The following is a 56418-nucleotide window of genomic DNA, read 5'->3' on the forward strand; positions in this document are numbered from 1 at the left end:
CCGCGGTGCCTTCCTCTTGCGCTGAGCTGATGCGTCGTAACAGGCCGAACTGGTGACCCTCTGCCGGCGCTGCGGCGAGGTCGTCGCAGCGTCAACTCTCCGGTGTTGAACCGTGGGTTCAACGTAGGCGGCGGCGGTGGCTATTTCTGCACGCTTCAACCATCAGACGATGGGGCGTTGCAGACAAGGTGCCGACCAGGCAATGAAACAGAACCTCGCACGAGCTAGCGCCAAATCGCCCTGTCAGCTGAAACTGCGGGGTTTCGCGCCAGAACCTTGAGCCCTTGCCGCGTGGCGTAGAACACGATGGCACAAGTATTGCGTGCGTCATGTCATACTGATCCTGCCTGCACCAAACCTGTTTTCAGGGTATGGTCTGGGCGCTGACGCAGTGGTCTTCTGGTTTTCTACACTTTATTATTGCGCCGCGTCGCGCGGCGCTCTTCAGGGAAAATCCATGACGTGGTCTATCGTCGCACGAGATCCTTCCGGTGCCTTCGGCGTCGCTATCGCGAGCAAGTTCTTCGCTGTCGGAGCGCTGTGCCCGCACGCGCACAGCGGTGTTGGTGCGCTCGCCACACAGGCGTTGGTCAATCCGCTCTTGGCCGCACCGGCCTTGCAAGGCATGGCGCAGCAACGGGATCCGGTAGCGCTGCTTCATGCGCTTTTGGCGACCGACCCCGGCAGCGCTCAGCGGCAATTTCACATGATCGATAGCAAGGGCCGGGGCGCAGCGCATACCGGGGCCGAGTGCATCGACTGGTGTGGTCACACCTTGCAAGAGGGCTTCTCAGTAGCTGGCAACATGCTGGCCGGACCGCAAGTCATTCAGGCCACCGCCCAAAGCTATGCTGCGCATGCCGCGCTGCCTTTTGCCGAAAGACTGATCAAGGCCCTTGCGGCAGGCGAGCTGGCCGGCGGCGACAAGCGCGGCAAGCAAGCAGCGGCGTTGCTTATCTATAACGGACAAGACTATCCAGCGCTCGATTTGCGGGTCGACGATCACGCCGAACCGATCACCGAACTGGGCCGTCTGTACGAGGTCAGTCTGGAACGCTTTCAGCCTTTCGTGACCTGCCTGCCCAGTCGCGAGGAACCGGCTGGCATCCTCGATCGCAGTGAGATCGAGGCGAGGATCGCGCGATTTCAGGCCACCCGCTTGCAGGCGAGCGAGACACCGGCATGAGCGCCTTGCTCGAGGTCCGGGATTTGACGACCTGTTTCAAGGTCGAGGGTGGCGAATTCACGGCGGTTGACGGCATCAGTTTTTCGGTCGAGTCGGGCCGAACACTGGGCATCGTTGGCGAGTCGGGCTGCGGCAAGAGCGTCACATCGCTGTCGATCATGGGCTTGCTACCCAAGGGACAGGGAAGAGTTGCGGGCGGCTCGATCACTTTCGACGGCGTCGATCTTGTGCCTTTGTCAGGTGCCGATCTACGCGCATTGCGCGGCAACCGCATTGCGATGATTTTTCAGGAACCAATGACGTCGTTGAACCCGGCCTTTACCATTGGCAACCAACTGATCGAAGCGATTCGCTGTCATCGAGATCTGGGTCGCGAAGCCGCTCGCGCCCACGCCATCGAGATGCTGCGCAAGGTGCGGATTTCTTCGCCGGAGCAGCGGATCGATGACTATCCGCACAAGCTTTCAGGCGGCATGCGCCAGCGGGTAATGATTGCGATGGCGCTTGCCTGCGAACCGAAACTGCTGATCGCCGATGAACCAACCACCGCGCTAGACGTCACCATTCAAGCGCAGGTGCTGGATTTGATGCGCAGCTTGCGTGTTGATACGGGGGCGGCCATCATGCTCATCACCCACGATTTGGGTGTCATTGCGGAGTTGGCCGACGAAGTTGCGGTCATGTATGCTGGCCGCGTGGTCGAGCGCGCCACTGTCGAACGCCTCTTCGCCGAGCCCCAGCATCCCTATACGATCGGCTTGCTCGGCTCCATCCCGAAACTGCATCTCAAGCAATCCCGCCTGGCCGCCATCGAGGGGCAGGTGCCAGCACCCATGACCGTCATGGCAGGGTGCCGTTTTGCGCCGCGTTGCCCGTTTGCAGATGCCCATTGTGAAGCGGCGGTACCCCCTTTGACCGAGCCGACAGCGGGACATTTTGCCGCGTGTTGGAAAGCGCCCTTGCCCTGGAGGCAAGCGGCATGACGACTCGCACAGATCAAACTTTCGACCTGCAGGGATCTCCCGTCGTGCCGCTGCTGAGGGCTGACAAGCTGATAAAGCACTTCCCGGTGCGACGTGGTCTGTTCGGGCGTGGCAATGCAGTGGTCCACGCCGTCGACGGGGTGAGCTTTTCGCTCCGCGCAGGCGAAACGATGGCCTTGGTGGGTGAATCAGGTTGCGGTAAGTCGACGGTCGGCCGCCTGTTGCTGCGCCTTCTTGACGCGACCGCTGGCCACGTCTGGCTTGATGGGGAAGATCTGATGAGCTTGCCGTCCGCAGTGATGCGAGCGCGCAGGCGTGATCTTCAGATGATTTTTCAGGATCCGTATTCCTCCCTCAACCCGCGCATGACGGTGGAGCAAACGTTGACGGAACCCCTGATCTTGCATGGTCTGGCGCTTGGAAGACGACACGAGCGTGCAGCCGAGTTGCTTGACCTGGTGGGTCTGGCGCCGCAATACCTGCAGCGTTTCCCGCATGAATTTTCGGGGGGGCAGCGCCAGCGCATCGGCATTGCGCGGGCACTGGCGGTCGAGCCCCGCCTGATTGTTTGCGATGAACCGGTGTCTGCGCTGGACGTCTCAATTCAGGCGCAGGTGGTCAATTTGTTGCAGGACATTCAACGCAGGCTGGGTCTGTCTTACGTGTTCATTGCGCATGATCTGGCCGTGGTCAAACACATCGCGTCGCACGTGGCCGTGATGTACCTGGGTCAGATCGTCGAATACGCCGACAAGGACAGTCTGTTTTTGCGGCCTCGCCATCCTTACACGCATGCCCTGCTGTCGGCGATTCCGTTGCCGGAACCCGGGCGCGAACGCAACCGCATACTGTTGCAGGGTGATGTGCCCAATCCGATTTCACCGCCTTCAGGCTGTCGCTTTCGTACCCGTTGTGTGCATGCACAACAGCGTTGCGCCGATGAGGTTCCGCTGTTGAGCGGGGAAGCCGGACACACTGTTGCCTGTCACTTCTGGCGCGATATTGCGCTACCGGCGGCGCTGCAGCCAGCTGTCGGTACGCGGCTACCAAACCGCAGGCTTGAACAATTGCAAGCTGCATTTTTGCCGAAGGATGCGGCACATGCTTGAAGCCGCATTCAACTTTCATAAGGCGCGCCATCGCCTATTCATTACCAACCAGGAGTGCTAATTCCATGCTCACGTTTTTACCGACTGGCCGAGTTCTTCAACCTCTCTTGCACGCACTGGTCCTTACCGCCGCTCTAGGCGCTGCCAACGCAAGTGCGCAAACGCTACGCATTGGTCTGGCCGAAGATCCGGACGTGCTCGACCCCACGTTGAGTCGCACCTTTGTCGGCCGCGTGGTGTTCGCCTCGCTGTGCGACAAGCTTTTCGATGTGGATGAGAAACTTGCGATCGTGCCGCAACTGGCAACGTCCTACCAATGGTCGCCTGATAACAAGGTACTGACGCTAAAACTTCGCCCAGGCGTGACGTTTCACGATGGCCAGAAGTTCGATGCGGCCGCTGTCAAATTCAATATAGAACGGCATAAAAATCTGGCGGGGTCCAATCGCCGTGGCGAATTGCTGCCGGTGACCAGCGTCGAGGTGGTCGATGACCTGACCGTAAAGCTCACGCTTACCGCTCCGTTCGCGCCGCTCCTGACCGTGCTGGCCGACCGCGCCGGCATGATGGTTTCGCCCAAAGCAGCACAGGAAAATCCGACGGCTTTCGGCGTCAGGCCAGTGTGTTCAGGACCCTTCAAATTTACGGAGCGGGTGGCGCAAGACCGCATTGTGCTGGAGCGCTTTGCGAATTACTGGGACAAGAGTTCGATTCATTTCGACAAAGTCATTTATCAGCCGATCGTCGACTCCACCGTAAGGCTGGCGAACTTGCGTTCGGGCCAGCTGGATTTCATTGAGCGGGTCGCCTCTTCCGATATTGCCGCGCTGAAGTCTGAAAACAAGTTCAATGTGGCGCGCATCACTGAACTAGGCTACCAGGGCATCACCATCAACACCGGGAAGAGCGAAATGGCGCAAAAAAATCCATTGGGACGCGACCCCCGAGTGCGGGAAGCGCTAGAGCTTTCGATCGACCGGAGTGCAATTGTTCAGGTCGCCGTTGATGGCGAAGGCGAGGCCGGCAATCAGTGGGTGTCACCCTCCAACACGTTCTACGCCAAAAACCACCCGATTCCCAAGCGCAACCTCCAGCGCGCCAAAGCGCTATTGAAGGAAGCGGGAGTGCCCAATCCGAGTTTTACCCTCATGACGCCGACCACATCAGACGGCCAGAAAGTAGCCCAGGTCATCCAGGCGATGGCTAAAGAGGCCGGTTTCGACATCAAAATTCAGGCGACCGAGTTTGCGACCTCGCTCAACCTCGCCGACAAGGGGCAGTTTGAGGCTTACCTGCTGAATTGGAGCGGCCGCGCTGACCCGGACGGCAATCTGTTCAGCTTCTATGGCTGCAAGCAGCCTTTGAATTATTCAGGTTACTGCAGACCGGAAGTGGATGAGCTGCTGACCAAATCGCGCAGCACGCTTGATCCTGCGTTGCGTAGCGGGCTGTTCGAGAAAATTGCCGCAGAAACCCTTAAAGACCGACCCATCATTTACCTGTACCACCGCAAGTGGTTGTGGGCCTATAACAAGAAGCTCACAGGCGTGCGTACGATTCCTGATGGACTGATGCGGGTGCAAGGCCTGAAGATGTGAGGAGGGGCGGGGCGGTGACCCCGCCCTGTATCAACGCAAGATTTGCTCCGACTGCTTTCTGAAAACCGTCCATGCTTAACTATTTTTTCAAACGCCTGGCTTCTGTGATCCCGACGATTTTTCTGGTCACGATCATCATCTTTGGTTTGCAGCAATTGTTGCCGGGCGATCCGGCGGTGATTTTGGCGGGCGAAGATCAGGACCCGAATGTGGTGGCGTACCTGCATAAAAAAATGCACCTCGACGAACCCCTGCCGGTACGGTACGGCTATTGGATTGCAGGCGTGATGCACGGTGATCTGGGCGAATCCCTGCGTATTCAGCAGCCCGTCGTACAACTGATCAAGGAAAAATTGCCGGTCACCCTCGAATTGGCGGCTTTGGCAATGACGATTGCATTGATCATAGGCATCCCCGCCGGCATCATATCGGCCGTCGCCAAAGATTCGGTCTGGGATTACGCGGCCAATGTGGTGGCGTTATGGGGCTTGTCCACGCCAAACTTTTGGCTCGGTATTTTGATGATCCTGTTGTTTTCGGTGTCGCTCGGCTGGTTACCCGCGTCAGGGTATGTCAGTCCGTTCGAAGACTTGAAAGCGAATCTGGCGGCAATGATCATGCCTGCCTTCGTCCTCGGTAATGCCATCGCTGCTGTGCTCATGCGCCACACGCGCAGTGCGATGCTGCAAGTTCTGAATGCCGATTACATCCGCACTGCCCGCGCGAAAGGGCTGAATGAGCGCACGGTGGTGTTGAAACACGCGCTGCGCAATGCAATGACGCCGATCATCACGCTGGGTGCGCTGGAATTCGGCACCTTGTTGTCGGGTGCGGTGCTCACAGAGCAGGTGTTTTCGATTCCCGGCTTTGGCAAACTCATCGTGGATGCCGTCTTCAACCGCGATTATGCGGTGGTGCAAGGCGTCGTACTATTCACTTCGACCGTCTATATCGTCTTGAATCTGCTGGCGGATCTGGCCTACTTTTTCGTCAATCCACGGCTGCGGGGCTGAATCATGAGCGATGACCATCAAGGCGTCAATTTTGCCTCGAACCCCACCGTCAAGCTCGCGCCACCGCCGCGCGACGCGTCACCTGCCCGGCGCGCTTGGAGGCGCCTGCTACGCCGGCGCGGAGCCATGCTGGGCTTGCTGATCGTGTTGCTTTTCATCTTCACGGCCTTGTGTGCGTCGTGGATTGCACCGTACGATCCCATCGCCACGAGCTGGAGTACCGTGCGAAAAGCGCCCTCGTCGGCTTACCTCTTCGGCACCGATGAGCTTGGGCGCGATGTGCTTTCGCGCGTGATATGGGGTGCGCGTGCGTCGCTCATGGCGGGGTTGGTGTCGGTCAGCATTTCGATGCTGCTGGGGGTTCCGATCGGGTTGCTCGCCGGCTATGTCGGCGGTTGGACCGATGGCGTGATTTCCCGACTGACCGACGCCATGCTGGCGGTGCCATTCCTGATTTTGGCGATCGCCCTGGCTGCGTTTCTCGGCCCCAGCTTGACCAACGCCATGGTGGCGATCGGGGTCTCTGCCACCCCGGTATTCATTCGCCTGACCCGCGCACAGGTCCTGGCTGTCAAGGTCGAGGATTATGTCGAAGCAGCGCGCGCGGTCGGTAATCCACACTGGCGCATTGCGTTGCGGCATGTGTTGCCCAACGTATTGCCACCGTTGATTGTGCAATCCACGCTGGCGATTGCAGCGGCAATCATTGCCGAGGCGAGCCTGTCATTTCTCGGTCTCGGCCAGCAACCGCCCGCACCGAGCTGGGGCAGCATGCTCAACACCGCAAAAAATTACGTCGACAATTCGTCCTGGATGGCAATCTGGCCGGGCGTGTCAATTTTCCTTCTCGTTTTGTCATTCAACCTGCTCGGCGATGGCTTGCGCGATGCACTCGATCCCCGTCACAAATAAACCCCAGGCGATCAACCGAGTCAGACCGGCCGTCGGGTCAAGCTCTTGCGTTGAATGCCCTCATTTTTCCTTGGAAGGTGCCAACCATGCTGTCATTTGATGCCCAAAACTATCCGTATCCATCACGTCGAAATGTTGTCTACGCGCGCCAGGGAATGGTCGCGACGTCGCAGCCACTGGCCGCCCAGGCTGGCTTGCAGATATTGCAAGCCGGCGGTAATGCCATCGATGCAGCCGTTGCCGCCGCAGCGGCCCTGACCGTATTGGAGCCGACTGCCAACGGTATCGGGGGTGATGCCTTCGCACTGGTGTGGCATGGCGGAAAATTACATGGCCTCAACGCAAGCGGCTCGGCGGCGGCGGCAAGTACGCAAGAAAGTATGCGCCAACTCGGTTACACGACGATGCCGAAATATGGCCCCTTACCCGTGACGGTACCTGGCACGCCCGCAGCGTGGGCCGCCCTGTCACAACGCTTCGGCCGCTTGCCCCTGACCACCTCAATGGCTTCCGCCATCGGCTACGCCCGCGACGGGTTTCCAGTGTCACCTTCAGTGGCGTACGCCTGGCAACAGGCAACAAAGCTGTTCAGGGCCAAATTGACGGCAGCGCATTTCCAGTCGTGGTTTGACACCTTTGCGCCGGAACGCGCTCCCAATGCCGGTGAAGTCTGGCGCTCGGTGGGTCACGCCGCCACTTTGCAGTCGATTGCAGAAGACGGCGCTAACGGCTTTTATCGGGGAAGGCTGGCCGAACGTATTGCAAGCTTTGTGCAAGGGGCCGGCGGGCACCTCGGCACCGCTGATCTGGCCGCTTACCAGGTTGATTGGGTTGAACCTATTAGCGTTAATTACCGCGGCTTCGATGTATGGGAAATTCCACCGAACGGTCACGGTCTGGTTGCGCTGATTGCTTTAAATTTGTTAAAGGGATTTGATTTTTCAGAGCGCGACACGGTGCTGACTTATCACCTGCAGATCGAAGCGATCAAGCTGGCCTTTGCCGATGGCTTGGCGCACATCGCGGACCCGCGCCATATGCGGGTGTCGGTCGCCGACCTGCTTTCAGAGGGGTATGCCGACGAGAGGCGCAAGTTGATCGGCGCGTTGGCGAGTCACCCGCTGCCGGGCAATCCCCCGCGTGGCGGCACGGTTTATTTGAGCACCGCCGATGCCGAGGGCAACATGGTTTCCCTGATTCAAAGCAACTACATGAATTTTGGCAGTGGCATGGTGGTGCCGGGTACCGGCATCGCGCTGCATAACCGCGGCAACAATTTTTCACTCGATCCCACGCATCCCAATTGCATCGCGCCCGGCAAACGTCCGTACCACACCATCATCCCCGGCTTTTTAACGCAAGCGGGCCTACCGATTGGACCGTTTGGCGTGATGGGGGGTTTTATGCAGCCACAGGGCCATGTTCAGATGGTGATGAACACCGTCGATTTTCATTTGAATCCACAAGCGGCGCTGGACGCGCCGCGCTGGGAGTGGGAAAGCGGCCAGTTGGTGAATATTGAGCAGAGCACCGGCGAGCATCTATTTCGGGGTCTGGCCGCACGTGGGCACGACGTTAACTGGCAGAACAACCGACTCGCTTTTGGTCGCGGCCAGATCATCTGGCGCGACAAAGCCGGTATATTCTGCGGTGGCACCGAGCCGCGGACGGACGGAGCGGTTGTCGGCTGGTGAGGCACGTCAGCAGACTTCGTAGAAGCGTCGGACTTCCGGCGGAAACGCTGCCTGTTGAGTAGGGCGAAAAATCGCACTTACTTCAACTCCTGCAAGGCCTGGTGCAGGAGTGCTACTTTTGGAGCCGGAAGCACAACGACGTCGCTGCGCACCTGGATCAGCTGACAACGAACCATCAGCGAAATCGGATGACTGCGTCGGTGTCGGCAGGCAAGCACAACTACACGCCTCGCACTAACAAGACGCTGAACCACTTCACTTAATATCTTTGTATCTGAAGATCGGGAGGTTTTAGCGAGATTGGCGATCTGGTTCTCAAGAGGGGCTCGGAGCCATAAATCGTCTGTCGGTTGGTAAATCCGAGCGGGTTCTGAAGCTCAAATTTCCCGACCAATGTAAATTCGCAAAGTCGGTTGATCTTTTTAACGGCATGCCTCGTCACTGTCGGTCGACAGGGTACGCAACATACCTTTCCTTTCGATGAATGCAACCACCTCGTCCAGGCCCGCTTTGGTTTTTAGATTTGTCATGACAAAGGGTTTCAGGCCCTTCGGCGTGGTCCGCATGCGTACCGTGTCGGCGTGCATCACGCCGAGGTCGGCGCCTACATAAGGTGCCAAATCGGTTTTGTTGATGATGAACAGATCGCTTTTGGTGATGCCTGGGCCCCCTTTTCGCGGAATCTTTTCTCCGGCCGCCACGTCAATCACATAGATGGTGAGGTCGCTCAGCTCGGGGCTGAAGGTGGCTGCGAGGTTGTCACCGCCTGACTCGATGAATACCACATCAGCATCTGGAAAATCCACCAGCATGCGATCGATGGCTTCCAGATTGATAGAGGCGTCTTCGCGGATTGCAGTGTGCGGACAGCCCCCCGTTTCCACGCCCATGATTCGTTCGGCAGCCAAAGCCCCGCTGACCGTGAGCAGGCGCTGATCTTCCTTGGTGTAGATGTCGTTGGTAATGGCCACCAGGTCGTAGGTTTCCTTCATTGCCTTACAAAGCATTTCGAGCAGTGTGGTTTTGCCCGAGCCAACAGGCCCGCCAATGCCTACGCGAAGCGGCGGCAGCTCTTTGGTGCGATTGGCGATGTGATGCAAGCTCATCTGATTCCTTGTAATGCGGAGTAGTGGCGGTATTTCGTTAGGAGCGAAAAAGCCGTGTGTATTGGGTTTCATGTTGTGAGGAAAGAATAGCCAGCATGGGCGCAAACGCTTGACGCTCGCTGTCCAACAGCCGCATAGCCGCTTCAACCGCTGTCGGAATCTCCCGGCTCAACGCGGCCAAGATTCGCTGGCCTGAGCTTTGCCCGAGGGGCACGGACTTCAGTGCGGCCTGCATCATGTTCTCGGCCCAACCAAACGCATAAGCCAGCAAGCAGTCGCGCACATCGGCAACGGTCTGTGATACCGCCAGTGCAAACGCGACCGGATAAGTCGGTTGCATTTGGGCATAAGCGTTGATGTGATCGGTGTTGGCGCCATCGTGATTGCGAAGCCAGTCAAGAAGCGATCGTCCCATCTGCTCCGCTTGCAGCCGCAGTTCGCTGGTTTCTCGGGTGTGGAGCACCCAGTCGTTGAGCTGCCTGATACGAACAAGGTCGCATCTTCGGAAGGCGGGAATAGCTTGAGCGATGACTGCCAGATCGCCTCGCGCGAGCGTCAGGTTGAGCTGGTCCGTAAGCCAGTTATTTGCTGCATCTTCTGTGACTACGCCCGCCCGGTCTACGGCGACCTCAAGCCCTTCGGAGTAGGAGAATCCGCCCACCGGAAGGGCTGGCGACGCAAGCCAGATGAGTTGGATGAGACTCGACGCCGACAGAGGTTCGGCTCGCTGAATAGGCATTGGCATCCGTTTATCAATAACCGAAGGATCAATTTAAATAGTGGCAGGGTTTCCGGCATCAGATTGCGCGCCGTCGGGAGCGTGATTGCAACGAGGCCCATGAACATGCGGTGCAGGCGCAGCCGTAGGGGCATGAATGTGGTCGTCAGCGTGGACAGGGCCGTGTCCATGGGCTCCCGCACTGTACGCACCTCCCTCCGGCTCGAACGCTTCCTCAACTTCATTGACGATCAGGTGCATGGCGCGCAGCATGTCCGCCAGCACATGGTCGGGCTCAATCTTTAGGTGGTCGGGTTTGAGTTCGATCGGCACATGGCGGTTGCCTAAATGGTAGGCGGCGCGGGTTAGGTCGAACGGCGTTCCGTGAGCTTGGCAGTACGTAATACGCAGCACCGCTTGCGGCGCAGCCAGTACCCGGACCATGGAGCCGTCTTCGACAACCAGAACATCCCCGCCGCGCACCAGCGTGCCACGCGGCAAAAATACGCCGAGTTGGCGAGCCAGTGAGTCGGTTGCCTCAAACCGACTTTTTTGGCGCACGTCCCAGTCAAGCTCGACCGTAGAGGCGCGTTGGACCAGCACAGGGGCTAGGCCGGCGCCTTGCGAAATGATTTTGGAAACTTGAAGCATGGCCCAATTAAAACAAAAAGTAGCGTTGCGTCATCGGCAAGCTACTGGCGGGCTCGCACGTCAGTAGCTGGCCGTCAGCGCGAACCAGATAGGTCTGGGGATCAATTTCCATCTTGGGCAGGTAATTGTTATGAATCATGTGCTGCTTGCGCACGCCGCGTATGTTTTTGACAGCGCTAAGCGTTTTGGTGAGGCCAAAGCGTTCCTTGATGCCCGCTGCCAGTCCGGCTTGGGATACAAAAGTCAGCGAACCCTTGGCAATTGCACCGCCGAAGGCTCCAAACATGGGCCGGTAGTGAACGGGCTGCGGCGTAGGAATCGAGGCATTCGGATCGCCCATGGCGGCCATCGCGATAAATCCGCCCTTGAGGATGATGGACGGTTTGATACCAAAGAAAGCCGGTCTCCACACCACCAGATCCGCCCATTTACCTTGTTCCACTGAGCCGACCTCGTGCGAAATCCCATGCGCAATGGCGGGGTTGATGGTGTATTTGCTGATGTAACGCTTGGCGCGAAAATTGTCGTTTCGCGCTGAGTCGCCGGTAAGCTTACCGCGTTGCTGCTTCATTTTGTGGGCGGTCTGCCAGCAGCGAATAACAACCTCGCCGACCCGACCCATGGCTTGGCTGTCCGAGCTGAACATGCTGATTGCGCCGAGGTCGTGCAGGATGTCTTCGGCCGCAATCGTTTCTTTGCGGATGCGGCTTTCGGCAAACGCCAGGTCTTCTGCAATGCCCGCATCCAGATGGTGGCAGACCATCAACATGTCCACGTGCTCATCGAGCGTGTTGACGGTGTAGGGCATGGTCGGGTTAGTCGATGAGGGCAAAAAATTCTGCTCGCCCACGACTCGCAAAATATCAGGTGCATGGCCGCCGCCCGCGCCTTCTGTGTGAAAAGCGCAGAGTGAGCGTCCCTTCGTCGCGGCAATCGTGTTCTCGACGAAACCCGACTCATTGAGTGTGTCGCTGTGAATCGCCACCTGTACATCGGTTTCTTCCGCTACGTCCAGGCAGTTGCTAATGGCCGCTGGCGTGGTGCCCCAGTCTTCGTGCAGCTTCAAGCCGATGACACCCGCGTTGATCTGCTCATGCAGTGCGGCGGGCAGGCTGGCGTTGCCTTTTCCCAGAAACCCGAGATTCATGGGGAAGGCTTCGGCCGCCTGGAGCATGCGCTCGATGTTCCAGGGTCCCGGGGTGCAGGTGGTCGCAAACGTACCCGTTGCCGGACCAGTGCCGCCGCCTAGCATGGTGGTCACGCCTGAAGTCAGCGCTTCTTCAATCTGTTGCGGGCAAATGAAATGGATATGCGAGTCGATGCCGCCCGCAGTGACGATCATGCCTTCGCAGCTGATGATCTCCGTGCCAGGCCCGATGATGATGTCCACGCCTGGCTGAGTGTCGGGGTTGCCGGCTTTGCCGATAGCGGCAATGCGCCCGCCTTTAAGGCCAATGTCAGCTTTGACGATGCCCCAGTGGTCCATGATGAGCGCGTTGGTCATCACCGTGTCCATGGCGCCTTCGGCGCGAGTTTTTTGCGACTGCGCCATGCCGTCGCGAATGGTTTTTCCGCCACCAAACTTGACTTCTTCGCCGTAGCTGCCCGCGCGCAGGGTGTAATCGGCTTCGACCTCTATGAGCAAGTCCGTGTCGGCCAGTCGAAGCCGGTCGCCTACTGTGGGACCAAACATTTCTGCATAGGCACGGCGTCCTATGGTGGCCATCAAGGGGCTCCCTTGACACTTGCGTCAACGGGCCCATTCACCAAGCCGCGAAAGCCGTAGATTTCGCGGCTCCCCGCGAAATCTACCAGCTCGACTGTGCGTTGCTGACCGGGCTCAAATCGAACAGCGGTGCCGGACGCAATATTCAGGCGCATACCGAGAACGCCTTCCCGGGCAAAGCTCAATGCTGCATTGGCTTCTGCAAAGTGGTAGTGAGAACCCACCTGAATAGGCCGGTCAGCCGTATTTTTAACTACCAAAGTCAGGGTGTGCCGACCTTCGTTGATCGGGTGGTCAGGGCCATCGGTGAGCAATTCTCCTGGAATCATGGTGGTGCCTTTTTCGAGCGGGAGTTTTTATCTACAAGAACTCAGACGATCGGCTGATGCACTGTGACTAGCTTGGTACCGTCTGGAAACGTGGCTTCGACCTGGATATCGGGGATCATCTCGGCTATGCCGTCCATGACATCGGCCCGACTAAGAATGGTGCGGCCCTCGCTCATTAACTGAGCAACGGTTTTCCCATCGCGCGCGCCTTCCATCACGGCCGCGCTGATCAGGGCCACCGCTTCCGGGTAGTTGAGCTTGAGTCCGCGAGCGCGCCGTCGTTCTGCCAGCAGCGAGGCCGTGAATATAAGCAGTTTGTCTTTTTCTCTGGGGGTTAATTCCATGGAACTCTTTCGGGGCAGGCTGCCTGCGTTCAGAAGGTGCTGTGCGCAAGAATGGTGCCACAAGAATCGATCCCCCGGGCGAACGTGGCACAGAACCTGCGTCGTAGGTCCCTCAGTGCGTTGCTCTCCTAACTAATCGCCTACCAATTTTTCATGGACGTCACGGCCAAGCCTTCGTCGATACAACCCCGATCTGACGCAAGCCCCGTCCCGTCGGCAGACAGCTCGCGTCCACGCCCCGACTTAGCCGTGCAGCGCATTATCAAGGTGCGGCGCGATTACAACAGCTGGGTTGCGCGCGAAACCATGGAGGACTATGCGCTTCGCTTTACGCCGCAGCGCTTTCGAAAGTGGTCCGAATGGCGGGTTGCCAACACCGCGTTTGGTGCCGCCTCATTCCTGATTCTCGAGGCTGTGGGCGCCACCTTGTTGGTCAAATATGGTTTCACCAACGCCTTCTGGGCGATTGTGGCCACCGGCCTGATCATTTTCCTGGCGGGGCTGCCCATCAGCATTTATGCCGCACGCTACGGCGTCGACATGGATTTGCTGACGCGTGGCGCTGGCTTTGGGTATATCGGCTCTACGCTGACCTCACTGATCTATGCCTCATTCACTTTCATTTTCTTTGCGCTTGAAGCGGCTGTCATGGCCTATGCGCTCGACCTCGCATTAGGTATTCCTCCTTCTTGGGGCTACCTCATCTGTGCGCTGGTGGTGATTCCTTTGGTCACCCATGGGGTATCCGCCATTAGTCGCTTGCAAGTCTGGACACAACCGCTTTGGCTGGTGATGTTGGTGGTACCTTTCATTTATGTCTGGATGCAGGATCCTGGTGCGTTCTCAGGGGTGACGCACTATGGCGGTGAGAAGGCAGGGGGTGGCGGATTTGATCTGCACTTGTTTGGTGCCGGCCTAACGGTGGGTATTGCGTTGATTACTCAAATGGGTGAGCAGGCTGACTATTTGCGCTTCATGCCGGTGCAGACTCCCGCCAATCGCTGGCGTTGGTGGGGCGGTGTGCTGGCGGGCGGTCCGGGCTGGGTTCTTCTGGGCGTACTCAAAATGCTGGGGGGGGCACTGCTAGCTTATGTGGCCATCTCCAATATGGTCCCGCTGGACCGGGCCGTAGATCCCAGCCAAATGTATTTAGCCGCCTACGAGTATGTGTTTCCGAATTACCGTTGGGCGGTGGCGGCCACTGCGCTGTTCGTCGTGGTGTCGCAACTCAAGATAAATGTGACCAATGCCTATGCCGGTTCGCTCGCGTGGTCTAACTTTTTTTCCCGTCTGACGCACAGCCATCCTGGACGAGTAGTGTGGGTAGTTTTCAATACGCTGATTGCGTTCATGCTGATGGAGATGAATGTATTTCAGGCGCTGGGTGATGTGCTGGGGTTGTATTCCAACATTGCCATCGCGTGGGTAATGGCAGTCGTGGCCGATTTGGTCATTAATAAGCCGTTGGGTTTGTCACCACCAGGCATCGAGTTCAAACGTGCTTATCTTTACGATATCAATCCGGTGGGGGTGGGTGCCATGGCGCTGGCTTCACTGCTGTCTGTGACTGCTCATCTTGGGCTCTATGGCGAGATGGCGCAGGCGTTTTCAGCGGTGATCGCTATGGGCACAGCGTTCGTAACGGCGCCCTTGATTGCATGGGCGACGAAAGGTCGTTATTACATCGCGCGCAGTCCAGAACCGGCAAGTCCCAATGGCCCGCACAGAAGCTCTGAAACGCAGCAATGCGTGATTTGCGAGCGTGCCTACGAAGGTCCCGACATGGCACGTTGTCCCGCCTACCAGGGTCCTATCTGCTCACTTTGTTGCACGCTGGACGCGCGCTGTGGTGATCTATGCAAGCCCCACGCCAGTCTCTCGGTGCAGTGGTCGGCCGCCTTACGTTGGTTACTTCCGCGTCGATCCTGGCCCTATCTTGATACCGGTCTTGGTAACTTCCTCCTTCTGATGCTAATAGTCGTGCCGCTGCTGGCCAGTCTGTTTGGGGTGCTCTACCACCAGGAGATTGGTGCGTTGGTTGACCATGCCCCTTCTGAGTCCGCGTTGCGTTCTGGCTTTTTAAAGGCCTACATGGCGCTTCTGGTCATCGCCGGCCTGGTGGCCTGGTGGCTGGTGCTGGCGCATAAGAGCCGGCAGGTGGCGCAGGAAGAGTCGAATCGCCAAACCAACCTGTTGATGCGCGAAATTGATTCGCACCGGCAAACCGACGAAGCACTACAGCAGGCAAAACGCGTCGCAGACCAGGCCAACCAAGCCAAGAGCCGATACATCAGTGCGCTAAGCCATGAGCTGCGCACGCCGCTCAACAGCATTTTGGGCTATGCACAGCTGATGGGCCAGGACCGATCCATACCGGCGCACCGCAAGCAGGCGGTCAATGTCATCAAGCGTGGCGGCGAGCACCTTCTGTCCTTGATTGAAGGGACGCTCGATATCGCCCGCATTGAGGCAGGCAAGCTGACGCTCACTACGAAACCCATGCAGTTCGCCGACTGCGTGCACGAGATGGCGGCCATGTTTGAGTTGCAGGCCAGTGGCAAGGGCCTGGATTTCCGGTTCGACGCTGGCAACGTGCCCGAGCTGGTTCGCGCTGATGAAAAGCGAGTTCGTCAAATCCTCTTTAATTTGCTGGGCAACGCCATCAAGTTCACACCGGAAGGGCAAGTCACTTTCAAGGTGCGCTACTCACGTGAAATGGCCTATATCGACATTGAAGACACTGGACCGGGCATGAGCGCAGCGGAGTTGGTACAGATCTTTGAGCCTTTTGCACGAGGCAGCAAGGCTGATCAAAGTTCAAAAGGCACACCCGGCTCCGGTCTGGGTCTGACGATTGCAAAAATGCTGACCGACCTGATGGGCGGCGAGATGACGGTGGCCAGTACGGTAGGCGAAGGTTCTGCGTTTCGCGTCCGACTGTTTCTGCCGGAATTGAATCCGGCCGCAACTGGAGCCCGTGGCTTACAAACGAAATCCGCAAGGCGCCAGCCGCTCGGCTACGACGGGCCGCGTCGCAAGCTGCTGGTGTTCGACAACGAGGAGCCTGATCGCGAATTGCTGGTGCAGTTACTCCAACCCATGGGTTTTGAATTGCGCACCGCAGGCAGCGGTCACGACTGCCTGGATTTGTTGGCGACCGGCTACCGGCCTGACGTCATATTTATGGACTTGGCCATGCCTGGCATCGACGGGTGGGAGACGCTGCGTCGGGTTCGGAATGCCGGGTATGCGGATACTCACCTGGCCATCGTCTCAGCCAATGCATTTGACAAAGGGATGGACAACGGCGTTGGCATATTCCCTGAAGACTTCATTCCCAAGCCTGTGCGTCACACTGAGCTGATCGATTGGCTCGAGCGGCGTTTGGCGCTGCACTGGCGCTATGACTCGCTCGCTGAAACCGGCCCCTTACCGCTGGTGGAGCATGTCATCGTGCCACAGCCGCGTGTTCTGCCGGACGCCCCTCAGCTTGCAGCCCTTCTGGAACTCATTAACCTCGGTTTTTATCGGGGAATCATGAATAAACTCGCCGAGATCGAGACCCAGCAGCCCGCCACCGCGGCTTTTGTTGAGGACATGAGGTCGCTTGCGCGGCAATTCCAGTTCGAGATCATGGGGCGACAACTCACTACCCAGGGGGCCGACTATGAGCGGAATGCCTGACGCCATTCAACCATTGAACCGCAACTGGGACCGCACTCTGGACCGCGCCAACAGCGATGTGGTTCTGATTGTCGATGACGTGCCGGACAACCTGTCAGTGCTGCACGACGCGCTGGATGAATCCGGCTATACGGTGTTGGTGGCGACTAGCGGAGAAGCCGCCCTTCAGCGTGCGCTTCAGGCCGTGCCAGACATCGTCTTGTTAGATGCCATGATGCCCGGCATGGACGGCTTTGAAGTGGCCAAGCGACTGAAGGCCATGCCGGAAACCGCACACATTCCCATCATCTTCATGACTGGCCTGACAGAAACCGAGCACCTGGTTGCTGCCCTGGAGGCCGGTGGCGTGGACTATGTCACCAAGCCCATCAAGCCCAAGGAAGTGATGGCGCGAATGGGGGTACACCTTCAGAGCGCACGCCGTGCCCGACAAGACGCTCGGCAGGCGGGCCAGGCGCGCAATGCACTGGATGCGTTTGGCTATGCCAGCATCACGGTGCATGTGGGCGGTGTAGGCGATGGCAAGTTGATTTGGCAAACGCCTCTGGCGCGTGACCTGCTTTTACGTTATTACGGCACGTCGGCACCACAAACTCCCGGACCTGTATTGAATTGGCTGCGGCGTCATTTGGCCGACGCCGAACGTCAGATTGAGCCGCCGCGCCTGACCGCGGAACTCGGGCCGCGTCGTCTTACATTCCGGCTCCACCAGCAAACCGGAGACGGTGATGGCGGAGGCGATTGGCTCATCGTCATGCGCGAAATCTCTGAAGATGCCGTGGTCGAGGCCATGAGCTTGTGCTTCAAGCTTACCGCTCGCGAAGCGGAGGTGTTGTATTGGGTGGTCAAGGGGAAGATCAACCGTGACATCGGTGACATTTTGGGCGCCAGCCCTGCCACGGTAAAAAAGCATCTAGAGCGCGTCTATGCAAAGCTGGGCGTAGAAACTCGCACCGCGGCTGCTGGCATGGCCATGAACCGCATTAAACAACTTCATCCTCAGTTTGAGGGATAGCTTGGCGCGCTGGAACTCTCCAATTCTTGCTGGCGCTGTGTACAGGTTTTCTCGGTGAAACAACCACTGCATACGCCACCCGGCGTATTTCCCAATTCATTCGCGACCTCCAGAATAAGTCCATCACTGATTGCAAGCCCAATCTGGGGCTTGTGAGCAGCGAGATCACCACTACCACCTTATCGGAGAAACTCCTATGAAACGCCTTAATTCACGTCGTTTTACCCTCAAGGCACTGACTGCCGCGGTCGCAATAGCGAGCCTTGGTGCTGTTCCTGCTTTTGCTGAAGACACCATCAAGGTGGGTGTCCTGCACAGCTTGTCGGGCACCATGGCGATCTCTGAAACAGTCTTGAAAGACACGGTGCTGATGGCGATTGACGAGATCAATGCCAAAGGCGGCGTACTCGGAAAAAAACTGGAGCCTGTGGTGGTCGACCCGGCTTCCAACTGGCCGCTGTTTGCTGAAAAAACCAAACAATTGCTCGGCCAGGATAAAGTGGCGGTGATCTTCGGTTGCTGGACATCGGTGTCCCGCAAGTCGGTGCTGCCTGTGGTTGAAGAAATGAACGGCCTGCTGTTCTATCCCGTTCAATACGAAGGTGAAGAACTCAGTAAGAATGTGTTTTACACCGGTGCTGCGCCTAACCAGCAGGCCATTCCGGCGGTGGATTATCTAATGAGCAAAGCTGGCGGGGGCGCCAAGCGCTGGGTTCTTCTGGGTACTGACTATGTATACCCGCGCACCACCAATAAAATTCTGCGCGCTTACCTCAAGACCAAAGGCGTAGCCGACAAAGACATCGACGAGAAATACACCCCGTTTGGGCACTCTGACTATCAAACCATTGTGGCGGATGTGAAGAAGTTTGCGCAAGGCGATAAAACGGCAGTGGTCTCCACCATCAACGGCGACTCCAACGTGCCGTTCTACAAAGAGCTGGGCAATGCCGGACTGAAAGCCAAGGACGTGCCGGTCGTGGCGTTTTCGGTAGGGGAAGAAGAGTTGCGCGGCGTCGATACCAAGCCATTGGTGGGTCACCTGGCTGCCTGGAACTATTTCATGTCAATCAAAAGCCCGGCTAATACCGAGTTCATCAGAAAGTGGTCCGCTTATGCGAAAGCCAAGAAGCTTCCCGGTGCGGAAAAACCTCTGACTAATGACCCGATGGAAGCCACCTACATTGGCATCAATATGTGGAAGCAGGCCGTTGAAAAAGCCAAGTCAACTGATACCGACAAGGTCATCGCCGCGATGGCAGGACAGACTTTCAATGCACCTTCGGGCATTGTGTCAATGATGGACGAGAAGAACCATCACCTGCACAAGTCGGTGTTCATTGGCGAGATCAAGGCCGACGGGCAATTCAATGTGGTGTGGAAAACGCCTGGCCCGGTGAAGGCTAAGCCATGGAGCCCCTACATCGAAGGCAATGCGTCCAAGCCGGACGAACCCGTGAAGAAGTAAGAGACTACGGCGCGAGCCGATCTGGGTCGTGGCGCGCAGCTGACGGTACGGGAACCGAGGATACCGTCAGCTCCACCCCCCGACAAGATCACTCGCAGCGCTTCTCTCTGATCTAAATCTCTTTGTTAGTCTAGCCTGCGTTCATTTGTCAGGCAGAAATATCCAAGGACGTTGCAGTCTGGGCAAGGTTAGCCCCGCCCAACCTACAGGTTCTTCAAATGCCTCTCCGATTTTTACTGCTGCTTCTAAAGTTACTGGCTACGTTTTTCATAGCCAGTCAGGTCCATGCTTTGACCACTCAAGAGGTGAAAAGCTTAGTCTTTGGCGACACAGACGCGCGAGTAGAGGCGCTGAACAAGTCCTCAGCTCACGCTGATGAAAAAACGGCGGCCTTTATTCAGGCGCTGTCTGACGACGCGGTCAAAACTCGCGCTGAAAAGGTGTTCGTTCTCAAGGTCGGCATTGCCGACAAGGCCTTTGACCCCGTCACCGGCGCAGAGTTGCTATTGCCCGCCGACGCTGAAGATGTCATTAACTCCAACCTGATGCGCAGCGAACTCGATAATGCGCTGGCCGGCTTAAAGCTCTTTTCTAAAGACGAGCATGTACGTGGTGACGCCATCGGGACGCTCGCTGGCGAGAACGACGAGGCACGCCTGCCGCTGATTGAAAAAGCCTACGCGGCCGAGACTTCGCCGCACCTCAAAAGTCAGCTTGAGCTGGTGCGTGCTGCCATTTTGCTGGGCAGCAGCGACAAGGGTACACGCCTGAAGGCGGCATCGGCGCTCTCAGTCAGTAAGAACCCAAATACCAAAACCGTACTGTTGGGGCACTTGGTCACTGAGGCGGATACCGATGTAAAAGTTGCATTGAAAGCTGCATTAGCAAAGGTCGAAAGATCGCTAGCGTGGGGTGACAAGTTGGGCGCGATTTTTAGCGGTATCAGCTTGGGAAGCATTTTGCTGTTGGTCGCATTGGGCTTGGCCATCACTTACGGTCTTATGGGCGTCATCAATATGGCCCACGGTGAGTTGATGATGATTGGCGCCTACGCCACCTACGTGGTGCAAGGATTGTTTCAAAAATATCTGCCTAATGCTTTCGATTGGTATTTGCTGGCCGCAGTGCCGGTGGCGTTCATTGCCTCGGCGCTGATGGGTGCTGCGCTTGAGCGGACCGTGATTCGGTTCCTGTATGGCCGCCCGTTAGAAACACTGCTTGCCACCTGGGGCATCAGCCTGATGCTGCAGCAATTGGTGCGTTCGGTTTTTGGCGCGCAAAACGTCGGCGTTGAAAATCCGGTCTGGATGAGCGGCGGGGTGCAGGTGCTGGGCAATCTGTCACTGCCCTACAACCGGCTCGTGATCATTGTTTTTGCCGCGGCGGTATTACTGGGAACGGCCTGGCTAATTAGCAAAACACGGCTCGGCCTCTTTGTACGCGGCGTCACCCAAAACCGCCCGATTGCGTCCTGCATGGGTGTCAACACCGCCCGTATTGACACCTATGCGTTTGCGCTGGGATCGGGGATCGCCGGGCTGGCAGGCTGCGCCTTAAGCCAGGTTGGCAACGTAGGGCCGGACTTGGGGCAGGGCTACATTGTCGATGCATTTATGGTGGTGGTACTTGGCGGTGTGGGGCAGCTAGCCGGTACGGTGTATGCGAGTCTGGGGCTCGGCATTCTGAATAAATTTCTTGAAGGTTGGACTGGCGCCGTACTGGCCAAGATTGCTGTATTGGTGCTCATCATCATCTTCATCCAGAAGCGGCCGCAGGGCATCTTTGCGATGAAGGGTCGCTCCGCAGAGGCCTGACATGAACCCACAAATCACGCCACTGACGCCAGTCGTACTGCCCTCTAAAGGCCCCTTGCTCACCCGCACTGGATGGAGCGCCTTCGTCATCGCGCTGATCGTAGTGTGCGCGGTGGCGCCCGTTATGAATCTATGGGTGCCTGAGGGCTCCGCGTTTCACATGAGTACTTATGTTGTAGCGCTGCTGGGCAAGATGATGTGCTACGGCATTCTTGCGTTGGCCATGGATTTAATCTGGGGCTATACCGGAATATTGTCGCTGGGTCACGGCGTATTTTTTGCGCTGGGCGGATACGTCATGGGCATGTACCTCATGCGCCAGATTGGCCGCGACGGCAACTACAAAACCGATCTGCCGGATTTCATGGTGTTTTTGGACTGGAAAACACTGCCTTGGCAATGGACGTTCAGCGATAGCTTTCCTGCCACGCTGCTTTTGATAGTGGCGGTGCCAGGGCTTGCCGCCTTTATATTTGGTTACTTTGCCTTTCGCTCGCGCATCAAGGGGGTTTACTTCTCGATCATCACCCAGGCGATGACGTTTGCTGCCATGCTGCTATTTTTTCGCAATGAAACTGGCTTTGGCGGGAACAACGGCTTCACGGATTTCAAACGAATTTTTAATATTCCCATTGCCACGCCTTCCATGCGCATGATGCTGTTTGTTTTGACGGGCCTCACGTTGCTGGGCTTCTTTCTCTTTGCCAAATGGCTCGTGGGAAGCAAGTTTGGCCGTGTCCTTCAAGCCATACGTGATGCAGAAACGCGGGTGATGTTTTCGGGCTACAACCCGATCGGCTACAAGCTCACGATTTGGGTCATTTCGGCCATCATGTGCGGCGTAGCAGGTGCGCTGTATGTGCCGCAGGTCGGCATCATCAACCCCGGCGAAATGAGCCCCGCCAACTCAATCGAGATCGCTATCTGGGCTGCGGTGGGTGGCCGGGCAAGCCTGATCGGGCCTATCGTTGGCGCGTTTATCGTCAACGGGGCGAAGAGCTGGCTCACGGTGGCTTACCCTGAGTTCTGGCTCTATTTTCTGGGTGCCTTATTCATCGCCGTGACACTCTTTTTACCCAACGGAGTCGTCGGACTGGTGAATAAATATCGCAAGCAGGGCGAAACATGACCCCCGATCTTTTAGAGCAAGGTGCTCGACGCGCTGAAGAGCACAGGGTGTTACAGGCGACCGGAAAAAACAACACTGAATCCGGTGGGCGTCATGCCGGGACCGGCCGCATTACGACGCCTGGTGAGGTGGATATTGCCCACGGTCGCATCCTCTATCTGGAGGATGTCAGCGTCAGCTTTGATGGCTTTAAGGCGATCAACAAGCTGTCGCTCGACATCGCGCCGGGTGAGCTGCGTTGCATCATTGGACCCAATGGCGCGGGCAAGACAACCCTGATGGATATCATCAGCGGCAAGACGCGGCCCGATGAAGGAACCGTGTTCTTCGGCAGTACGATTGACCTGCTACGGTACAAGGAAGCCGAAATCGCCCAGCTAGGAATTGGCCGCAAGTTTCAGAAACCTACGGTATTTGAGCAATTGACGGTGTTTGAAAACCTGGAGCTGGCGCTGAACACCGACAAGCGGGTGAAGGCTTCTCTGCTCTTTCGGCTGGATTCCGCGCAGAGTGACCGGCTTGCAGAAATTTTGGTGACCATTCATCTTGCCAACAGTATGAATCGCAAGGCTGGGAATTTGAGTCATGGTCAAAAACAGTGGCTGGAAATAGGCATGCTGCTGATGCAGGATCCTAAGCTGCTATTGCTTGACGAGCCCGTAGCGGGCATGACGGATGAAGAAACAGCGCGAACCGCTGAACTCTTCCTCACGCTCAAGGGTAAGCATTCGCTGATGGTGGTGGAGCACGATATGAGCTTCATTAAAAGCATTTCTGAAATTGTGACGGTATTGTGCGACGGCTCTGTTCTGGCTCAGGGAACGCTGGATCAAGTGCAGGCCAATGAGCGTGTCATTGAGGTATATCTTGGACGTTAGTACAAAGCCCCGCAGCAAGGCAATCCCCATGCTGACAGTCACAAACATCAACCAATATTACGGCGGCTCCCACATCCTGCGTGGTGTCAGCCTGCGATCGCACTTGGGTAAAGTGACCGTTTTATTAGGACGTAACGGCGTTGGAAAAACCACCTTGCTTAAGTCGCTGATGGGGTTGGTGCCCATCAAGACCGGCACGATTGAATTCGATGGCAAGGCTATTCACGGGGCTACGCCGTACGAGCGAGCGCGGGCCGGCATCGGTTTCGTGCCGCAAGGCAGAGAAATATTTGCGCGGCTTACCGTGGAAGAGAACCTGCGCATGGGGCTTGCTTACAAAAGCGCCGCTACGCCAATACCGGCTGAGCTTTATGAGTTGTTCCCTGTACTCAAGCAGATGCTGAATCGACGAGGAGGGGACCTGTCAGGAGGGCAACAGCAGCAATTGGCGATTGCCCGTGCACTGGCAGCCAAACCAAAGCTTTTAATTTTGGATGAGCCTACGGAAGGCATACAGCCCAGCATCATCAAGGACATTGCTCGCGTGATTCGCATGCTGGCCGACCGAGGTGACATGGCCATCCTTCTGGTGGAACAGTACTACGACTTTGCGCAGGAACTTGCAGACGACTATTTGGTCATGGAGCGCGGTGAATTTATTGCGCGGGGTCTGGGAAAGGACATGGAAACCTTTGGGGTACGTCAATTGGTCGCAATTTGAACATTGCTCCAGTCCCTACATTGACCAGATGCGCGGAGCAGGGGCCGGCAGCTGCCAGAAATGACCGCGCCAACCCTGCCAAATTTGTTTAAGCAGTGCGAGGGCTGGCTCAACCCGTTCGGCCATCACCCTGACCACCACGATCTGCTCGTTGGGGCTTGTGGCGCCTGCCGTGGCGCATAGCGGGTTCGCTTCAATGATCCCACGCGCACAGTCGAGTGCTTCTTGTCTGCGTTTGCGATCAAGCTTGCTGCCGGCTACGAGAAACAAAGAGCCCATGCAACGCTTACCGGCCATGCCCAGAGGGCTGTCTAACAGCAGGGCGTCGTTGGCGGCAATACGCGCGTATTCTAGCCATACGCCGGGTACCTCAATGTGTTGACAAAAGCTGCCTAGGTGAAAGGGCTGGTTAGCCTCCGGCAGGCCGAGTGCGGTGACATCCCAGCCGATCAACTCTGAACCGGGTGCCGTGATCATGGTTAGACGATTTTCAGCGCGGCAACCGCTGTAGCAAATGGACTCTAGAGGCAGCCACTCTAAGCGTGCGCCAGGTTCAAGCTGGAGTTGAGTCCGCTGCAATGCGGGTTCACCGGTAGATCGATAAAAGCGCGTAGCGCCCGGTGTAGTGACGAGGCCATGGGACCCTGCGCCCACGGTAAATCTCAGATCCAAGGTGTCGCCGCCTACTAATCCGCCGGGCGGGTGCACGATGACGTTGTGGCAGATCGCCTCGCCTTCTGGATAAAGGCTTCGCAAAATCCGGAGTGGTCCGTTGTGACGAAAGTGAGCCACAGTTTTTTCGTCTCGCAGGGTGTAGTCAAGTTCTAGCGTAGCGTTCCAAGTCATCGGTCAAGTTTATCTTGACGATTTAGGCAATACGTACAAGGGCATCAAATAGTGACGAGGGCGATGCTTTGTCCGCCTCAGCACTCTGCAAGTCAACCATTTTTTTAGTCGCCTACGCCTGGGTCGACGCTCCCTCTCTCTCCACTGCGGTCGTTGTATGCCCGCGAACTGAACTCAAAACTTTATGGGTAGAGTTGAGCCATAGGTTCATAAACGGATTGCGTATTTCGTCTTGCAATCGATCCATATAACCGGTTTTTATAGCGTGACGGCTTGCTCAACAGCGGTCACTTCCTGGCGTGCGCCTTTGTGTTCGTCCGTGTCCCACAGATTGAAACCTCGCGGTCTCTTAGGGTTCTGGCTTGAAATATCAAGAGAAAAGAGAATCTTTGCGTTGACCGGTCGTTCGTGGTCCCGCGCTCACGCGTTAGGTTTTTCTTTGGACTGGTCAGCGGGGCGGCAGGCGGACCACTCCGACTCTCAGCGAGATGAATGAATTCACATATCGGACGCCCGCTGTCGCTGTCGCACATCTGGAGACCAGGCACGCAAAGGCGATCAAGCCTGAAGTCTCCTCGCATCAGCGCAAACTCAGGTGCAACTCCGCATAAGTTCCTACTTGGCTGGTAGCGCTGTTCGAATTCTCGAAGGGGCGCTACCAGCGAGAGGTTGCCCTGCTTATTTGCCGATTTGTGCGCTAGCTTTATTTTCTTGCTGATTCAGAGTTTTTTGTTCTAGTTTGGTGATCTTGCCGCCGTTTTGTGCCGCCATGGTGCGCTCTTCTTGGCGAATCTGACGGTCTTCTTTGTGAAGTCCGGCTGCCTGGGCCTTGCTCAAATCACCTGCTTTAACTTCGTCTTTAATCCGCTTGTTCTGGTTGGCCAGGCGTTCGTTGACCTGCTCACGGCGCGGGTGTGTTTTTTGGAAGTGGTTGTCCTTGCGCTCTGCGGCGGGAGCTTGGGCAAAGGCAGAAGCGGCGAAGACGGAAAACAGTGCCGCGACGATCAGGACTTTTTTCATGATTGATTTTCCTTTTTAAGGTTGCTGGTCACAACTGCCTGCAAACCTGAAAGTTCAACGGCAGATCGATGGGTTGCGTTGACTCATGGAGTGTTTCTGGGCGGTAAAGTGACAGGCTCGGACTGGGATCGATTCTGGCCGCACTGGCAGTTGTTGGCGTGGGCAGCATAACGGGGTGCAATACGGATCCGGTACGCCCTGATGCAACTGCAGTAAGCCGGGGCAATGCAGAGGACTCTGTTGCTTTGCTTAATCGCCTTACCCGCGGGGCGGAGACTTTAGCGGAAGAAAAAGTCAACACAATAGACTTTGACGCTTTTGTCCGCCAGCAGCTTTACGCTACAGCCGCCAAACTGCGGCCAAGTGCCTAGGCGCAAATTGCCAGCATGACTAGTAGTCAAAAAACTTGCGACCTAGATTGTTCCGGGGATCGCTGCGCCGTCGGCCCTGGTACATTGCCATATAGTAGGAATCGTGGCGTCAGGTAGGCCGGTTGAATTAGCTTGCTTTATTCGATACGCCTGTTCACGGAAAAGAAAGCAGGCTACGATTCGGCGGCATAGAACGGCAGGCCCCGGGCGCCAGGCATCATCTAACCTGAATGGTGATGCAGGTAACGACCAGTTCATGTAATTGTTTCCAAAAAAAGGAGAGTAACTATGACCGTACTTGTAGCGTATGTGCCGCGTCCGGAAGGGCATGCTGCACTGGCCAAGGGATTAGAAATTGCCAAAGAGCGTCAAGAGCCTTTGGTGGTGGTAAATGCCAGCCCTGGTGGCAGACCAGAAGATTCATCGATGGCGGATGTTCAAGATGTCGAGCGGGTGGAAAAATTGCTAGCGGAGTCCGGTCTTGACGCTAAATTTAAGCAGTTCGTCCGTGGCAACAGTGCTGTCTCAGAGATCGAAGCGCTGGTTGAATCCCTGCACGTTTCGATGCTTGTTATCGGCCTGCGAAAACGGACTCCCGTGGGTAAACTGATCATGGGCAGCGTGGCCCAAGAGATTCTGCTCTCTGTTTCCTGCCCGGTGTTGGCAGTGAAGGCCGCCTGAGAGCAGGAGTGCCTGGCTTGAGCGGACCTTTAGAGGGACCTCTGAATCAACTCAAAATCTCCTAGAGTTATCCCTGATTCTTCGATGGTTTTGCAGGAGGCTTCAGCGGGATCCCCAAGGCTGCACGAGCAAGCGCATCCGCTTCGCCATTTCGGTGGCGCGGTATCCACTGCAGGCGGGTGTGGTCGAAAGATTTGAGCAATGCGCGAGCTTCTTCAAATAGGCAGGCCAGCCGGGCAATGGGTTTGACGACTGCACCGCCGAGCTGTTCCACGAGGATGCTGTTGTCGCAATAAACAAGCAGTGCAGTCGCATCGCGTGTCTGCAGTTCCTGAAGCACCGCCATCAGTGCCCGTAGTTCCGCTTCATTGTTACAGCCCGTCCTATTCGTCGCCTGCGAGAGGGTGTGACGGGTGCCATTGGGTTCGGTGAATACCGCGCCGATGCCCATGCGGCCGGGGTTCGGCAGCGCGCTGCCGTCACAATAAATAATCCATGGAGGGGGAGTCGCTGAAACAGGATCGGGCATACCGCAGGTTAACTGAAAAGCCGGCTACAGGACCTCCCGGGTTTAAGAGTCTGCACGGCTTTTCCGTTGATCAGGCCAGTAGCTGGGGGTCAGTCTTGCCGTACTTCAGCGTCTTTTCATCGGGAACGAAAATGCCAGTGCTCTCGTTGCGGCCCTGCAGGATGAAACGGGCACCGGATTGCCAGATGGCTGCTGCGGCTGATTTGCTGCGCTCACCAATCTCACCGGTCTTCAGCCGGTTCACGACCACGCCAACCTTGGTGTCAGCGAAGTCTTTCAGCATCCACGCATCGCCATCGCTGTCGCCTGCCACCAGTGCTGGGCCAAAGCCTTTTTTCGCTAGTAGCTCGCGCTGGATGCCGACGGTCTTGCCAGGCCCCCAGTTGAAGTGCCAGCCGTTTTTGTAGACATTGGTGTACTTGCCATCCTGCATTTCCAAACGCAAGCCAATGACATTCTCGGCGGGCACGTTATAGCCATACTTGGCATTGCCTGCAAATACACGCACCACGTCATCGAGTGAGGCGGTCGACACATAAACGTCGAAACCGTTGGCGCGCAGCGTATTCATCAAGTTGACTATTTCGTCGTGGATGCGAACACCGAAGAAGTGGCTCGCCACCACCTGGCCGGCCTTACCGGGAAACTTGCCTGAACTGGGCATCTTCACCTTGCGTAGCGCATCGCCCAGGTTGTAGTCGTTGGAGGCCTCGGCGAGCGCTTTCAGCTCGCCCGGTGTCATGTTCTTATAAAAGTAAATGATCCATTTGTAGCCGATCTCGATCGGATGGCTGTCGCAGATCGCGTCGTACATGAAGTAGAGCTTGGCACGGAAGTCCTTGAACTGCTCGGTGGCGTGAATCTGCTCCATCGACATCGTGCCGCCAAAACCCTTGTAGTTGGTGTAAAGCCAACGATAGTCTGCATCCACGTCTGCAGCGATGTCTTCCATCAGGACCGGCTTGCCTTCGACATTCTTGTACCCCGCCTCGACCTTGAACGGGCCATTGGGCACCCCGGTGCGCAGCACCTCAGCGAACTCTTCTTGGTTCAGCTTGTAGGCAAGGTGGTCAATCTGATAAACCAGCAACGCCTCTTCGCAGTCATTCATGATGCAGGTGTTATCCCAGTCAAAAACGGCGTAAGGTTTTCTTTTGATGTTGTAACCGTGGCTGGTTTTGCCTTGAGTCTGCATCAGGTGGTTTAACTCGCCTGCATTGAATGCAGACCAACGCGCCGGGTCAATGGCCTGGAACGACAGGGCCGCCGATTGGGTCGATTTGACAGTCGCTGCAAACGCTGGGGCAGCCAGTAGACCACCGGTGCCCATTGCCTTGATCAGGGAACGACGTTGCATGAGATCTTTCTTTTGACGATTTGTAAATGAGCCATCTTGGCAGCGCAATGTGACACCTAAAAGGCAATCGGCGCGGAAGATGTTTCCGCGGTGTTGCGGACCGCGGGGTATTACCCGAGCGGTCGGCGGTGACCGGACCGAACCGTCTGCCAGGGTCAGTGAAATCCCGGCACAAAGGTTCAGACTTGCGCCAGGTGTCAACAACTGTCCCACCCAGACAGTCGGGCTGTCTGATTGAAGTTCGTCTTTTAAGTGACGATTAAGGTGCCGTTCATGTCTTCATGGCCACTGCCACAAAACACATCGCAGAGGAATGGGAAGTTGCCGACTTTGTCCGCGGTGAATGGCAGCTTGGCAACTTTTCCGGGCACGATATCGATCCGCAGTCCCATGTCAGACAGGTTAAAACCCATGGGCACTTCCGGTGCGGTGAACTCCAGACTGACACTTTCACCTTTTTTTACGTGAATTTCGCTTGGCACAAATTCAAACTTCTTTGCCACGATTTTGATCACTCGCACCTTTGGCTTCGCGAACGCAAAGCCTGCTGCCGAGCCCAAAGCCAAGGCCCCGGCGGCGCATATTAGTGTGCGTCTAGTGGAGTGGGTAAATGAGGTCATGGCATCAGACTTTCTGAACCGGAAATTCCGTAATAGCGTACTCGGTGGGTCTTTTACCGGTTTCAACTTCGCGGAACCCAAGGCCGCGATAGGGCTGCGTTGGGTCCCAAGGTAAAGGCGTGCGTTTGGGTTGCGATCCAACCACAGGCAGCGGGAAAATTAAGGACTTGGCCGAGTGGTGGGCAATATGCCCGGTCATGTGGTGATGTTCCTGGTGAACGTGGCCATAAAACACCGTCACATTGTCATGCGGCATCAGCAGCTCCACGGCCTTGGCACCGTCGCGAGTCGCCCAGTCCCATTGCGGGGCCAGGTCGAACAAAGGACGGTGCGCGAAGACCACGATGCGGGCTCCTTTGGGGTGCGTCTTCAAGTCATCGGCCAGCCAATCCAGTTGCTCTTTGCCAAGGCTCGCGCCCGGATCGCTGACGTTGTCGAGCACAATGAAATGCACGCCCTTGTGGTCAAACGTGTAGTGCGTTGCGCCAAAAAATTCTTTGAACGCCTTGCCGTTGTCAAGCGAAGCATCATGCTCGCCCGGGATGAAGCGCACGTTCTTGACCTTCAACTCAGCAACGATGGCTTTGACCTCCCCCATGCGCTTGCGGCGCTCTTTAGGATCATCTGTGGTGTGGGTAAGGTCACCCGTAAAGATCACAAAATCCGGAGTTTGCACGAGCTCGTTGACTGAAGCGATTGCTTTTGGCAGCGTTCCTTTGGCGTCAGGATTAGGCGCGCCCTCAAAGCCCCAATGACTGTCGGATAACTGAACGAAAAAGAAGTCCTCGTAAGCCGATCCCGCCGTCGTGTCGGCCGCCTGTGCCGTATTGCCGAGACCAGAAACAAAGACAGCGCCACCCACACCGGCTAGCTGCATAAATTGTCTGCGATCGATAGTGCTCATAATTAACTCCTGGGTTGTGCGAGGGCGGCGTTATGCCCGGCCCTCGGAATGTGATACCGGCTAACAGCAGGGAAAATTCCCAAACCAGCACAAAGACCCGACCCATCGCCCGGGTTTGGAGAATTTCGGGAATAAATACCGAGCGCTGCCGATAGGTGAAAGAAAAGAGGATGTCATGTGATCGAAAGTGATGATTTGCGCCGCTTCGAACTACTCGTGCTCCCGCATCTGGATGCGGCTTTTAACCTTGCGCGCTGGCTCACGCGCAACGACCACGATGCGCAGGATGTGGTGCAGGATGCGTTGATGCGGGCGATGCGGTATTTCAAGGGTTTTCGCGGCGAGCAGGCGCGCCCCTGGTGGCTGCAGATCGTGCGTCACACCTGCTATGCGTGGCTAAAAGAAAACCGACCCGCAGAGGTGGCGTCGGTCGACGATACCGAAGAAGCGTGGCGCGAGGTCGCCGCCCCAACGGCCGATGAGCCGCACACGCTTGCAGTGCGAAATGCAGACCGAGTGCAAATCAATCGCGCCATCGCTGCGTTGCCTATCGTTTACCGGGAGGTGCTGGTCTTGCGGGAATTGGAAGACCTGCCTTATAAGGATATTGCGCGCATTGCCGATATTCCCATCGGCACAGTGATGTCACGTCTCGCGCGCGCCAGGAGCCTGATGCGTCAAGCGCTACAGCCCGGTGCCCGACCGGTGTTGCGCACCGTCATCGCATCAAAACAAGGTGAAATGAAATGATGACTCCAGAATTTGAAGCCGAGCAACTGAACGCATTCATTGACGGCGAACTGGAACTGAACCGGCAGCTTGAGATTGAGCGGCGTCTGTCCCATGACACCGGGCTGGCGGCTCAGGTAGTACAACTTCGAGACTTGCGCCAAGCCGTGACCAGCCATGCCGATTACCATGTCGCCCCTGCTGCATTACGGGCTCGCTTCCAGAACCTTGCGGTGCCGAATAAGGGGCTGGAGCTACCCTTAACAGGTGTCAAAGTTGTCGTGCAGCGCTGGTTCGCATGGCGCCCGCTGCTATCGTCGTTTACTGCTTTTGCGGTGTTGGTCTTTGTGTTCAATTTCGTCGCGTTGCAGTCAGGGCGAGAGGATCGACTGGAGCAGGAGGTCATTGGGAGCCACGTTCGTTCAACCCTAACGCAGCACCTGGTTGATGTCGCTTCTTCAGACCACCACACCGTCAAGCCATGGCTGTCCTCAAAGCTTGATTTTTCCCCGCCCGTTCCTGAATTGAATCTCCCAGGGTTGGCGTTCCTCGGCGGGCGTGTCGACTACCTGGGTAACCGCCCCGTTGCAGTGCTTGTTTATCGGCAGGGTGACCATGTGGTGAACTCCTTTGTATGGCCAAGCACGGAGGGTGACCGGCAAACAACCATTTCAGCGCAACGGGGCTTTCAGATTGCCCACTGGACGCATGACAGGATGGATCATTGGGTGATTTCCGACCTGAGTCGTAAGGAGTTCATGACCATTGTTAGCGGACTGGAGTTAGGGGACGGAAAACGTTTGGGCGACGCTGAATAAGGAGTGTCAAAACGAGAATTCTGGATGATCGCAGCGGCGTGTTCTACAAACGTAGGTTCCTAGTTTGGCCCAAGTGGAAGGCACCCTCGGGAAAAGACGTTCCGGGCCGCCGCAGCCTCGACCATCCAGCGCGCAACCGCTTCGCGCAGCACCCATCCGACTAAACAGCGGGCGCTTGAACGGTAGTTTCTCAGGCGGTGTACGACTGCTCAGAAAAACTTTTTGGCAGCTGACAAAGAAGCCACTGGTCAGAGGGATAGAGGCCCGGAAGGCTTAATGCCCCGTCGCATCCCCTTTACGGGTCGCTTCGAACAGGAACCAGGTGCGCCGCTCGGTTTCATCGATCCAGACTTCGATCAGGCTTGCGGTGGCAATGTCCCGGTGCTCGTCGCATACGTCATGAACCTCGCGAAATCTTGCAGCAAGCGCTTTATTGTCTTCGCGCAACTCGGCCAGCATGTCCAGCGGCTCCACATAATCTGCATCGTTATCCAGCACCCGCTGAGTGCGGGCGATGTGCCCAATCGACCTTAGTGTGGATCCGCCAACCTTGCGAATGCGCTCGGCGATCGGGTCAGACATCGCGAAAATCTGGTCAGCCTGGTCATCCAGCAGCAAATGGTAGTCACGAAAGTGCGGACCACTCATGTGCCAGTGAAAGTTTTTAGTTTTCAAGTACAGCGCAAATACGTCAGCCAGGATGGCATTCATGGCCCCCGCGATATCTTTAGTCGCCGCCGCCTTCAGGTCTGTGGGGGTGGCAATGGGGGCATCGCGCCTGTGCAAAAGATCTTGAGCTTTTTCGGTAGTGGGCTTGGTCATGGTTTTTCCTTTTTTAAAATAAATAGGTCGTCCAAACTCGCCATTTTTTGGAGGGACCAACTGGCCTTGGGGGCTGTCTTGACGACGACTACCGGCGGCCGTTCGGGACTTGGGGAAGGCGAAACTTCTGCGAGGCGCTTGGACCGGCACGGCTTTGGCCCGTGCGGCCGGCGCGACGGGTTGCGTAGCGGGTTGAGCTAATTGCAATAGGGGACCACATCTAAAGAATAGGCATCGATGAACTGTTCGTCTGTGCGTTGGCCCACAGAGCTTAGCCCGGTTGATCCGCGAGTTCCGACTGTTCTCCGTCGTAAATGATGCTTCGGAGATTGCGCTGACCTTACGCCCTACGCCGCACAACAACCAGCCGCCTAATGATGAGTTACAGGAAGTGATCAAGCCTACCGAGCGGCGAGACGACACATTTGTCGAAGAAGCACCGAGCGAAGTGCCGTAAGCTGACGGCGGCTAGAGGCGTTGTCCGACTCGGGCCCATTCCGCCTTATCCTTTACTAAGGCCCACCAGTAATTCTTTATGGAAAAAACAATGAAAATTCAGATTTTTGGATTCGCCCTGCTGATCTGCCTCGCTTCAGTCTCTCAAATCGCCAATGCCAAAGGTTGCCTGAAAGGTGCTGCTGTGGGAGGCGTCGCGGGGCATGTGGTTGGCGGGCACGGTGTAGCGGGCGCTGCCATCGGGTGTGCGGTTGGGCATCACCAGGCGGCGAAAAAAGACAAGCAGGAAAGTGCCGCGGCAGCGGCTGCTCCCGTGCAGAAAAATACTCCTTCTCAGTAGAGCGGCCTTCGACACTTTCACAATCCGAGGGTTCCGCTTTGGGTTGCATGCCTATGGCATGATTCTGATTTTGGTAATCGCTAGCCCCAAATTTCTAGGATCAATTTGTATGAGTAGTCAGATAAAGACGCGGCAACTCGGAGTAAATGGGCCAACAGTGTCTGCTATTGGCCTCGGCTGCATGGGCATGAGCGATTTTTACGCCAATCGCGACGATGCCGAATCCATCGCGACCCTCCATCGCGCATTGGAACTCGGGATCACCCTGCTCGACACCGCAGACATGTACGGCCCGTACACCAATGAGGAGCTGATTGGGAAGGCAATCAGGGGCAAACGCGACCAGGTTTTTCTGGCCACCAAGTTCGGCATCGTGCGTGACACCAGCAATCCGGCTGCGCGCGGCGTCAACGGCAAGCCCGACTACATCCGCGCCTCGGTCGAAGGTAGCTTGCAGAGATTGGGCGTTGAGACCATTGATCTCTACTACCAGCACCGGATCGACCCCCAGACACCGATAGAAGACACTGTGGGCGCGTTAGCCGATTTGATAAAAGCCGGCAAGATTCGTTACATCGGGCTGTCCGAGGCTTCACCCGAAACGCTGAGGCGCGCGCACAAGGTACATCCCATCACTGCCCTGCAAAGCGAGTATTCACTCTGGACGCGGGATCCCGAACAGGGCGTACTCGCCACTTGCCGTATGTTGGGAATTGGCTTCGTCGCGTATAGCCCGCTAGGACGTGGATTTTTAACGGGCGCGATTACCAAGCCAGAGCAGTTTGCGCCAGACGATTACCGCCGCCATACCCCGCGCTTCCAAGGTGAGAACTTTGCAAAGAATCTGCTTCTGGTCGCCAAGGTCAAGGAGATTGCAACACGCCACGGCTGGACGCCAGGACAACTAGCGCTGGCATGGGTGCTGGCGCAGGGCGACGACATCGTGCCGATTCCGGGGACCAAGCGGCGCATTTATTTGGAAGAAAACGTGCACGCGATTGAGCTGAAACTTAGCCCAGAGGTGTTAGCTGAGATCGATGCGATCTTTCCGTTTGGTGCCGCAACCGGCGCGCGTTACACGGAAGAAAGTATGAAGGCGCTGAATGGTTAGGGGCGCTCTAGAAATCGGAACAGCGTAAGCCAGATCGGACACGTATGTCGTATTTTCTGGAACAGGTTTCCCGTGTCCAGATTTCGGCGCGACTCTCGGTAATCAACGGAAAAGGAGACTGGCCGCATAGCTTCCTGCATTATCAAATTACTGAAATATAGTTAACTTTATCAAGGAAAAAATTATGAAATTTTTCACAAAATCATTGGCTTTGACGGTTGGATTTCTTCTGTCCGCTCCGGGCTTTGCACAAACTCCCGCGACCACATCCCCGGCAAAGCCCGCTACGGCGGCATCGGCACCAGCAGCCAAGAATAGCGCTGCGATGGCAAAGCCTGCAGGCTCTGCAGCGACTGCTGCGCCCGCAACCAAGGCCGCTAAATCTGAAAATAAAATGGAAGCCGCCGCAGGTGGTGGAGATGGCAAGGTATGGGTGAATACAGCGTCGAAGACCTATCACTGCGCGGGGACAAAATACTACGGCAAAACAAAAGCTGGTGAATATATGAGCGAAGCGGATGCAAAAGCGAAAGGCAACCATCCAGACCACAAGAAGGCCTGTTCATAAATTAGTGCCATTGTTATGGTAACAATCAAGAAGCGGGCTTAGCCCGCTTTTTTTTCGCCTCGTGCGTTATCTTGAGTTGTGGCGGTCCCTTCGAATAGCGACACAGCCTGACTCAGCGCGCCGTGCAGCCGCCTTTCTGCTGGCTCGCCGAGCCTCGCACGTCGATACCCAATTGCCAGTTTCAGCTTGAAACACGCCATTTTTTGAATAGCGGTTTTGTCCTACGTCCCAGGGAATCCGACGCCGACTTAAACGCGTACAGATACATGAAGGATATGTACAGGACGTAAGGGTGGTCGACCGCCCTCGCTTTCTACTCTTTTCTTCAGTGCCAATCCCTTTGGGGAGAAGCCTATTTATCAACCCGTAATCGCGATGTTTCGAGTGAGGCAGATGCCTGTTCTCGGACTCGTCAAAGGAGAACTTTATGTTGGGATATTTCATGACACGTGAGCAGGTGAAGGACATCGCTGTCAGGCGCGCCGCGCGCCGCGATTTCTTTCGCAAGGGCAGCGGGTTTGCGGTTGGTATTGCGGGTGGCGCGTTGGTCGCGGCCTGTGGCGACAGCGGCAGCAGCAGTGCCATTGCACAGTCCAGTGCACCTTCCGATGCGGACATTCTTAATTTCGCATTGAACCTAGAGTACCTTGAATCCCAGTTCTATATCACCGCGGCAACCGGCACTGGGCTGCCTGCTGGACAGCTCACGGGGACGGGTGCGCAAGGCGCTGCTACCGGCGGCCGGCAAGCGACTTTCCTTGATCCGGTGGTACGGCAGTATGCCAATGAAATTGCCAAAGACGAGGTTGCCCACGTGGCCTTCCTACGGACCGCACTGGGCACGGCCGCGGTCGCGCAACCCACCATCGACATTGGTATCTCGCCCACAGGTGCGTTTTCAAGTGCCGCGCGAGCCGCTGGACTGATTGTTGGCGCAGGCGCATCGTTCGATCCCTACGCAAACGACGAAAATTTCCTTTTGGCCGCGTACATCTTCGAGGACGTAGGCGTCACCGCTTACAAAGGCGCATCTCCCCTGATCCAGAACAAGACTTTCCTGGAGGCGGCTGCCGGTATTCTGGCAGCCGAGGCTTACCACGCGGGTCTGATTCGCACGGTCCTGTACGCGAAGGGTGTCGCTACCGGTAGCTTGCTGCGTTCCTCGGCGGACAAGATTTCCCAGGCACGCGACGCGCTGGACCATAACCGCCACCGCGATCAGGGGATCAGCCCGGTCGGCGACGTGTCCAACATCGTGCCGCTGGATGCCAACGGCCTTCCTTACAGCCGCGGCCCCGGAGATGTGCTGAATATTGTTTACCTCAATCCAGGTGCGGTAAGGAGTGGCGGCTTCTTCCCGAATGGGGTCAATGGCTCGCTGGTGCTGAGTAGCGCGGCGTAACAGGAGAAGTCGGGTCTCCGTCCGGTGTGACGGGTGCCCGACTTCGTTACTGGATTCGAGGAGAAAGGCATGGAACCCCCTGTTCAGAAAGCTGAAAGTTCCTTTATCGCTGCCCGCTGGCGGTGGCGCTACCTGTGGGGCTCAGCCATCAATCTGATTGGCGCCGTTGTGTTGTTTGAAAAGTTGATTCGCGCTTTCCCGACAGCTTGACGCTAGCGAAAAGTATTGCCTTCAGAGCGATACCCTGCTGCTCAGAACTGGGGCAACTTCATACGCGTTGCTCTATTCTGGGTTAAAAGGGTAACAATGGACAAAGCAAGTACAAAAACCGAACGGGCTTCCTTCTTGATACGGGAGGTGTTGGAAGGCCGACGTCAGGGCTTGCATATGTTCCTGCCTTTTGCGGGACCCGCAATCGTTGTCTCGGTGGCCTACATGGACCCCGGCAACTTCGCCACGAACATTCAGGCGGGTGCGAAGTACGGCTACACCTTGCTGTGGGTCGTGCTGTTAGCGAATCTGATTGCGATGTTGTTTCAGATCCTTTCCGCAAAGCTCGGCATTGTCACGGGGCGAAATCTCGCAGAGCTCTGTCGGGACGAATTTCCAAAATCTGTCGTGCTTTTAATGTGGGGTGTGAGCGAAGTAGCCGCGATGGCTACTGATTTGGCGGAGTTCCTCGGCGGGGCAATCGGTCTGTCTTTGCTGTTCCACATGCCCTTACTGGCGGGAATGATTGTCACAGCCCTGGTGACGTATGGCCTGTTGATGTTTGAGCAGGCAGGATTCCGGCCACTTGAGCTAGCCATCGGAGCGCTGGTGGGGGTCATCGGCCTGTCTTATCTGGCCGAATTATTCATTGCACACATTAGCTGGACGGGTGTGCTCTTGCATACGTTTTCTCCGCAACTGCCCGATGCCGAGGCCCTTACGATTGCGGTCGCGATTATCGGCGCGACGGTGATGCCCCATGCGCTGTTTCTGCATTCCGGGCTGACTCAAAATCGGGTTCCGCTCAAGACAGAAAAGGAACGTGTGATGTTGCTAAGGTTCTCGAATATCGAGATCATCATTGCACTGACTATCGCGGGCTTGATCAATATGGCGATGGTCATCATGGCCTCTGCCGCATTTCACAAGGGCTTTCCTGAAGTCGCGGAAATTGAAACGGCTTATCACACGCTCGTGCCGCTCTTGGGTATCGGTGCTGCGGGCATTTTTCTTTTGTCTTTAATCGCTTCAGGCATATCCAGTTCCGTCGTCGGCACCATGGCCGGCCAACTGATTATGCAAGGCTTCGTTGGCCTTCATATTCCGCTCTGGGTGCGCAGAGTCGTCACGATGGTTCCGAGTTTTGTAGTCATCGGACTGGGGGTCAATGCGACCCACGCACTCGTCATCAGTCAGGTCATATTAAGCCTCGCGTTACCGTTCCCTATGGTGGCGCTGGTGTGGTTTACGTGCCGGCACGATGTCATGGGAACCTACAAGAACCGCGCCACCATGACCGCGATTGCAATCCTTGCAGCGATCACCGTGTTGTCGCTGAATGTCATTTTTCTACTGCAGACTTTCGGAGTAGCGATTCCGGGTCTGCCCGCCTAGTTGCGACCCAACCCCAGAGGTAGATAACCATCGCACCGCGCCGTGGGAACCAACTACGCACCGAACTCCACTTCAAAGCAGGCCAGTTCCCCATAGTCAAATTTCACTCGCTGGCGGCTGGGTAATGCCAACACACCGGCGTAGGACCCGGTAATCACCGCCTGCCCAGATTGCAGACCCAATCCCCGTGCCCTCAGGAAATTAACCAGCCAGTAGAGCGGTGCACGCGGATCGCCGTCAGGATGCCGCGCTTGAACCTTCATTGCAGGCTCGTTTCCACTGGCCCAGGTCAGCTCAAAAGCTGACACGTCAGGTAAGGCAGTCGTTGTCAGCGCTGGCCCGAGCCACAGGCCGCCATTGACAAGTCCGTCACCCAGCAGTTCTGGAAAAGCAAGCTCCGCCGGGTTGTTGTAGCGACTGGCACAGATTTCCAGTGCCGCATGCACAGACCCCACGGCCGCATCAACCTCGGCCTCGGTGTAAGCGTGGGCGCGCACGGGGAGGGCGTCATTCAGAATAAAAGCGAGTTCTGGCTCAACGTTGACCGAATCCGTGTCCATTACAAAAGGCAGGCTGCATACGGCGGCATCGCTAATAGTAGGTGCATAAATCGGTGCGACGACCAGCTTGCCGGGACTTGGCAAGGCCGCCTTCCAGCCGCCGATAGGCAGCCCCAGGCGGCGGGTCACTTGCTGCTGCAGTTGCCAGCCGTCCTCCAGATCAGCCGGGCGGCAAGGCTCGGGCAAACGCGGGCCCGGCTGCCCACTTTTTCGTCTTGCTATTAATTCACTAGCTGCTTGTTCAAGTAGATTTGAGGCTAGAGGCATATTCTTCTTGCAGATATTGGCTGAACCGAACTTTTTGCAGGACACTCCTCGGCATTGTGTAGGATGGGCAAGTCCCGCGCTTGGTTCTTTTATTTCTATACAACCTCCTTCGTCATGCATACCTCGGCACTCGTTCTATTTTCTGGTGGTCAGGACTCTACCACCTGCCTGGCGCAGGCGCTATCGAAATACCAGCGCGTCGAAACCATCGCGTTTGACTACGGCCAACGCCACAAAGTGGAACTGCAGGCTCGCTTGAATGTGCTGCGCGAAATAAAAAGCCGGTTTCCGCAATGGGTCTCCAGAATGGGAGAAGACCATTTGCTGGATATTGCCGTGCTGGGGCAGGTTAGCGACACTTCTTTAACCCGCGATGTGGCCTTCAAAATGGAGAGTTCGGGGCTGCCCAACACCTTTGTACCGGGCCGTAACCTGCTGTTCTTGACGCTGGCGGCCGCACTGGCTTACCGGCGCGATCTGCAGGTCCTGGTCACCGGCGTTTGCGAAACAGATTTCTCGGGCTATCCCGACTGTCGCGACGACACCATGAAAGCCATGCAGCTCGCACTATCGCTCGGCATGGACAAACGCTTTTTAATCGAAACACCGCTGATGTGGATTGACAAAGCCGACACCTGGCGCCTAGCGCAGTCGTTGGGCGGCCAAACGCTGGTGGACTTGATTATTGAACACACCCACACCTGCTATCTAGGCGACCGTGCGCACCGTCACGTCTGGGGCTATGGTTGCGGCGAATGTCCCGCCTGTGCGTTGCGGGCGCGCGGCTACGAGCGTTATGTGGCTGCTAACCAGCCTCTAAAGACCCTGTCCGATGTGTCGTGAGCTGGCTTTCATTCACGCGGTACAGAGCGGGCGAACTCTCCGGTAATTTTTCGAGTTCCCAAAGCGTGGTGTGAAAGGCCGCCAGACTGGGACGGTGGGCAATCGACACGATGCTGCCCTTTGCGGTCTTGACCTGTGCCAGCAGTTTTTCGTGCAGCGTTTTCTCGGCCATCTCATCGAGTGCGCTGGTCGCTTCGTCCGCGAAAATCCAGCTTGGTTTCTTCAGCAATACGCGGGCAATCGCCAAGCGCTGCTGCTCACCGCCCGACAGCTTCTGGCTCCAGGCGTCCGGATCGTCCAGCCGACCGGTCAGCTGCGGCAGCAGCGCGTCATTCAGCGCCTGCCTGAGGGCTTCGTCGCTGTACTGCGCCGCCGGATGTGGGTAAGCCAGCGCGTCTCGCAACGTGCCATCGGGAAAATACGGGCGCTGCGGAATAAACATGGCGTCCTGGGGCAGATGCGTCTGACCTTTTGAAAAGGGCCAGATACCGGCAAGGGCACGGAACAGCGTCGATTTGCCACTGCCCGAGGGGCCTTTGATCAGCACGCTTTGGCCGGGACCGGCCTTCAATGAAATGTCGCTCAGCAAGGTCGCTCCCGTTGGCAGCCGCACGGTCAGACCGCTAACGGCCAGCGTATCGGCCGCGGCCAAGGGGTTCTCTTGGTTTGCGATTGAATTAGCAGCTTCTTGCGAGCGACCCTGCTGGGCTAGGTTCGTAATATTGTCTTCAAAACTGGTCAGTCGGTCGGTCGTTGCGCGCCACGCGGCCAGGCTGCTGTAGTTGTCGACCAGCCAGCTGAGCGAGTCTTGCACCCGCCCGAAGGCCGACGATATTTGCATCAGTTCTCCAAGCTGGATGGCGCCGCTGAAAAAACGCGGTGCTGCAACGATAAAGGGAAATACCACGGCCGCCTGACCAAAAAAGTTGGTGAACCACACCAGGTTTTTCTGCGCCCGGATCAGCTTGAGGTAGTTGGCCAACACGGCAGCAAAGCGGGTGTTCAGGTGCGCGCGCTCGACGGCTTCGCCTTTGTCCAGTGCAATGGATTCGCTGAATTCGCGCACCCGAACCATGTGGTGCCGAAAATCGGCTTCAACGCGTTGCTGCTGGAAGTTAAGCTTGATCTGGGGCCGGCCAATGTAATGGGTGATGACACTGCCTACGACGCAGTACAACACCGCCATCCAGACCATAAAGCCGGGAATGGTGTAGCTGGTGCCGCCCAGTGTGAACGCGAACGCGCCCGAGAGGGACCAGAGAATGCCGACAAAGCTGACCAGCGTGACCACCGCATTGAGCAGTCCCATACTCAGTGAAATGCTGTAGGCGGTGAATAAGTTGATGTCTTCCTGGATCCGCTGATCCGGGTTGTCGGATCGATCGGACGTCCTGGAGGCGTTTCCTTCGCCGTTGTTCGCGTCCGAAAAACGCGCCAGTTCCAGCTTATAGAAGGCATGATCTGCCAGCCAGCGTTGCAGGTAGTGCGTCGTCATCCACGCGCGCCAGCGCACCTCCAGCAACTGAGTCAGGTAGAAGCGGTAGACGGCAATGATGATGAAGGCGAACGCCAGATAGGTGAATCGCCCCAGTTGGGTCCAGAACACGGCGGCGTCTTTGTTTTGCAAGGCGTCGTAAAACACGCGGTTCCAGTCGTTGATCAATACCAACATGTAGACTGCGCCCAAATTGAGCAACACGATGGCCAGCAGCAAACCGCGCGCTTTCCATTTGTCTTCCGACCGGAAGTAGGGGGCAGACAGCGCCCATACCCGGGCGCTGAACAGCCTGAAGGCGCTGAGTTTGTGGGCAATGCGCGATAGGAAATTCATTCAAAAGCCTTTGGCGGAAAAGTTACGACAGCTGGTTGGAAACGCCGCTGGCAACATGGCCCGAGGGCACATGCTGGGCCGCCGAATGGACATGGCTGGTCTGGTCGTCAAAGAAGAAATCGGGTTCAAATTCGCGCAGAAACTCGCCCTTGGCCAGGCCGCCAAGGAACATGGCTTCATCCACCTCGATATTCCAGTCCATCAAGGTGCGGATGGCGCGCTCATGCGCCGGTGCGCTGCGGGCGGTCACCAGCGCCGTGCGTATCCGCATTTGCGGGGTGCCATCTTGCTGCAGGCGATGCAACGCTTTCAGCAAGGGCATGAAGGGACCGGGAGGCAGCGGTTTGGCCGCCAGCTTGCGCTCATGCTTTTGAAAAGCCTCTAGGCCGTCGCGTTGAAAGACGCGTTCAGCTTGGTCGGAAAACAGCACTGCATCGCCGTCAAATGCAATACGAACTTCGTTGGGATAAGTGCTTTTGGCGTGGATGGAGTGGGTCGCAACCGTGGCGGCGGCAAAGCCCGCCTCCAGCGCCGCCCGCACGTCCTCGGGATTGGCTGACAGGAACAAATTGGCCTGGAGTGCCCGCAGGTAGTTATATGGAGGCCGGCCTTTCGTAAACACACCGCGTTCCAGGTTCAGTTTGTTGACGTCGGCCGAGCGAAACACCCGCAGCCCGGATACCGGGTCATTGCGCGAGAGCATGACCACTTCGACGCGTTTGACGTCCGTGTTGAAAGCCAGCAGCTTTTTAACCAATGAAAATGCGACCCCGGGTTTTGCAGGGACGTCCAGCCGATCCAGCTGGAGCTTCATATAGGCCCCGTCTTTGTTGGAACCTTGCGACGGTTCTTCCTTCAGGCCGGTCTCAAAAACGCGGTTTTCTTCCTCAAAATCGAACAGTGCGCGGGAGGAAATCGCCACCACGAGCTGACCATCGAGATTTGCTGCCATAGGGATACCTTGCTTTGGTCCGTCATCTGCTGTGCGGCTGGCCGATTGGTAAAGCCAGTGTGCGCCATTGTCCATAATTTGGGGCGTCCAGGGGCCACTGGTCAGCCCGCTCGATTTGACGCCGGCCGCGGGCAATGAGTTCCACCGCGCGGATGACGCCCGCATGCGTAATCCACAGCGTGTTGCCTTGTTTCTGCAGTGCATCAAATGCCGCCGCAACCCGCTTCATGAATCGGCTCACCGCCTCGCCGTTGTGGCCCACGGCGTAGTTGGCAAAGTCGCTGGTCCATGCCTCAAGTTCGGTCTGGGCAATCGCCTGCCAGGGCTGACCTTCCCAAAGGCCAAAATCCATTTCCTGCAGCCGCGGGTCGATGGTGTAAATTAAATCGGGTCGCAGTGCCTGGATGACTTGCGCCAGATGCTCGCATCTTTGAAGCGGTGAGCTGACCACGCAGGTGTTGGCGGGCAATAGCGCCGCTAAAGCCTTGGCGCATTGCGTGGTGGCGCTGGGGTCGTCCGGCACATCCCGCCGGCCATAGCAAATACCGGCCTTCACCAGCGGCTGTGCATGACGGGCCAGCCACAGCTTCATGGGGCTTCCCAGATCGTGAAGATTGAGGTCGCGCTGTTCACAGGCTGACGGCTAAGCCGAGGTAAAAAGCAATTTCGCAGACTTGCTGGGTCGCCCCGAGGCAGTCGCCGGTAAAACCTTGCAAACGGCGCTTGAAGAGCCGCGCCATCCCTAACAGCGCAAGCACCGAAAAGCTGCAGGCAACTATTAAATTCATGGCGTCTAGTGCAAGACTGGCAAGCGCGACTGCCGAGAAACACCAACCCACTGCGATCAGCAAACTGCCTAGCGAGATCTGATCGGCCAATGGTTTGGATTTGGACGATGCGGTGTCGCCCACATGCGGCATCAGGCGAATCACAATCAGGGGCAAGAAGCGCGATACGACGTGGCCGGTCCACAAGGCGACGCAAACGTACCAACTGCTCACTGGGGCCGCTTCCGCACCGGTAGACGCGCTTTCCACGGAACCCAGAATTGCCAGCAGCGCAAGCTTGCACAGCAAGGCCAATACCAGCGCCATGGCGCCAAATGCGCCCACGCGGGAATCCTTCATGATTTCCAGCGCCCGCGCCCGGTCGGCGCTGCCGCCGAGGCCGTCAGCCACATCGGCCAAGCCGTCTTCGTGGAAGCCGCCGGTGAGCAGCACTGTGGCAACGGTGGAAAGCACCGCAGCAACCAAGGGCGCGAACGTGGTGTCGGGAAGTAGCCACTGCAGCAGCGCATAAACCGCGGCCCCCACAGCACCCACCACCACACCAATGCCTGGGAAATGGGCCGCGCTGGCACGCAGCATTTCAGGGCTGTAGCCGACCCAGCCTGCCAGGCGGCCCGTGATGGGAATGCGGGTAAAGAACTGGACCGCGAGCAAATATTCGCGGATGAACTGAGGGAGGGAACGCATGACGGCGCTGCGGCTTTGGGTCGGCGTCAGGGGCGCGTTACGCGCCTTCTTTTTGGCTTATGCCCGCCGAGTCAAAACTCGCCATCTCATTGAAAAAACTGGCTGCCGATTGCACCAGCGGCCAGGCCAGCAAGGCACCGGTACCTTCGCCGAGCCGCAGATCGAGCTCTAACAGCGGCTTTGCCTTTAGATGCGCCAGCAGCAGGGTGTGGCCGCGTTCGGCAGAGCGGTGGCAAAACACCATGTAATGCTGCACGTGAGGCACCAAGGTCTGGGCGATCAGTGCGGCAGTGCTGGCAATGAAACCATCCACCAGTACCACGCGGCGCTCGCTGGCCGCCTGCAACATCGCGCCGGCCATCATGGCAATTTCAAAGCCGCCCAAAGCAGCCAGTTCGGTCATAACATCAAGCGGCTCAGTCGCTGGGTGGAGCACCAGGGCACGCGTCAGAACAGTCTGTTTGTGGAGCAACTGCTGGTCGTTCAGACCGGTGCCGCGTCCCGTGGCTTCCTCCACGCTGATGCCGATCAGTCGCGCCAGCAGCAAGGCCGCAGCCGAGGTGTTGGCAATGCCCATTTCTCCAAAAGCAATCACGTTGCCTGGTAAGGCCTGGACAATCTCCATGCCCGCCGTGAGCGCCGCCTCGGCCTGTGCGCGCGACATGGCAGGTTCCTTGCACAAGTTGTTAGTCCCCATCGCGATCTTGCGCTGCAGCAGTTGCGGGTGCGCGGGCAAGTTGGCCGCTACGCCCGCATCAACCACTTGCAGTGCAAAGCCATGCTGGCGAGCAAATACATTGATCGCCGCTCCCCCCGCCAGCATGTTGCCCACCATCTGCACGGTTACGGCTTGCGGGAAGGCGGAGACGCCTTCTGCGGCAATGCCGTGGTCAGCCGCAAATACGACCATCTGCGGTTGGTTGAAGGAAATCGTTTCTTGGCGCTGAATCAGGCCGAGTTGCAGTGCCAGGCTTTCCAGCCGGCCAAGGGCTCCCAGCGGTTTGGTTTTGTGGTCAATCTTGTGCCGCAAGCTGGCCTCCAGCGCGAGGTCGGCAGTGGACTTAACCGGGGGCAGGCGAAGGGTTTGGGCTTGAAGCGGGGAGTGGGTCATCAGTGATTCGTTTGAGGCAGGCAGGACAAAAACACGAGGCCGCGCTCTGGTCTGGTTGCGCGCCCAGTGGTTGGATAAATGGAACCGGCATCACATTGGGCAACTGCACGCACCAGCATTCAGCATCCCCCGCCACCATGCCGCAACGAAGAGCGGCACCACACCGTGGGCACAGCGTATTGGTCAAGTCTGCTGCAGGTAAAGGCATGGTGCGGCTGCTCAGTTCTGAAGAAAAAGTCGGTACACCGGGTTGTCGGTTTCTTCCACATGAGGGTAGCCCAACGTGTCCAAAAATTCCTTGAATGCCTTGTTGTCGGCTTTGGGAACCTGCAGGCCGACCAGAATGCGGCCATAGTCGGCACCCTGGTTGCGGTAATGAAACAAACTGATATTCCAGCCGGGGCGCATCAGGCTCAGAAACTTCATCAGTGCGCCGGGCCGCTCCGGAAAGACGAAACGCAGCACCCGCTCATCTTTTGAAAGCACGCTGTGCCCGCCCACCATATGGCGGATGTGTTCTTTGGCGAGCTCATCATGCGTGAGGTCGAGCGCCTTGAAGCCGTGGCGTGAAAAATGGGTGGCAATTTTCAGGCTCTCGCCTTTGACTGAAGTGGTCAGTCCCACAAAAACGTGGGCTTTGGCATCGTCGTTGATGCGGTAGTTGAATTCGGTCACGCTGCGCGGGCCGCCTGGAAGTTCACCAATCAACTCGCAAAAACGCCGAAAGCTGCCACGCTCTTCGGGAATCGTCACGGCAAATAGGGCTTCGCGCTCCTCACCCACTTCGGCCCGCTCGGCGACAAAGCGCAGGCGGTCAAAGTTCATATTGGCGCCGCACAAAATAGCTGCGTAGGTCTCGCCTTTTGTTTTGTGAGTAGCCACGTACTGCTTGATCGCGGCCACCGCCAAAGCGCCAGCGGGCTCCACGATGCTGCGCGTGTCAACAAACACATCCTTGATGGCGGCGCAGACTGCGTCGGTATCGACGGTGATGAAACTATCTACCAGCTCGCGGCTGATGCGAAAGGTTTCCTCTCCCACCAGCTTCACTGCCGTGCCGTCCGAAAAGAGGCCGACGTCGGGTAGGGTGACGCGTTTTTTCGCAGCGACCGATCGAATCATGGCGTCGGAGTCGTTCATCTGCACGCCGATCACTTTGATCTCGGGCCGCACAGCCTTGATGTAGTTGGCCACCCCAGAGATCAGCCCGCCGCCGCCAATGGCTACAAACACCGCGTCGAGTCGGTTGGAGCTTAAAGTTTGCAGCTGCCTGAGAATTTCCATCGCAATCGTGCCCTGGCCGGCGATGACGTCCGGGTCGTCAAACGGGTGCACAAAAGTGAGGCCTTGTTTTTTCTCAAGCACCACCGCGTGGGCGTGAGCGTCCGAGTAGCTGTCGCCGCGAAGAATCACCTCGCCGCCCCAGCCTCTGACCGCATCGATTTTGACCTGTGGCGTGGTGGTGGGCATCACAATCACTGCGCGGGTGCCGAGCTTCTGCGCGCTCAGTGCCACACCTTGGGCGTGGTTTCCAGCGGACGCGCAAATCACCCCTTTTTTGAGCTGGGCCGGGCTCAGGTGAGCCATCTTGTTGTAGGCGCCGCGCAGTTTGAAGCTGAACACGGGCTGCTGATCTTCGCGCTTTAACAGCACGGTATTGTTCAGGCGCAGACTCAGATTTTTGGCAGGCTCAAGAGCCGACTCTACCGCGACGTCATAGACCCGAGCCGTGAGAATTTTTTTCAGGTAGTCAGCGGGCTTGAGCACCTTGCCCGAAGGTTTTCTGGCTGGTTTGTCGGAGGGGTTGGTGCCGGCTGTGGCCGCCGTGGATGCAGTACGCTTGATTGATTTTTTGGAGGAGGGCATGGTTTTCTCGCAGTCTGACATCATAGTGGGCCAGAAAACGGGCAAGAAAAAAGGTCCAGACCTTGCGGCCCGGACCTGTAAATCCACCCTTTGAGGAGGTGGAGGAGACAACCAATGCAAAAATGCGGAAAGTCGGTGAGGATGAACCGGATTAATGTCGTGATTTAGTATAGCGGAGCTATGCTGCACTGCACAATGCTTTGTGGTGAAAATTAAACAGTCCCCCTAGTTAGTGATAAATATTTTGCATAAGGAGCTGCGCTTATGGAATGCACAGTGAGTTGGACAGGCAATAACGCGGCAACTGGGTCGCGCTCGAACATGATTTTTTTGGCCGAAACCGGGAGCGGTCACACGCTGTTGATGGATGGTGCCCCCGATGTTGACAAGCCTGAAAATGGCGGCGCCAACCTGGCACCCCGTCCGATGGAAGCCGTGTTGGCGGGCACCGGCGGATGTACGGCTTACGACGTCGTGCTGATCCTTAAGCGGGGCCGCCATGATGTGCGGGGCTGTACCGTGAAGCTTAGTTCGGAAAGGGCGCCGACAGACCCCAAAGTGTTCACCAAGATTCATATGCATTTTGTGGTGACAGGGCGGGCCCTGCTTGCCGCAGCCGTTGAACGCGCCATTGCCATGAGCCACGAAAAGTATTGCTCCGCTACCATCATGCTGGGTAAAACAGCCGAAATTACGACGAGCTTCGATGTGGTAAACATTTGAGGCAGATTTGATACCTCGTGCCCCCGATTGGTAGTGCGGGGCCGTTACGAAAGGAGTCGCCAAAAATTGGCCGGCGAACTACGCGTTAAATGTAATGCGCGGTGCTCGTCATCACCTTGGCTGCGGAACGCATGAGCGCCTTAACTGGCGCGGGTAGACGCAACGCGCCCGCGTCTTCTGCGGCGCGCGCATGTTGCGCCTCATCGTCCTTCATTTGCGCCACTATGGCCCGTGATTCGTGGTCGCCTTCGGGAAGCCGCTCCAGGTGGCTTGCAAGATGCGCTTCTACTTGGCGTTCAGTCTCCACCACAAACCCCAAGCTCACCCGATCACCGAATCGGCCAGCGATCAAGCCAAGCCCGAAAGCGCCGGCATACCAGAGCGGGTTTAGCAGGGAAGGTCGCGCGCCCAGCTCGTCCAGTCGGTCTTTAGTCCATGCCAGGTGATCGCCTTCTTCCCGGCTGGCTTGCAAGAAGTGTTCGCGCAACACAGGGTCACGCGTCCCAAGTGCCTGCGCGGCATAGAGCGCCTGCGCGCAAACCTCCCCGACATGGTTGACTCGCATCAGCGCGCCAGAGAGCGCCTTGTCTTGCGTACTCAGGTTGGTCGCTTCAGCGGCAACAGTGGGGCAGGCACGGCCGGCCTGAGGTTTGGCAAAGAGGGTGCGGAGTGCGCGGTCTGCCGCAGTCAACGCAAGGTCAATTGAAGGTTTCATAGGACGGTCTCATGGCGGTGTTTCGTGGCGCAGCGTGAAAACCAAGGTCCGAACTCCCCGGGGCTGTGAGCCCTTTCTATCGTTTTTCAGGTCAAATCTCGCACTGCACCCTAGAAAGAAGACTCTAACCCAATGCGAGCGCCGATGCAGAAAAGTGGAGACTCAAAAAAAAGCCCCCAATGTTGGGGGCTTTGAATTTAACTCAGCGTTTGCGGTGATTCAGGCCGCAAGGCTGAAGCCAGCGATTAGAACGTGTGGCGAATGCCGAAGGCCACGTTGGTGGAGCCAACACCCGCGGCTGACGTTACGCCGCCCAGAAAACCGTTTCCGCCGGGAGCGGCCTGACTGGTGCCCTTGTTATTGAAGCGTGTCAGCACCGCATTCAAATTGGTGCGCTTGGACAGGGCGTAAGTGTAGGTAGCGCCATAAGAATCGGCGGAGGCATTATTTGGGCGCTTGTCATTCAAACGGTTGTAAGCCACCACGACGGTATTTACGCCGCTGGTGAGCCGGTAACCGATCTGAGCAAGACTCGCATCCTGAATGAAAGCATTGGTGTAAGCCGCCTGGTAAGCCGCACCCAGCGCGGCGCTACCAGTTTTGGCCGTAATCGCTGCGCCAATACCGGACAAACCGGTGGGGTTTTCATCTTTAATGGTGGTGTATTGACCGTACAAAGTTCCAGGCCCAACATCAACGGATGCGCCGAGTACGTTGTTCTCCAGGGAGTTTTGACCCAATTCGTTTTTACGCTGATTGCGGCCGTAACCTACCGAAAAACCGTTACCTTTGTAAATCACCATGCCACCGAAAAAACGGCTTGCAGAGTTGTTTCCTGCCACTTCGCCTGCGCCATACATCAACGCAGCGGTGAAGCCGCCGGTCTGAATGGCATATTGCAAGGTATTGCTAAGGCGAATGTCGAAAGCAGGCGGGAAGGTGGCAAGCTGACCCACCGCCAAGCTCGACTGCGTCTGGGTCGCATCAAACGTCGCGCCGACCAGGTAGCCCGGCGTGTACTGGCGTCCCAAGGTGAATGCGCCAATCGGTGTGACCAGGCCGGCAAAAGCCTGGCGGTCGAATAAGCGGCCGCCGGTAGCACCGACATTCACGCCGAATCCGTTTGCAATTGTGGCGTTGATTAAAGGAATGGCCACGGGTGCTGCCAAAGCCGCCGCTCCAGTCAAGCCAAGCCCTGCAGCGGAGGACATACGATCGGGCAGCTGGTCGCCCGAGGCGGGTCTGTTCGAAACTGAGCCGGTATCCACTTCAAAGCGGTTTTCAAGGGTAAAGATGGCTTTGTAACCACCGCCAATATCTTCAGTGCCCCGCAAGCCGAAGCGCGAACCTTCCATGATGCCGCTGGCAATCGAGGTGGAGGACCCATTTTTTAGGCCGCTAACGTAATTAACGCCGCCGTCAATAAGACCATAGATGGTCACGGTACTTTGTGCCATGGCGGCCGTGGTGGACAAAAGTCCCATGACAGCCGTGGCAACAAGAGTCAGTTTTTTCATGGAGTCTCCAAGTAGTTGTAATCAAAAGGGGAAGCGTCGCAGCAGCCATGTAGGGATAGGTCTGTCTTGATGGACTGGAGATTAATTGCGACCTAGTGAGCAGTAAAGAGTAGGACTACCGGGGTTATCACTTCCGCGACAAGGGAAAACCCGGAGTTGGTCCGCCCCTATGCAGGCTAGAAAAGACGTGCGTTAGTCGGGCCATTTCTCCTCGTTTTGCCTCTGAAACGTGGAATTTCGCCGTCGTGCGCGAGCGGCCATTTCAGCCGGGATTTCAAGGTGACGCAGCCGTTAGGTATTTATGTCTATTTTCTATAGTGGCGTGGTAACCGAACGACACACCACGTTCCAGAGTTACCCCCTGCGCTTTATTGAAAAGCTCTTACAAGGCTTGCTGCGCCAGCGACAGCGAATTAACCGGCCCTGCTCGGGGGGCTTTTTGTCGAGCCGCTGCACTCTGTAATACGCGAAACAAAGAGTACGCAGTCCGCTTTAATCTTGACATTTTTTAACTGATAAAAACGTCAAAAACAGTAGTTCAAATCTCTTTTTTTGACGTTTTTTGCAAGGGTTTACCCGAAAAAAATGTCGTGTTATGGCAACGTGTCAGAGTGTAATAATTAGTTTTAACACTGAAATCTTTGCCATCTCCGTGACGATTTGATGTAATACGCCAAAGAGTGCCAACAAATGGGCTTTTTTAGAACATTTCTTAATAAGTGTTTTTGTTTTTCTACTTTTTGGGGATTTTTATGAATAAGAGTTTGATTGCACTTGCAGTGCTTGCCGCTTCCGGCGTGGCATCTGCACAATCCACCGTGACGCTATACGGCATTGCCGACGTCTGGTTTGGTAGCTTGGAATCACCTAGCACGACAGGTCTTAAACAAACCATGATCGGTAGCGGCGGCGTTGACGAAAGCCGCTTCGGCTTGAAAGGGTCGGAAGATCTGGGTGGCGGCTTGAAAGCCAACTTCGTGCTGGAGCAAGGTTTCCAAATTGACACCGGTGCTCAATCCGTGTCGGGTACGGCAGAAGTGAAAGCTGCAGCGGCCGTGCCAGCTGGGCCGGGTGTGGTGGCTAAGCCGGCTGTGCTGGCTGCTCCAGCTACACCGGGCCAGATGTTCAGCCGCCAAGCTTATGTTGGCTTCTCCGGCGGTTTCGGTCAAGTCCGGCTGGGCAAAACGTACACGCCTTTTGATGATGTGAGCGTTACCACCAACCCAGGGTTCAACTCGGCGTTGTCGCCCAATAACCATGTCTGGCTGAGCACTGCCTACAATGGCACGAGCGGCTACAACGCCAACCCCGCTAACACCGTGTATTACGCAACCCCAAGCCTGAGTGGCTTCAGTGGCGCTGTTAGTTACAGCCTGGGCGAAAACAAAACCACTGCTGTTAGCGCCGGCAAGGTCGTCAGCGCCAACGTCAAATACGAAGGCGGCCCCTTGTACGCAGGGTTGGCGTATCAGATTGAAAAAGCGGACGGTGCAGCCACAACGGCTAAATTCACCCGTCTGAATGCGTCCTACGATTTTGGCGTCGCCAAACTGCTGGCTGGCTACGGTCACGTCACCGACCTAGTTCAAGTTGGTCTTGCCGCAGGTAACAAGACGACCGAATATCAAGTCGGTGCCGACTTCCCGGTGTCCCCAGCCCTGACGCTTTCCGGCGGTTATGCGCACTCCAAGAGCACGAATCTTGGCGTCGGTAATGCCGACATCACGCGCTCCGGCTATGGTTTGGCCGCTGCTTACTCGCTGTCCAAGCGCACCTTCCTGTACGGCGGTGTGCAATCCAGCAAGCAGACCCAAGCTACTGTGGCTGACGTTAAGGGCAACCTCTACGGTGTGGGCATTCACCACGCGTTCTAATCGGGGGCTGGCCTAGAGCCAGTTTTCGGTATGACTTTAGAAGCCGTTTCGGGGCGGCCCGAAACGGCTTTTTGTCGCATTACCGATGCTGTCGGTCGCGTTTGTCGCTATGGCTAGCCAGCCTTACTTGACGACGCAGTGTTGTATCTGATTAACGGCGTACCCATAAATAGTGGTGCGTCTGCAACGAATAAGCCCTTTTTCTGAGTATTTCTTTGCGAAACCGCGCTGGGTCTGGTGCAATAGATCCAACTTCCCGAAAGGGGGTTGGCCCGGGTCTCTGGTGACGCTTGAAAGGTTTAAGCCTTTAACAGCTCCCATACCGGAGCTCTATGTTTAACCTTGGAGAAATTTTCAATGAAAAAGACCCTTATCGCTTTGGCCGCACTCGGCGCAATGGCTGGTGTAGCGCACGCACAATCCACCGTGACCATTTATGGCTTGCTGGACGCTAACTTCGGTAGTTACAAAACCAACGTTAATGTTGGCGACAAAGCCGCTGTCAAGGATCCAGTCACCGGTTTAACCCTTGTACCTGCCGTTTTCGGCTCGGTGCAAAACTTGACCCAGACCAAAATTGATTCCGGTGGACTGAACGGTTCCCGCTGGGGCATTCGCGTCAATGAGGACATCGGTGGCGGCATGGCCGTTGTTGGTAACCTCGAGAGCGGTCTCAATCTTGACACTGGTTCTTCTGGCCAAGGTGGTCTGTTGTTTGGCCGTCGCGCCAACGTCGGTATTTCCAGCGGCTTTGGTACCGTGACTATCGGTCGTAATTCAAGCTCATATGACGATGTGTCCGCTGACCATACCATGATGGCGCAGACGATTTTCGATCCTTCGAACAACAACAATGGCAACAGCGCTGCTGTTGCAGGTACGCTTGGTACTGCGGCCGGTGCTGCTGCGTTTTTGGGCAATCGCGGTGATGCGAACTCGACCTGGATTGGCTTCAATACCCGTTTCAACAACAGCATTAAGTACAACAGCCCTAACTTCAGCGGCTTCAGCGGCTCTGTGATGTATGGCTTCGGCGAAGACAAGACCCAAACCGTTAGCGCCAGCAAAACGGTATCGGCCAACTTGAAGTATGCCAATGGTCCTCTGTTGGTTTCCGGTGGTTATCAGACTGAAGGCGGTGTACGTACTGCTACGACTGAACCTTCACTGCGCAATACCTTGCTCAGCGTCGCTTATGATTTCGGCGTCGCAAAAGTTGGTGCTGGTTTCAACCGTGCCAAGTACAAAGACGTGACGGCACCTGCTTCTTTGGGTGGCGGCGAAATTGCTGCTCAGCGCGAGTACAGCTTGAGCGTTGCAGTGCCGTTGGGCGCTACGACACTGAGCGCCGGTTATGCACAATCCAAAGGCGACACACTCGGCAAGAGCAGCGGCTACGGTATTCAAGCCCTGTATTCCTTGAGCAAGCGTACAACCTTGTACACGGGCGCCGAAAGCAGCAAAGCCTTTGACAAATTGGCCGACGCGACTGCGGCAGCATCTTCTGCAGGTGGAGTACAAAGCAACATCGGTCGTATCACGACTTACGCTCTGGGTATTCGCCACACGTTCTAATTTGAAACTGGTCTAGCACCAGTTTTAATGTGAATTAGAAAGCCGCTTCAGGGAAACCTGAAGCGGCTTTTTTTATGGATCAGGCAGGGGGCTTTTTGGGGTCTTGCGCGGAAAACAGTAATCGGCGTCAAAATTCAGTCTTTCTCACCCGTTAATGCTCATCGAGCTTTCAGCAAGGAAAAAACATGAGGCATCCCGCCGTCCACGATGAAAGTCTGCAAGCCATTCTGGGCAATTCTTCTCGCAGCCACCCGCTGCGCGCCAGTGGCCGCGCCTTTGCACAGATTGCGCAATTCCATCCGGAATTGACCGCGTTCCGCCGCGATTTGCATTCGCACCCGGAGTTGGGCTTTGAAGAGGTTTACACCTCCAGTCGGGTAGCTCACGCACTGAAGTTGTGTGGCGTCGACGAGGTGCATACGGGCATTGGCAAAACAGGCGTGGTCGCTGTTATTAAGGGACAGCAAACCAACCCGACAAACGGTTGTGGCGTCCGGCCCATGGTGGGCCTGCGGGCTGACATGGATGCACTGCCGATGACTGAGCATAACGAGTTTGGCTGGAAATCATCCAAGGTGGGAATGATGCACGGGTGTGGGCACGACGGACACACGACGATGCTGGTGGGTGCGGCCCGCTACCTCGCTGAGACGCGTCGTTTTGCGGGGGACGCCGTGCTGGTGTTCCAGCCGGCGGAAGAGGGGCGCGGAGGCGCTGACGCGATGATCAAGGACGGGCTGTTTGAACGCTTCCCGGTGCAGTCCATTTATGCCATGCACAACTGGCCTGCCATGCAGCCTGGCACCATAGGCCTCAACTCCGGTCCCATGATGGCGGCGGCAGATCGAATCACCATCGAGATCACGGGAAAGGGGGGCCACGGTGCGCATGCCTATCTGACGGTAGATCCGGTGTTGGTAGCCGCCCACATCATCCTGGCTGTGCAGAGCGTGGTCTCGCGCAATGTGAAAGCCATGGATAACGCTGTTGTCAGCCTGTGCGCCATCAAGGCGGGTGATCTGGGTGCCATGAGTGTCGTGCCCGGTAATGCCACACTGGTTGGGACCGTGCGCACTTTCAAGCCCGAGGTGCAAGAATTGGTGGAGCGCCGACTGAAAGCACTTTGTACGGCGGTGGCGCAGGGCTTCGGCGCCACGGCCACCTTGAAGTATGAGCGCATTTACCCCGCGACCATCAATTCACCTGCTGAGTACACCCTTGCCGCCCGCGTTGCCGACGAACTGGTGGGTCCAGAAAATGTGGTTCGCAATCTGGAGCCGAGTATGGGGTCTGAAGATTTCTCATTCATGCTTAAAGTCAAGCCGGGCGCCTATCTGCGCCTCGGTCAGGGCGAGCAGATTCCTGATGGCAAGGGAGGCAGCATAGGGGGTGTCGGCAGCCATTTCTTGCACAACAGTTGCTATGACTTTAATGACAGTGTCCTCCCGCTGGGTGCTGCGCTGCTTGCGGGAATCGTGGAACGTTCGTTGCCACTGGTGTGAAAAATTGCCAACGGGAAACCGTGTCGAATCTTTGATTTTATGTAAGGCGTTCCGAGGGCTCAATCGCTGCGAGCGACTACGCGGCGAGGGCGTGAGGCCTTACAACACGGCGCTGGCGTTTTGTTCACAGTGAAGTGTCATTTCATCGGGTTATATCGGCAACCTCCGGAGAATTAACATGGTCCAGCAAAAATTTAACGCCTGCATTGAGGCCTGCAATTCCTGTGCGGTCGCATGCAATCACTGTGCAGCGTCCTGCCTGCACGAGCAGGACGTCAGGACAATGGCGCGTTGCATCGCGCTGGACATGGATTGCGCCCAAATCTGCGCGCTGGCTGCAGCGGCCATGGCGCGCGGCAGTGAACATGCAACGGCGCTCTGTGCCTTGTGCGCGGACATCTGCAAGTCTTGTGGCGACGAGTGCGGGAAACACAAAATGCAACACTGTCAGGAATGCGCAAAAGCGTGTCTGCGGTGCGCGGACGAGTGTCGCAAGATGGCTGCCGTAGCCTGACTAGATGATCTCCATACAAAGGAATACGCGTGAACCACAATCTTGATTTCACCAGAATTGGTGGCGCCGTTCTTGTTGCGCTGGCAGCCGCACTGTTTCAGCCTTTGGCGCTGGCTCAAGCCGCGGCGGAAAGCAGCACCAGCGCAATGCCCGGCATGAGCGATCCTGCCGCCATGTCCGACGGAATGGACATGAAAAGCATGATGAAGGACATGAGTGACAAGATGTCCTCAATGCCGATGACGGGCAATCAGGATGTTGACTTTGCGCGGATGATGCGGGTGCATCACCAAGGCGCTATCGACATGGCTCAACCAGAACTGCGCAACGGACAACAGCCGGAGATGCGAAAGTTGGCTAAGAACATCATCGCAGCGCAGAAAAAAGAAATCGCGCTCATCGACAAATTTCTGGCTAAACATGGGGATGGCTTAAAAGCGGAACCTTCCAAGTAGGCAAGCGGATCGTACAAACCGCAACGGTGAACGAACAGCTTTTACAAGTGACTTCCCTTTCGCGTGTCACAGCGCACTGTGTTGCTATCACCCAATAGCTTGATAACGTGCGCGGTACCGGTCCCAAGAAACCGGTTCAAGCATAGCGCTTGTTGCGCAGGTCGTTTTCCATTTCCCTGGGTAGCGGCTGCAGCTTGCGGCCTATTGCAGTGCGACGCACCGGGGCGGAATGTTACTAATCATCAGGTGCAGTGATTACGGCGGAGGTAAGCATTCAACCTCTTTGTTTGAGCGGGCGGAGTGATGGTCAACGAACGCAGAGTTGGGTCGCTTCAACGAGCAACGCGCCGTTTGCAATAGATGTACTGCGCAGAGCGACAA

53 protein-coding genes are annotated in these 56418 nt (G+C 56.8%); 30 read left to right on the forward strand and 23 right to left on the reverse strand.

What is annotated here, in order from left to right; genetic code table 11:
- Nucleotides 1-457 precede the first annotated feature (457 nt).
- From HHJ16_RS15815 to HHJ16_RS15845, 7 genes are all read left to right on the forward strand, one after another.
- Complete coding sequence (locus HHJ16_RS15815; protein ID WP_296902136.1) at nucleotides 458-1186, forward strand: DUF1028 domain-containing protein; 729 nt, start codon at nucleotides 458-460, stop codon at nucleotides 1184-1186.
- Nucleotides 1183-2169, forward strand: a complete 987-nt coding sequence (locus HHJ16_RS15820; protein WP_296902138.1) for an ABC transporter ATP-binding protein — start codon at nucleotides 1183-1185, stop codon at nucleotides 2167-2169. Before HHJ16_RS15815 ends, HHJ16_RS15820 begins: the two co-directional genes overlap by 4 nt.
- Entirely contained in the window at nucleotides 2166-3278 is a 1113-nt protein-coding gene (locus HHJ16_RS15825) for an ABC transporter ATP-binding protein (RefSeq protein WP_296902140.1), read from the forward strand. Before HHJ16_RS15820 ends, HHJ16_RS15825 begins: the two co-directional genes overlap by 4 nt.
- 65 nt (nucleotides 3279-3343) lie before the next feature.
- Nucleotides 3344-4876, forward strand: a complete 1533-nt coding sequence (locus tag HHJ16_RS15830; protein WP_296902142.1) for an ABC transporter substrate-binding protein — start codon at nucleotides 3344-3346, stop codon at nucleotides 4874-4876.
- 71 nt (nucleotides 4877-4947) lie between these two features.
- Nucleotides 4948-5889, forward strand: a complete 942-nt coding sequence (locus tag HHJ16_RS15835) for an ABC transporter permease (RefSeq protein WP_296902143.1) — start codon at nucleotides 4948-4950, stop codon at nucleotides 5887-5889.
- 3 nt (nucleotides 5890-5892) lie between these two features.
- A complete protein-coding gene (locus tag HHJ16_RS15840) occupies nucleotides 5893-6801 on the forward strand; it encodes an ABC transporter permease (RefSeq protein ID WP_296902145.1) in 909 nt (302 codons plus the stop codon).
- 86 nt (nucleotides 6802-6887) lie between these two features.
- The gene (locus HHJ16_RS15845) at nucleotides 6888-8495 is read left to right on the forward strand and encodes a gamma-glutamyltransferase family protein (protein ID WP_296902146.1); all 1608 of its coding nucleotides are present in this window, start codon (nucleotides 6888-6890) and stop codon (nucleotides 8493-8495) included.
- 422 nt (nucleotides 8496-8917) lie between these two features.
- On the opposite strand, the gene ureG is transcribed toward HHJ16_RS15845, so the two are convergent.
- The 6 genes from ureG to HHJ16_RS15875 are packed head-to-tail and all read right to left on the reverse strand — an operon-like array spanning nucleotide 8918 to nucleotide 13369.
- Nucleotides 8918-9601 (reverse strand): urease accessory protein UreG, encoded by a 684-nt coding sequence (ureG, locus tag HHJ16_RS15850; protein ID WP_296902148.1) that lies wholly within the window; start codon nucleotides 9599-9601, stop codon nucleotides 8918-8920.
- A 37-nt stretch (nucleotides 9602-9638) separates the two neighbouring features.
- Nucleotides 9639-10340, reverse strand: a complete 702-nt coding sequence (locus HHJ16_RS15855) for an urease accessory UreF family protein (RefSeq protein WP_296902150.1) — start codon at nucleotides 10338-10340, stop codon at nucleotides 9639-9641.
- A gap of 33 nt (nucleotides 10341-10373) precedes the next feature.
- Complete coding sequence (gene ureE, locus HHJ16_RS15860) at nucleotides 10374-10970, reverse strand: urease accessory protein UreE (RefSeq protein WP_296902152.1); 597 nt, start codon at nucleotides 10968-10970, stop codon at nucleotides 10374-10376.
- 7 nt (nucleotides 10971-10977) lie between these two features.
- Nucleotides 10978-12696, reverse strand: a complete 1719-nt coding sequence (gene ureC / locus HHJ16_RS15865; protein WP_296902154.1) for an urease subunit alpha — start codon at nucleotides 12694-12696, stop codon at nucleotides 10978-10980.
- The gene (locus HHJ16_RS15870; RefSeq protein ID WP_296902156.1) at nucleotides 12696-13025 is read right to left on the reverse strand and encodes an urease subunit beta; all 330 of its coding nucleotides are present in this window, start codon (nucleotides 13023-13025) and stop codon (nucleotides 12696-12698) included. The genes ureC and HHJ16_RS15870 overlap by 1 nt, the downstream gene beginning before the upstream one ends.
- Nucleotides 13026-13066: 41 nt before the next feature.
- The gene (locus HHJ16_RS15875; protein WP_296902158.1) at nucleotides 13067-13369 is read right to left on the reverse strand and encodes an urease subunit gamma; all 303 of its coding nucleotides are present in this window, start codon (nucleotides 13367-13369) and stop codon (nucleotides 13067-13069) included.
- A 153-nt stretch (nucleotides 13370-13522) separates the two neighbouring features.
- Here HHJ16_RS15875 and HHJ16_RS15880 point away from each other — a divergent pair, with 153 nt between their 5' ends.
- The 7 genes from HHJ16_RS15880 (at nucleotide 13523) to urtE (ending at nucleotide 24078) form a co-directional block, all read left to right on the forward strand.
- A complete protein-coding gene (locus tag HHJ16_RS15880; protein WP_296902159.1) occupies nucleotides 13523-17053 on the forward strand; it encodes an ATP-binding protein in 3531 nt (1176 codons plus the stop codon).
- The gene (locus HHJ16_RS15885) at nucleotides 17037-18068 is read left to right on the forward strand and encodes a response regulator transcription factor (RefSeq protein ID WP_296902161.1); all 1032 of its coding nucleotides are present in this window, start codon (nucleotides 17037-17039) and stop codon (nucleotides 18066-18068) included. The genes HHJ16_RS15880 and HHJ16_RS15885 overlap by 17 nt, the downstream gene beginning before the upstream one ends.
- A 196-nt stretch (nucleotides 18069-18264) precedes the next feature.
- On the forward strand, nucleotides 18265-19536 hold the full coding sequence (urtA, locus tag HHJ16_RS15890) for an urea ABC transporter substrate-binding protein (protein ID WP_296902163.1): 1272 nt from the start codon (nucleotides 18265-18267) through the stop codon (nucleotides 19534-19536).
- Between the two features lie 218 nt (nucleotides 19537-19754).
- On the forward strand, nucleotides 19755-21350 hold the full coding sequence (gene urtB / locus HHJ16_RS15895; protein ID WP_296902165.1) for an urea ABC transporter permease subunit UrtB: 1596 nt from the start codon (nucleotides 19755-19757) through the stop codon (nucleotides 21348-21350).
- A gap of 1 nt (nucleotide 21351) precedes the next feature.
- Nucleotides 21352-22479: an urea ABC transporter permease subunit UrtC gene (gene urtC / locus HHJ16_RS15900; protein ID WP_296902167.1), complete on the forward strand. Its 1128-nt coding sequence runs from the start codon at nucleotides 21352-21354 to the stop codon at nucleotides 22477-22479.
- Entirely contained in the window at nucleotides 22476-23357 is an 882-nt protein-coding gene (gene urtD, locus HHJ16_RS15905) for an urea ABC transporter ATP-binding protein UrtD (RefSeq protein WP_296902169.1), read from the forward strand. The genes urtC and urtD overlap by 4 nt, the downstream gene beginning before the upstream one ends.
- Nucleotides 23358-23385: 28 nt before the next feature.
- On the forward strand, nucleotides 23386-24078 hold the full coding sequence (gene urtE / locus HHJ16_RS15910) for an urea ABC transporter ATP-binding subunit UrtE (protein ID WP_296902170.1): 693 nt from the start codon (nucleotides 23386-23388) through the stop codon (nucleotides 24076-24078).
- Between the two features lie 15 nt (nucleotides 24079-24093).
- Here the strand turns inward: urtE and HHJ16_RS15915 are convergent, their stop codons facing one another.
- On the reverse strand, nucleotides 24094-24924 hold the full coding sequence (locus HHJ16_RS15915; RefSeq protein ID WP_296902172.1) for an urease accessory protein UreD: 831 nt from the start codon (nucleotides 24922-24924) through the stop codon (nucleotides 24094-24096).
- 678 nt (nucleotides 24925-25602) lie between these two features.
- Nucleotides 25603-25944, reverse strand: a complete 342-nt coding sequence (locus HHJ16_RS15920; RefSeq protein ID WP_296902174.1) for a hypothetical protein — start codon at nucleotides 25942-25944, stop codon at nucleotides 25603-25605.
- Between the two features lie 659 nt (nucleotides 25945-26603).
- Here HHJ16_RS15920 and HHJ16_RS15925 point away from each other — a divergent pair.
- Nucleotides 26604-26996 carry a universal stress protein gene (locus tag HHJ16_RS15925; protein WP_296902176.1) on the forward strand — a complete coding sequence of 131 codons (393 nt, stop codon included), beginning with the start codon at nucleotides 26604-26606 and terminating at the stop codon, nucleotides 26994-26996.
- Between the two features lie 67 nt (nucleotides 26997-27063).
- Here HHJ16_RS15925 and HHJ16_RS15930 read toward each other — a convergent pair whose 3' ends face one another.
- From HHJ16_RS15930 to HHJ16_RS15945, 4 genes are all read right to left on the reverse strand, one after another.
- Nucleotides 27064-27525 carry a ribonuclease HI family protein gene (locus HHJ16_RS15930; protein ID WP_296902178.1) on the reverse strand — a complete coding sequence of 154 codons (462 nt, stop codon included), beginning with the start codon at nucleotides 27523-27525 and terminating at the stop codon, nucleotides 27064-27066.
- Between the two features lie 70 nt (nucleotides 27526-27595).
- Entirely contained in the window at nucleotides 27596-28882 is a 1287-nt protein-coding gene (locus HHJ16_RS15935) for a haloacid dehalogenase-like hydrolase (RefSeq protein ID WP_296902180.1), read from the reverse strand.
- A gap of 248 nt (nucleotides 28883-29130) precedes the next feature.
- A complete protein-coding gene (locus tag HHJ16_RS15940) occupies nucleotides 29131-29502 on the reverse strand; it encodes a cupredoxin domain-containing protein (RefSeq protein WP_296902182.1) in 372 nt (123 codons plus the stop codon).
- 4 nt (nucleotides 29503-29506) lie between these two features.
- Entirely contained in the window at nucleotides 29507-30406 is a 900-nt protein-coding gene (locus HHJ16_RS15945) for a metallophosphoesterase (RefSeq protein ID WP_296902184.1), read from the reverse strand.
- 177 nt (nucleotides 30407-30583) lie between these two features.
- Between HHJ16_RS15945 and HHJ16_RS15950 the strand changes: the two genes are divergently transcribed.
- Entirely contained in the window at nucleotides 30584-31156 is a 573-nt protein-coding gene (locus HHJ16_RS15950) for a sigma-70 family RNA polymerase sigma factor (RefSeq protein WP_296902186.1), read from the forward strand.
- A complete protein-coding gene (locus HHJ16_RS15955) occupies nucleotides 31153-31953 on the forward strand; it encodes an anti-sigma factor (RefSeq protein WP_296902188.1) in 801 nt (266 codons plus the stop codon). The genes HHJ16_RS15950 and HHJ16_RS15955 overlap by 4 nt, the downstream gene beginning before the upstream one ends.
- Nucleotides 31954-32226: 273 nt before the next feature.
- Here the strand turns inward: HHJ16_RS15955 and HHJ16_RS15960 are convergent, their stop codons facing one another.
- Nucleotides 32227-32775, reverse strand: a complete 549-nt coding sequence (locus HHJ16_RS15960; RefSeq protein ID WP_296902190.1) for a DNA starvation/stationary phase protection protein — start codon at nucleotides 32773-32775, stop codon at nucleotides 32227-32229.
- A 547-nt stretch (nucleotides 32776-33322) separates the two neighbouring features.
- On the opposite strand from HHJ16_RS15960, the gene HHJ16_RS15965 reads away from it, so the two are divergent.
- The 6 genes from HHJ16_RS15965 (at nucleotide 33323) to HHJ16_RS15990 (ending at nucleotide 38257) form a co-directional block, all read left to right on the forward strand.
- Nucleotides 33323-33571 carry a hypothetical protein gene (locus tag HHJ16_RS15965; RefSeq protein WP_296902192.1) on the forward strand — a complete coding sequence of 83 codons (249 nt, stop codon included), beginning with the start codon at nucleotides 33323-33325 and terminating at the stop codon, nucleotides 33569-33571.
- Nucleotides 33572-33680: 109 nt separating this feature from the next.
- A complete protein-coding gene (locus HHJ16_RS15970; RefSeq protein WP_296902194.1) occupies nucleotides 33681-34682 on the forward strand; it encodes an aldo/keto reductase in 1002 nt (333 codons plus the stop codon).
- Between the two features lie 184 nt (nucleotides 34683-34866).
- Complete coding sequence (locus HHJ16_RS15975; RefSeq protein WP_296902195.1) at nucleotides 34867-35250, forward strand: hypothetical protein; 384 nt, start codon at nucleotides 34867-34869, stop codon at nucleotides 35248-35250.
- 427 nt (nucleotides 35251-35677) lie between these two features.
- On the forward strand, nucleotides 35678-36652 hold the full coding sequence (locus HHJ16_RS15980; protein WP_296902197.1) for a ferritin-like domain-containing protein: 975 nt from the start codon (nucleotides 35678-35680) through the stop codon (nucleotides 36650-36652).
- Between the two features lie 69 nt (nucleotides 36653-36721).
- Nucleotides 36722-36862 (forward strand): hypothetical protein, encoded by a 141-nt coding sequence (locus HHJ16_RS15985; protein WP_296902199.1) that lies wholly within the window; start codon nucleotides 36722-36724, stop codon nucleotides 36860-36862.
- Between the two features lie 96 nt (nucleotides 36863-36958).
- Complete coding sequence (locus tag HHJ16_RS15990) at nucleotides 36959-38257, forward strand: Nramp family divalent metal transporter (RefSeq protein ID WP_296902201.1); 1299 nt, start codon at nucleotides 36959-36961, stop codon at nucleotides 38255-38257.
- Nucleotides 38258-38310: 53 nt separating this feature from the next.
- Here the strand turns inward: HHJ16_RS15990 and HHJ16_RS15995 are convergent, their stop codons facing one another.
- Nucleotides 38311-39084 carry a fumarylacetoacetate hydrolase family protein gene (locus HHJ16_RS15995; RefSeq protein ID WP_296902203.1) on the reverse strand — a complete coding sequence of 258 codons (774 nt, stop codon included), beginning with the start codon at nucleotides 39082-39084 and terminating at the stop codon, nucleotides 38311-38313.
- Nucleotides 39085-39198: 114 nt separating this feature from the next.
- Between HHJ16_RS15995 and queC the strand changes: the two genes are divergently transcribed.
- Entirely contained in the window at nucleotides 39199-39927 is a 729-nt protein-coding gene (queC, locus tag HHJ16_RS16000) for a 7-cyano-7-deazaguanine synthase QueC (protein WP_296902205.1), read from the forward strand.
- Here the strand turns inward: queC and HHJ16_RS16005 are convergent.
- Genes HHJ16_RS16005 through ilvA form a run of 7 tightly spaced genes read right to left on the reverse strand, consistent with a single transcriptional unit; the run spans nucleotide 39890 to nucleotide 47162 of the window.
- The gene (locus HHJ16_RS16005) at nucleotides 39890-41758 is read right to left on the reverse strand and encodes an ABC transporter ATP-binding protein/permease (RefSeq protein WP_296902207.1); all 1869 of its coding nucleotides are present in this window, start codon (nucleotides 41756-41758) and stop codon (nucleotides 39890-39892) included. The two genes, queC and HHJ16_RS16005, sit on opposite strands and share 38 nt — an antisense overlap.
- Nucleotides 41759-41780: 22 nt before the next feature.
- Nucleotides 41781-42710, reverse strand: coding sequence for a 5'-nucleotidase (locus HHJ16_RS16010; protein ID WP_296902208.1), 930 nt, complete (start codon nucleotides 42708-42710; stop codon nucleotides 41781-41783).
- Nucleotides 42711-42732: 22 nt separating this feature from the next.
- Entirely contained in the window at nucleotides 42733-43302 is a 570-nt protein-coding gene (locus tag HHJ16_RS16015; protein WP_296902210.1) for a histidine phosphatase family protein, read from the reverse strand.
- A gap of 37 nt (nucleotides 43303-43339) precedes the next feature.
- Nucleotides 43340-44185: an adenosylcobinamide-GDP ribazoletransferase gene (locus HHJ16_RS16020; RefSeq protein WP_296902211.1), complete on the reverse strand. Its 846-nt coding sequence runs from the start codon at nucleotides 44183-44185 to the stop codon at nucleotides 43340-43342.
- A 37-nt stretch (nucleotides 44186-44222) separates the two neighbouring features.
- Complete coding sequence (gene cobT, locus HHJ16_RS16025) at nucleotides 44223-45296, reverse strand: nicotinate-nucleotide--dimethylbenzimidazole phosphoribosyltransferase (RefSeq protein WP_296902213.1); 1074 nt, start codon at nucleotides 45294-45296, stop codon at nucleotides 44223-44225.
- Entirely contained in the window at nucleotides 45247-45504 is a 258-nt protein-coding gene (locus HHJ16_RS16030) for a cysteine-rich CWC family protein (RefSeq protein WP_296902215.1), read from the reverse strand. Before HHJ16_RS16030 ends, cobT begins: the two co-directional genes overlap by 50 nt.
- A gap of 11 nt (nucleotides 45505-45515) precedes the next feature.
- Nucleotides 45516-47162 carry a threonine ammonia-lyase, biosynthetic gene (gene ilvA / locus HHJ16_RS16035; RefSeq protein ID WP_296902217.1) on the reverse strand — a complete coding sequence of 549 codons (1647 nt, stop codon included), beginning with the start codon at nucleotides 47160-47162 and terminating at the stop codon, nucleotides 45516-45518.
- Nucleotides 47163-47426: 264 nt separating this feature from the next.
- On the opposite strand from ilvA, the gene HHJ16_RS16040 reads away from it, so the two are divergent.
- The gene (locus HHJ16_RS16040; RefSeq protein ID WP_296902219.1) at nucleotides 47427-47885 is read left to right on the forward strand and encodes an OsmC family protein; all 459 of its coding nucleotides are present in this window, start codon (nucleotides 47427-47429) and stop codon (nucleotides 47883-47885) included.
- Nucleotides 47886-47970: 85 nt separating this feature from the next.
- On the opposite strand, the gene coq7 is transcribed toward HHJ16_RS16040, so the two are convergent.
- Both coq7 and HHJ16_RS16050 read right to left on the reverse strand, forming a co-directional pair.
- Nucleotides 47971-48600 (reverse strand): 2-polyprenyl-3-methyl-6-methoxy-1,4-benzoquinone monooxygenase, encoded by a 630-nt coding sequence (gene coq7, locus HHJ16_RS16045; RefSeq protein ID WP_296902221.1) that lies wholly within the window; start codon nucleotides 48598-48600, stop codon nucleotides 47971-47973.
- Nucleotides 48601-48845: 245 nt separating this feature from the next.
- Entirely contained in the window at nucleotides 48846-50117 is a 1272-nt protein-coding gene (locus HHJ16_RS16050) for a porin (protein ID WP_296902222.1), read from the reverse strand.
- A 752-nt stretch (nucleotides 50118-50869) separates the two neighbouring features.
- Between HHJ16_RS16050 and HHJ16_RS16055 the strand changes: the two genes are divergently transcribed.
- The 5 genes from HHJ16_RS16055 to HHJ16_RS16075 all read left to right on the forward strand — a co-directional run bounded on the left by HHJ16_RS16055 (nucleotide 50870) and on the right by HHJ16_RS16075 (nucleotide 56037).
- Nucleotides 50870-51991, forward strand: a complete 1122-nt coding sequence (locus HHJ16_RS16055) for a porin (RefSeq protein ID WP_296902224.1) — start codon at nucleotides 50870-50872, stop codon at nucleotides 51989-51991.
- A gap of 357 nt (nucleotides 51992-52348) precedes the next feature.
- The gene (locus HHJ16_RS16060) at nucleotides 52349-53566 is read left to right on the forward strand and encodes a porin (RefSeq protein ID WP_296902226.1); all 1218 of its coding nucleotides are present in this window, start codon (nucleotides 52349-52351) and stop codon (nucleotides 53564-53566) included.
- A gap of 185 nt (nucleotides 53567-53751) precedes the next feature.
- A complete protein-coding gene (locus HHJ16_RS16065; protein ID WP_296902228.1) occupies nucleotides 53752-55068 on the forward strand; it encodes a M20 aminoacylase family protein in 1317 nt (438 codons plus the stop codon).
- A gap of 178 nt (nucleotides 55069-55246) precedes the next feature.
- Nucleotides 55247-55582 (forward strand): four-helix bundle copper-binding protein, encoded by a 336-nt coding sequence (locus HHJ16_RS16070; RefSeq protein WP_296902230.1) that lies wholly within the window; start codon nucleotides 55247-55249, stop codon nucleotides 55580-55582.
- 29 nt (nucleotides 55583-55611) lie between these two features.
- Nucleotides 55612-56037: a DUF305 domain-containing protein gene (locus HHJ16_RS16075; RefSeq protein WP_296902232.1), complete on the forward strand. Its 426-nt coding sequence runs from the start codon at nucleotides 55612-55614 to the stop codon at nucleotides 56035-56037.
- The last annotated feature ends 381 nt before the right edge of the window (nucleotides 56038-56418 follow it).

The sequence above is a fragment of the Polaromonas sp. genome (genome assembly GCF_012927485.1).
Taxonomy (GTDB): Bacteria; Pseudomonadota; Gammaproteobacteria; order Burkholderiales; family Burkholderiaceae_C; genus Polaromonas.

What these genes read in the sequence shown, in the direction of transcription:
- HHJ16_RS15815 (WP_296902136.1), top strand. Translation starts at nt 458, where the DNA reads ATGACGTGGTCTATCGTCGCACGAGATCCTTCCGGTGCCTTCGGCGTC.
- HHJ16_RS15820 (WP_296902138.1), top strand. Translation starts at nt 1,183, where the DNA reads ATGAGCGCCTTGCTCGAGGTCCGGGATTTGACGACCTGTTTCAAGGTC.
- HHJ16_RS15825 (WP_296902140.1), top strand. Translation starts at nt 2,166, where the DNA reads ATGACGACTCGCACAGATCAAACTTTCGACCTGCAGGGATCTCCCGTC.
- HHJ16_RS15830 (WP_296902142.1), top strand. Translation starts at nt 3,344, where the DNA reads ATGCTCACGTTTTTACCGACTGGCCGAGTTCTTCAACCTCTCTTGCAC.
- HHJ16_RS15835 (WP_296902143.1), top strand. Translation starts at nt 4,948, where the DNA reads ATGCTTAACTATTTTTTCAAACGCCTGGCTTCTGTGATCCCGACGATT.
- HHJ16_RS15840 (WP_296902145.1), top strand. Translation starts at nt 5,893, where the DNA reads ATGAGCGATGACCATCAAGGCGTCAATTTTGCCTCGAACCCCACCGTC.
- HHJ16_RS15845 (WP_296902146.1), top strand. Translation starts at nt 6,888, where the DNA reads ATGCTGTCATTTGATGCCCAAAACTATCCGTATCCATCACGTCGAAAT.
- ureG (WP_296902148.1), bottom strand. Translation starts at nt 9,601, where the DNA reads ATGAGCTTGCATCACATCGCCAATCGCACCAAAGAGCTGCCGCCGCTT.
- HHJ16_RS15855 (WP_296902150.1), bottom strand. Translation starts at nt 10,340, where the DNA reads ATGCCTATTCAGCGAGCCGAACCTCTGTCGGCGTCGAGTCTCATCCAA.
- ureE (WP_296902152.1), bottom strand. Translation starts at nt 10,970, where the DNA reads ATGCTTCAAGTTTCCAAAATCATTTCGCAAGGCGCCGGCCTAGCCCCT.
- ureC (WP_296902154.1), bottom strand. Translation starts at nt 12,696, where the DNA reads ATGGCCACCATAGGACGCCGTGCCTATGCAGAAATGTTTGGTCCCACA.
- HHJ16_RS15870 (WP_296902156.1), bottom strand. Translation starts at nt 13,025, where the DNA reads ATGATTCCAGGAGAATTGCTCACCGATGGCCCTGACCACCCGATCAAC.
- HHJ16_RS15875 (WP_296902158.1), bottom strand. Translation starts at nt 13,369, where the DNA reads ATGGAATTAACCCCCAGAGAAAAAGACAAACTGCTTATATTCACGGCC.
- HHJ16_RS15880 (WP_296902159.1), top strand. Translation starts at nt 13,523, where the DNA reads ATGGACGTCACGGCCAAGCCTTCGTCGATACAACCCCGATCTGACGCA.
- HHJ16_RS15885 (WP_296902161.1), top strand. Translation starts at nt 17,037, where the DNA reads ATGAGCGGAATGCCTGACGCCATTCAACCATTGAACCGCAACTGGGAC.
- urtA (WP_296902163.1), top strand. Translation starts at nt 18,265, where the DNA reads ATGAAACGCCTTAATTCACGTCGTTTTACCCTCAAGGCACTGACTGCC.
- urtB (WP_296902165.1), top strand. Translation starts at nt 19,755, where the DNA reads ATGCCTCTCCGATTTTTACTGCTGCTTCTAAAGTTACTGGCTACGTTT.
- urtC (WP_296902167.1), top strand. Translation starts at nt 21,352, where the DNA reads ATGAACCCACAAATCACGCCACTGACGCCAGTCGTACTGCCCTCTAAA.
- urtD (WP_296902169.1), top strand. Translation starts at nt 22,476, where the DNA reads ATGACCCCCGATCTTTTAGAGCAAGGTGCTCGACGCGCTGAAGAGCAC.
- urtE (WP_296902170.1), top strand. Translation starts at nt 23,386, where the DNA reads ATGCTGACAGTCACAAACATCAACCAATATTACGGCGGCTCCCACATC.
- HHJ16_RS15915 (WP_296902172.1), bottom strand. Translation starts at nt 24,924, where the DNA reads ATGACTTGGAACGCTACGCTAGAACTTGACTACACCCTGCGAGACGAA.
- HHJ16_RS15920 (WP_296902174.1), bottom strand. Translation starts at nt 25,944, where the DNA reads ATGAAAAAAGTCCTGATCGTCGCGGCACTGTTTTCCGTCTTCGCCGCT.
- HHJ16_RS15925 (WP_296902176.1), top strand. Translation starts at nt 26,604, where the DNA reads ATGACCGTACTTGTAGCGTATGTGCCGCGTCCGGAAGGGCATGCTGCA.
- HHJ16_RS15930 (WP_296902178.1), bottom strand. Translation starts at nt 27,525, where the DNA reads ATGCCCGATCCTGTTTCAGCGACTCCCCCTCCATGGATTATTTATTGT.
- HHJ16_RS15935 (WP_296902180.1), bottom strand. Translation starts at nt 28,882, where the DNA reads ATGCAACGTCGTTCCCTGATCAAGGCAATGGGCACCGGTGGTCTACTG.
- HHJ16_RS15940 (WP_296902182.1), bottom strand. Translation starts at nt 29,502, where the DNA reads ATGACCTCATTTACCCACTCCACTAGACGCACACTAATATGCGCCGCC.
- HHJ16_RS15945 (WP_296902184.1), bottom strand. Translation starts at nt 30,406, where the DNA reads ATGAGCACTATCGATCGCAGACAATTTATGCAGCTAGCCGGTGTGGGT.
- HHJ16_RS15955 (WP_296902188.1), top strand. Translation starts at nt 31,153, where the DNA reads ATGATGACTCCAGAATTTGAAGCCGAGCAACTGAACGCATTCATTGAC.
- HHJ16_RS15960 (WP_296902190.1), bottom strand. Translation starts at nt 32,775, where the DNA reads ATGACCAAGCCCACTACCGAAAAAGCTCAAGATCTTTTGCACAGGCGC.
- HHJ16_RS15965 (WP_296902192.1), top strand. Translation starts at nt 33,323, where the DNA reads ATGAAAATTCAGATTTTTGGATTCGCCCTGCTGATCTGCCTCGCTTCA.
- HHJ16_RS15970 (WP_296902194.1), top strand. Translation starts at nt 33,681, where the DNA reads ATGAGTAGTCAGATAAAGACGCGGCAACTCGGAGTAAATGGGCCAACA.
- HHJ16_RS15975 (WP_296902195.1), top strand. Translation starts at nt 34,867, where the DNA reads ATGAAATTTTTCACAAAATCATTGGCTTTGACGGTTGGATTTCTTCTG.
- HHJ16_RS15980 (WP_296902197.1), top strand. Translation starts at nt 35,678, where the DNA reads ATGTTGGGATATTTCATGACACGTGAGCAGGTGAAGGACATCGCTGTC.
- HHJ16_RS15985 (WP_296902199.1), top strand. Translation starts at nt 36,722, where the DNA reads ATGGAACCCCCTGTTCAGAAAGCTGAAAGTTCCTTTATCGCTGCCCGC.
- HHJ16_RS15990 (WP_296902201.1), top strand. Translation starts at nt 36,959, where the DNA reads ATGGACAAAGCAAGTACAAAAACCGAACGGGCTTCCTTCTTGATACGG.
- HHJ16_RS15995 (WP_296902203.1), bottom strand. Translation starts at nt 39,084, where the DNA reads ATGCCTCTAGCCTCAAATCTACTTGAACAAGCAGCTAGTGAATTAATA.
- queC (WP_296902205.1), top strand. Translation starts at nt 39,199, where the DNA reads ATGCATACCTCGGCACTCGTTCTATTTTCTGGTGGTCAGGACTCTACC.
- HHJ16_RS16005 (WP_296902207.1), bottom strand. Translation starts at nt 41,758, where the DNA reads ATGAATTTCCTATCGCGCATTGCCCACAAACTCAGCGCCTTCAGGCTG.
- HHJ16_RS16010 (WP_296902208.1), bottom strand. Translation starts at nt 42,710, where the DNA reads ATGGCAGCAAATCTCGATGGTCAGCTCGTGGTGGCGATTTCCTCCCGC.
- HHJ16_RS16015 (WP_296902210.1), bottom strand. Translation starts at nt 43,302, where the DNA reads ATGAAGCTGTGGCTGGCCCGTCATGCACAGCCGCTGGTGAAGGCCGGT.
- HHJ16_RS16020 (WP_296902211.1), bottom strand. Translation starts at nt 44,185, where the DNA reads ATGCGTTCCCTCCCTCAGTTCATCCGCGAATATTTGCTCGCGGTCCAG.
- cobT (WP_296902213.1), bottom strand. Translation starts at nt 45,296, where the DNA reads ATGACCCACTCCCCGCTTCAAGCCCAAACCCTTCGCCTGCCCCCGGTT.
- HHJ16_RS16030 (WP_296902215.1), bottom strand. Translation starts at nt 45,504, where the DNA reads ATGCCTTTACCTGCAGCAGACTTGACCAATACGCTGTGCCCACGGTGT.
- ilvA (WP_296902217.1), bottom strand. Translation starts at nt 47,162, where the DNA reads ATGCCCTCCTCCAAAAAATCAATCAAGCGTACTGCATCCACGGCGGCC.
- HHJ16_RS16040 (WP_296902219.1), top strand. Translation starts at nt 47,427, where the DNA reads ATGGAATGCACAGTGAGTTGGACAGGCAATAACGCGGCAACTGGGTCG.
- coq7 (WP_296902221.1), bottom strand. Translation starts at nt 48,600, where the DNA reads ATGAAACCTTCAATTGACCTTGCGTTGACTGCGGCAGACCGCGCACTC.
- HHJ16_RS16050 (WP_296902222.1), bottom strand. Translation starts at nt 50,117, where the DNA reads ATGAAAAAACTGACTCTTGTTGCCACGGCTGTCATGGGACTTTTGTCC.
- HHJ16_RS16055 (WP_296902224.1), top strand. Translation starts at nt 50,870, where the DNA reads ATGAATAAGAGTTTGATTGCACTTGCAGTGCTTGCCGCTTCCGGCGTG.
- HHJ16_RS16060 (WP_296902226.1), top strand. Translation starts at nt 52,349, where the DNA reads ATGAAAAAGACCCTTATCGCTTTGGCCGCACTCGGCGCAATGGCTGGT.
- HHJ16_RS16065 (WP_296902228.1), top strand. Translation starts at nt 53,752, where the DNA reads ATGAGGCATCCCGCCGTCCACGATGAAAGTCTGCAAGCCATTCTGGGC.
- HHJ16_RS16070 (WP_296902230.1), top strand. Translation starts at nt 55,247, where the DNA reads ATGGTCCAGCAAAAATTTAACGCCTGCATTGAGGCCTGCAATTCCTGT.